Source organism: Pannus brasiliensis CCIBt3594 (assembly GCF_036688125.1).
Taxonomy (GTDB): Bacteria; Cyanobacteriota; Cyanobacteriia; order Cyanobacteriales; family Microcystaceae; genus Pannus; species Pannus brasiliensis.
Genome location: NZ_JBAFSM010000044.1, coordinates 1 through 40,549, shown reverse-complemented (window position 1 = coordinate 40,549; position 40,549 = coordinate 1). Strand labels below are relative to the sequence as shown.

The following is a 40,549-nucleotide window of genomic DNA, read 5'->3' as shown; positions in this document are numbered from 1 at the left end:
ACTCCTGACTCCTGACTCCTGACTCCTGACTCCTGACTCCTGACTCCTGACTCCTAGTATTAAGAGACGGGCCAGGTGAATCGGAAGGTCGCTCCCTTGCCGATGTCCGATTCTAGCGCGATCGATCCGCCCTCGGTGTCGAGGATTTTCTGGACGATCGTCAGGCCGATCCCGGTACTTTCGGCGTTATCGACCGATTTGAGGGTTTGGAAAATGCCGAAAATCCGGTCGTGATGTTCCGGGGCGATGCCGGGCCCGTCGTCGCGGACGCTGAATTCGTAGCGATCGCCGAGATCCCGCGCGGAGATCTCGATATGTCCGTCGGGGCGATCGTGGTGTTTGATCGCGTTGCCGATCAGGTTGGCGAAAACTTGACGCAGGGGGAGCCGCTTGGTGAGAGGGGTGGGCATTGGGTCCGCGATGGTGATGGTGAAGGTCGGGGGAGGGGCGATCGAATCGATGATCTCGGCGAGGAGAGCGGCGATCGAGACTGGTTCGGTTTCCACCGTCCAACGGCCGACGCGGGAGTATTCTAACAGGCCATCGATCAGGTGGATCATACGCTGGACGCGGCCGCGCAGGAGTTCCATCTGGTATCGGCCGTCCTCGGTAAGTCGATCGGCCAGATCCTCCTCGATCCATTCCGAGAGGTTGGCGATCGCTCTCAGGGGGGCTTTGAGATCGTGGGAGACCGCGTAGACGAATCGATCGAGTTCCTGATTGCGTCGGGTTAGTCCCGCGGTCGCTTCCTCCAGGGAGGCGTTTAAGTCTTCCAGATCTTTGGCCTGTTGCTGGAGTCGCGATTCGGCGCGTTTGCGATCGGAGATATCCTGCACCACCCCGATCATTCCCGTGGGTTGTCCGGCGCTATCGTACCGCGCGCGTCCTTTCGCCGATACCCAACATTCGGCACCATCCCTCGGACGGATCACCCGATACTCGATATCGTAGTCACCCCGTTCGCGGATCGATCGCTCGACTCCCTCTTTCGCCCGCTCTCGATCGCCCTCGTACAGCAGTTGTCGGATCTCCGTCCAGGTCAGGTAGGGGCCGCCGGAAGGAATCCCGAAAATCTCGGCCGCGCGTTCGGAAAAAGTCACCGTATCGGTCGCCGCGTCCCAGTTCCAATAACCCATCCGAGCGGCGGATAGGGAGAGAGCTAAACTTTCCGCCGTCTCCCGCAAAACTTCCGCGGAGCGGACGCGTTCGGTAATATCCATGAAGGTGGCGACCGCGCCGACGATCTCGTTGTCGCCACCGCGTAGGGGGGCGGCGCTGGTGAGAATATCGTAATAACTGCCATCGGGGCGCGCCAGACGGGACTCGATCGATAGGGAAACCTCTCCCCGCAAGGCTTTATACAGGGCGTGATCCTCGATCGCGACGGGATTGCCCTCGGTATCGTAAGCGTTTCCCCAATCGGCGAGATCGAGATCGAGATCGATCGCTGACGGGTCGCGGCCGGCTAAGCGTCGCGCGGTGGCGTTGATAAAGGTGAGTTTCCCGGCGCGATCGCACACGATCACCGCGTCGGCGGCCTGTTTCAAAATCGTTTCCAGTAAAAGTCTCTGTTCCCGCAGGGCTGTCTCGGTGCGCTTTAACTCGCTCAAATCGATATAGAAGCTGAGGATTCGCGCGCCCGGTTCGGCCAGTCCATCGAGGAGAGCCGAACCGATCAGGACCGGGATACGATGACCGTCTTTATGAAGGTATTCCTTCTCGCGAGGCTGACAGACTCCGGTTTCGCGCAGTTCTTCGCGCGCTCGGCCGTTCGGTTCGAGGGGGGTAAGATCTTTCGGGAAAATCTGTCCCGCCTCTAACTCCTCGCGCGTGTAGCCGAGTAACCGCAAGAGCGCGTCGTTCGCGTCCAACAGACGACCGGTCGTATCGCTCACCGACACCCCGAACATATTCGCTTCCACTAGCCGCCGGAATTTGGCCTCGCTACGACGCAGGGCTGTTTCCGCTAACTCGCGCTCTTCTTCGAGGCGTTGCGCGACGGTGATATCCTGGGTGATGCCGATCGCGAGAATCGGCCGGCCTCTCGCGTCGTGTAGGGTCTGTCCCCGCGCCTGAAACCAACGCCGACCCTCCGGGTGGAGAACGCGAAATCGCACGTTCAGTTCCCCGGTTTCGATCGACTCGCGAACGACCCGATCGCTTTCGGCTCGATCGAGCGGCTCGACACACTGTAACCAAGTCTCGTAACTGGGGGAGGTGGTTTCCGGATCGAGTCCGTAGAGTAGGTAATATTCCTCTGACCAGACGCTTTTCCCGGTGACGAGATCCCAACTCCAAGCGCCCGCGCTCGCCGATTTCAAGGCTAACCGTAATAGGGATTCCCGTTCGCGGGCCGCCTGTTCCTGTTGGTGGCGTTCGGTGATATCCTCGGCGATCCCGGCGACGCGGAACACGCTACCGTCTTCTTCTTGAATCGCGAAACCGCGGTCGCGAATCCAGCGGATCGAGCCGTCGGGCCGGACGATGCGGTACTCCGCGGTTTGACTTCCCCGTTGTAAACAGTTTTCCGCGGCGGTTAGGACGATCGCGCGATCGTCGGGATGGATCGATTCCGACCAGAGATCGATATCTTCGAGTAATCGATCGGCCGAGCGTCCCCAGATCGATTCGTAGGCCGGACTCACGTATTGAACGTGTCGATGGGTGAAATCGGTGATCCAGAAAACATCGGGGATCGCTTCCGCCATGCGACGGAATTTTTCCTCGCTCGCTTGTAAGGCTTCCTCGACCTCTTTGCGTTCGGTGATGTCGCGAAAGAAGATGCCCATCCCGGTTTCCGAGGGATAGGCGTGAACTTCCAGCCACATAGAGAGGGGTTCGTAGAGAACCTCGAAATGGATGGGACGACCCTCGATCGCCGCCTGTCGATAGTTGCGTTCGACCACGGTTCCTACCGACCAGGGCCACATTTCCCAGTGGGTTTTGCCGACGATCTCCTCGACCGGCATATTATTCAATCTCGCCGTCTCCCGGTTGGCGTAGATGATGCGCCAATCGCGATCGAGGGTGATAAAGGCATCGGTCATCCGTTCCAGAATGGTCGTTAACCGTTCGTTGGTTTCCCGCAGTTGCCGTTCGATCCGTTCGCGCTCGGTGATATCGGTACTCACCCCGACCATCCCGATTATTTTGCCCGTATGATCGCGATAGGGCATTTTGATCGATAGATAGGTGCGTTCTTCCCCGTTTTCTCCCGTCACGTTTTCCTCGCACACGAGGATCTGTCCGGCCTCCAGAACGTGGCGATCGTTTTCCATGATGCGCTCGGCGTGTTCTCGATCGCCCAGGTACTCGATATCGGTTTTGCCGACGATTTCCGCCTCGGTTTTTTGCAGGAGACGCAGGGTAGCGGGGTTGACTTTCACGATCCGCCCCCGGCGATCTTTGGCAAAAACGAGGACGGCAGTATCCTTGTCGGTCGTGTCCAGAATAGCGTTACTGTCCCGTAGGGCGGCGAGGGGGTCTTGTCGATCGATCTCCCACAGCGAGAGGGTGACGGCGTGGGGAGGGGTTCCGGGAGAGGAGAAAAGGGGGCGCGCGTCGATCGACAGCCAGATTCGATCGCCGTTCGGTTTCGACAGGTTCAGGATCTCGTTCTCCCGCGGATTTCCGTCTTTTAGGGCTAATCGCGCCGGATGTTCCGCTCCGCTCGCGGGGGAACCGTCCTCGCGGGTGGCGCGCCAGGGCGGTACGAGATCTATCCAATCGGACATCCGCTCGCGGGAAATGCCGAGAATCGCTTCCGATACGGGATCGCAAGCGGGAACGCTCCCGTCTGCAAGCACGAGAATCGTACCGACGCGGGGAGGATCGATCGATACGGATGAATTTTCTCGTTCCTGACTGATTTTCGGAATGACCGGTCTCTCCCTCCGCGTTTTCATGGAATCGATCGAGCTTGATGATGATTACGAACTTTCCACGAGCGATCGATTTTTCTTTCCAGATCGCGTCCCGCGTGGCCCGCTCTAGTGCTTTTCTCTCTTGGCGGCCTATTTGTTACTGTAATCCTCGATCGGCGATCGATGAATCTATCTCGGGGGGGATACGGGAGGCAGGAGGCGGGAGACAGAAGGCAGGAGGTGAGGGTAAAGGGAAAAGGGGAAAGGTGAAGGGACTAAAAGGAATTTTTTCCCTTTTCCCGGGGCTTTTTTTCCAAAAAATTCCCCTATCTTCCCCATCCTCCCCATCTCCCGCTACCCTCGGGCCATCACCCAATTAACGAGGGTACGGACGGGAAAACCGGTCGCGCCGGCATTATTCACGCCTTTATCCTTGTCCGTCCACACGGGGCCGGCGATGTCGAGATGCGCCCAGGGAGTATCTTTGATGAACTGTTTCAGGAATAAAGCGGCGGTGATCGAGCCTCCGGGACGCGGGCCCGTATTTTTCATGTCGGCGATCTGCGATTTTAGTCCCTCGAAGTATTTTTCCTCCATCGGCATCGACCAGAATTTTTCCCCGGCCAGTTTCGCGGCGGTTTCTAGTTCGTTCGCGAGGGTGTCATCGTTGGCCCAGAGGCCGGCGATATCGTCCCCGAGAGCGATGACGCAGGCGCCGGTTAAGGTGGCCAGATCGACGATCGCGTCTACTTCCAGTTTTTCGGCGAAAACGAGCGCGTCAGCCAGGGTTAAGCGTCCCTCGGCATCGGTGTTATTAACCTCGATCGTCTTACCGTTGGAGGCGGTGAGAATATCGCCGGGGTGCATGGCGCGACCGCTGATCATGTTTTCCGTGGCCGCGCAGATAAAGTGTACCTCGACATCGGGTTTGAGCGCGGCGATCGCTTTAGCGGCTCCCAGCGTTGCCGCGCCGCCTCCCATATCCATTTTCATCGTCTCGATACCGCTTCCGACCCCTTTAATATTTAACCCCCCGGAATCGAAGGTTAAACTTTTGCCGACGATCGCCACTTTACTTTTCGGCGTTCCTTTGGGTTTATAGGTTATGTGGATGAATTTCGGGGGAAGTTCCGAGGCTTTGGCCACTCCTAGAAACGCTCCCATACCCAGATACTCGCAATCGTCTTTTTCCAGGATCTCGATCGAGAATCCCGCGTTCTCCGAGGCGATCCGATTGGCGACATCGGCCATCGCGATCGGCGTGACGGTATTGGCCGGCGCGTTGACGAGTTCGCGGGCGAGAATTACCCCCGAACAGATATGCTCGGCCGTGGCGATCGCGTTCGATTGTTCCCCGAATCCCAGTAACTCCACGCTTTCTAACTTCGTTCCCTTGTCTTCGGGATCGGATTTAAAGCGGGTGTCTTGATAGGCGGTAAGGATCAGTCCCTCGGCGATCGCTCCCGCGGAGGCCGCAACGTCCCCGGCGATCGGTAAACTAATCGCGAGGGTTTTACTTTTCTGGGATTTCGCGGCCCGGACGATCGAGGCGGCCGCTTCCCGGAGGGTCTGTAAGCTCAGATCGTCTTTTTTGCCCAAGCCGACGAGGATCAGTTTGCGGATCGGGCTGTTGCCACCGATGCGCGTGCTGGCACTACTGCCGGATTTTCCCTCGAATTCCGTCTCGGAGATCAGTTCTTGTAGGGTTCCGCCGATTTTCTCGTCGAGTTCCGCTAGATCTCCCGCGATCTCGGTCGAGCCTTCCGTTATCCCTAACGCTAAGGTGTCGCCCGTCCAAGCGAGGGGGGAGATGTCTGTCGATCGAATATCCATTCTGTCTCTTGCTCGCTGATTGAAGTGAAAAATTCTTGGATATAACCACTATAACGGTTCCAGTCCGGGGTTCCGTTGTTTTTCCGGCGAGGTGATGGGGAGATGGGGGGATGGGGAGATTTTTGGGGGAAAGGGGAAGGGGAAAAGGGAAAAGAGCTTTCTTAATCCTTTCACCTTTACCCTTTCACCTCCCTCACCTCCCCCATCTCCCTCACCTCCTCCATCCCCCTCACCTCCTGACTCCTGACTCCTGACTCCTGACTCCTCTCAAGAGGGGGGACTAATTTCTGTAATAATCTTATACAGCCGTTGTAAACCTTTTTAAAGATGCGGGTTTCCGCCTCTCGCCAGAAGCATAGATAGGTCTTTCTGACACGATCGGTTTACAAAAATTAACAATATAGACGTTGAACCATGAGTCAAATTTCAGGTACGCCAGATGTTCCCGATTTAGGTCGTCGCCAGTTCATGAACCTCCTGACCTTCGGGACGATCACCGGAGTGGCCGCGGGCGCGCTGTATCCCGTGGTTAAGTATTTTATTCCCCCGTCGGCCGGCGGGACGGGTGGCGGGGTCACGGCGAAAGATGCCCTCGGCGATGACGTGATCGTTAGCCAGTTTCTCGGGACGCACAACGCGGGCGATCGAGTGCTCGCGCAGGGACTCAAGGGCGATCCCACCTATCTCGTCGTGAAAGACGACAGAACCCTCGCCAACTACGGGATTAACGCCGTCTGCACTCACTTGGGTTGCGTGGTTCCCTGGAATGCCAGCGAGGAAAAATTCATGTGTCCCTGTCACGGTTCCCAGTACAACGCCGAGGGGAAAGTGGTTCGCGGTCCCGCGCCTTTATCCCTCGCGCTCGCCAACGCCACCGTGACCGAGAACGATAAAGTGGTCTTTACCCCGTGGACGGAAACCGATTTCCGCACCGGCGAAGATCCCTGGTGGGCGTAGAGTTATTGAATCGATCGAGATCGCAATTATTCAACCGATAGAGATGAGAACCTTCAATTTTAACCGTTTCCGTCAAATTAGTAGACAGGCGCTGGTGAAATCCGTCCTCGTGGCGATCGCCACGGTCTCGCTGTTTCTAGCCAGCGACGCGATTAAACCCCTTTCCGCCGCCGCCTATCCTTTCTGGGCGCAACAAACCGCCCCCGAAACCCCCCGCGAGGCTACCGGTCGTATCGTCTGCGCCAACTGCCACCTAGCCGCCAAACCCTCGGAAGTGGAGATCCCCCACTCGGTGACTCCCGATAGCGTGTTTGAAGCGGTGGTGAAAGTTCCCTACGATCTCAACAGTCAGCAAGTGTTAGGGGATGGCTCGAAAGGTGGATTGAACGTCGGCGCGGTGTTAATGCTTCCCGATGGCTTTAAAATCGCCCCTCCCGATCGCATTCCCGAAGAGATGAAAGAAAAAGTCGGCGGCCTGTATTTCCAATCCTACAAAGATGGACAGGATAACGTGGTCATCGTCGGGCCGTTACCCGGAGAACAATACCAAGAGATCGTTTTCCCCGTCCTCGCTCCCGACCCCGCGAAAGATAAAAACATTCATTTCGGGAAATACGCCGTTCATTTAGGCGCGAACCGCGGTCGCGGTCAGGTTTATCCCACCGGTGAATCGAGCAATAATAACGCGTTCAAAGCCTCCGTCGCGGGAACCATCAGCGCGATTAGTAAACCGGAAGCCGGGGGTTACGAGGTTTCGATCGATACCGCGAACGGTAGCGTTGTCGAGAAGATTCCCGCCGGTCCCGAGTTAATCGTTTCCGAGGGGCAAACCGTGGAAGTCGGACAGTTTTTAACCAGTAATCCCAACGTGGGCGGTTTCGGTCAGAAAGATACCGAGGTTGTCCTCCAAAATCCCGCCCGGATCAAGGGATTAGTTCTTTTCCTAGCCGGTATCATGCTGGCGCAGATCCTCCTCGTTATCAAGAAGAAACAGGTGGAACGCGTCCAAGCGGCGGAAATGAATTTCTAATTTTTCATCGTTCATGGTTTTGGGAAAGCGGGTGTTTTGCCCGCTTTTTTCTTGGCTTAGAATCGGGTGATGATGATAAAATGTTCGTAGAGAATGGGGAAAAAAGTCATGGCGGTCACTCCGAAATCGGAAAATTCGATCGATGAGCCTTTATTAGAGCGAGAGGGTACATCCTCCCTTTTTGACTCTTCTCAAGACAGTAAAGCGATTTTTCTACAACAGGCGGGCGCTTTCCGGGATGATAGTTCTCTGGTCAAGTTAAGAAACTCTATTTACCAAGCGAGAGGACGTTCGGAATCGATCGAACCGGGATACGATCTCGGAGGTGACGGGTGGCGATCGCTAGAGAAATCTGTATAATACTCCTAGGGGCGTGTTATGCGGAAAATTTACATATATCCTCTCCGTTGAGAGTGAGATACGGAAAAAATCCTTAAAAACACATCTATGGGGTTGTTATACAGAAAAAATCTGTATACTATATAGTTAGCTAGACATCGATTTTGAGCATCATGCTCTGCGAAAGCGAAGTGCGTAAGGAAATATATCAATAAGATTGGAAGGAGTCGGAAGCTTAGATTATGACGCAAGCAGAAAGCAAACTTACTAGGATCGGAGTTTTTTATGATGGTAATTTTTTCTTCCACGTCAGTAACTACTATCACTATTATCATGAGCGCCGTGCTCGAATAAGTGTTGCAGGTTTGCATGAATTTATTCGACATCAAGTTGCAGACTCTGAGAGTTCTGATGTCAAATATTCCCAGATAGTTGATGCTCATTATTTTCGGGGTCGTCCTCGCGCCCAAGATGCGGATCAACGAGGCTTACTCCTCAAAGAACGACTTTTTGATGATGTTTTGGTTAGGGAAGGAGTAGTAACCCATTACCTTCCACTTGGACCAGAGGGTGAGAAAGGGATAGATGTGTGGTTGGCACTTGAAGCCTATGAACTAGCAATTTATAAACGGTTTGATGTCAGTGTATTAATCGCGTGTGATGGAGATTTCCTTCCCCTTGTTCGTAAATTAAATACTATAGGTACGCGAGTCATGCTAATTGGTTGGGACTTTAAGTATACCGATTCTAACAATCAAGAACGTGAAACAAGAACCGCTCAAGTGTTACTTGATGAAGTAACTTACCCAGTCATGATGCATCAAGTGATCGATGATCGATCACGCCGTAATGACTCTCTCGTCAATAATTTGTTTGTGTCGTACAAAGAATTTAGAGAGGTCACAAATTTTGCCGCTTTAGGTTCATCGAAGACCAAAATAACATCTGAACAAGTGCTTGAAGGGACTATCAAAGATATTCGAGCAGGATTCGGTTTCATTAAACCTTCGTCAGGAAACCAAAATTTATTCTTTTATTATGGAGATGTTGTAAATGCAGATTTCAATGATTTAAAGGTTGGTGATAGAGTTCGTTACACGCTTGGTACCAATCAAAAAGGCATTTGTGCCGTAAATGTGGAAGTTATTGATAGCTAAGAATTCGAGTGCGGCGGATTGACTGAAGCCGCTCAGGTGGAATGCCAAGGTATCGGCAACCGCTGACCCAAACCGTTATAAGGATAGTTTGAGCGCCGATCTGGTAGGTCGCGTTGACCTCCCGATCCTTCGCTCGGGTATCGATTTCATATCCCCGAGGGTCACGAATCGGGGAAAAGCTCTTGAAGCCGGTCTTCGATCGCCTCGACTCGATCGGGGTAGTTGTAGAGTTTTAGCGGTAGAGTGGGCAAATCGCCCGCCTATTTTGCTGTCTAGGGATAGAATATCGTTATAACGTTTCAGTGGAACCTTTAATTAGTGCCTGTTTAGCCACTCGACAGAATTAGGGAAACTATGAGTCAGGAACCTGAAGCGACCGTCAATGACGACGAAATGAGACCTGAATATGATTTTTCAGGCGGAGTTCGTGGAAAATACTATGAAGCCTACACTCGATCGAATAACATCGTGCTTCGCCAATTCAGATTTGAATTGGCGAATCGTAATTTACGGACCGATCTCCACTCCCCGCACCTTGTCCACGGGTAAATTCAAAGCGCTCGCGATCTCTTCCACCGTCGCGTAAAGGGAACGGAAACTAATTTTTCCGCCATTTCTCCCTTTTTTCAAAATACTTGACAGCGAGATATATTTAAAGTATAGCGAAATATTCTTTCTGTTCTTGCAATGAAACGCCGTGATTTTTTACTCTTCAGCGCGATGGGAGCGATCGGGGCTTTCGCGGGAAGCCGATCGATCTCTTCCCGTCCGGTACGCGAACCCAACGCGATCTACAAAAGTCGGGATGGCTTATTAGAAATCAATTTAACCGCGGAATCCAAGCCGATTCAATGGGGAAATCAAACCGTTTATCCCTTAACCTATAACGGACAGATTCCCGGCCCGCGTTTAGAAGCGAAAGCCGGGGATACGGTCAGAATTCACTTTACCAATCGTCTCGACACTCCCACCAATCTCCACTATCACGGACTCCATATTCCCCCGTCCGGAAATGGCGATAATCCTTTCCTCCACGTTCCCCCCCGCGAGACGTTTACCTATCAATTCACCATCCCGAAAAATCATCCCTCGGGTACTTTTTGGTATCACCCGCACCACCATCACCATGTCGCGGAACAGATTTTCGGAGGATTGGCGGGATTATTCGTTATTCGCGGGGAATTGGATGAGATCGCGGAAATTAAACACGCGACCGAACAATTCGCGGTCTTGAAAGATTTCGGGTTCGATAATAACGGACAGATCCGATCGCCCTATCCTCCCGATTTCATGACGGGACGGGAGGGCGATATTCTCACCGTGAACGGGGAGATTAACCCGGTTTTTCGCGTTGCTAAAGGGGGATTACTACGTTTACGACTCCTCAACGCTTCCGCGTCCCGTTTCTACCGTCTCGCGCTCGAAGATCACCCTTTCTATCTGATCGCGACCGATGGCGGATCGATCGATCACCCGATCGAACTCGACGAAATTCTACTCACCCCCGGAGAACGAGCCGAGGTATTAATCCGGGGCGACCGAGAACCCGCGAATTATCGTCTGCTGGCTTTACCCTATAACCGGGAAGGGATGGGGATGATGGGAGGTGGAATGATGGGAGGCGGAATGATGGGAGGCGGAATGATGCGGGGTCGGGACGAGGGAACGCGAGTATTAGCGACCCTGACCTATCAAGGTTCCGTCTCCCCGATTCCCCTGCCGAAACAATTGATTCCCGTGGAAATATTAGGCGAACCGAACGCTTCTCGACAGATCGAATTTTCAAGCGGTATGGGAATGGGGATGGGAATGGGAATGATCTTCGCGTTTAACGGGGAAGTGTACGGGGAAGATCGGATCGATACGCGGGTGAAATTGAATACCGTCGAGGATTGGGAACTCGTCAATACGGACGCTCACCGCATGGATCACCCCTTCCACCTGCACGTTAACCGGTTTCAGGTAATCTCGCGCGACGGGAATCCGGAACCCTATCGCGCGTGGAAGGATACGGTTTTGGTGCGATCGGGCGAAACGGTACGAATCCGGATTCCCTTCCGCGATTTCGTCGGGAAAACGGTCTATCACTGCCATATTGCCGATCACGAGGATTTAGGCATGATGGGAACGATCGCCATCGTCTCACAGTAACGCCATTTCCCCGACCACTTCCAGACGGCTGTAACTGCCGAGTTTCAGGAACTTATCCGAAAGAGATTCGGCGACACTGGGAGAGATCCAGCCCAACTGTTTGAGAATCTGGAGGGCGGCGGCGTGTTTCGCTCTCTTGGAGCCGTCGAGGGCTTTAATCGCCAATCCTAGCCCCTGACCGACGCGACCGATACATTGAATCCCTTCCGCGCCGCCCTTGCTGACGATCTCGCCCTCGCTCACCTGCATCAGTTCGGTGTCGAACTCGCCCTCTCCCGCGACCATCCGGGGATGATAGGTCATCGCGCGGACGATGCGTTCGAGATCGAGGCTATTCCCGGAGGCTAACCGCGCGTACAGCCGCGCCATCTGTCCCAACTCCATCGAGTAGGTGGGCGCGCCGCAGTCATCGTGAGCGCTAATTAATTCATCGCCGGGTAAACCCAATAATTCGGATATCTGGCTTAAAATTAATTGCTGGATCGGGCTAGAGCGTCGTAGGTAAGTATTGAGCGGCCAGCCGCGCTGTTGACAGACCGCCAACATTCCCGCGTGTTTTCCCGAACAGTTGTACTGGAGACGACTGCCCTTATCTTCGGGAAGGGGACATTGTAGGGCCCCCGGATCGATATCGGCGCGCCAGAGAATATTGAAAACCTGACGGGCGTGTTCGACGGTTCCGCGGTGGGAACTACAGATGATGGCGAGGTCTTTATCGGTGAGGTCGTAGCGTTCCAGGGTTCCGGTACTGGTGACGGCGATCGCTTGAAAGGGTTTGAGCGCGGAACGGATAAAGGCGGTCGTTTCGGCGCTTCCGGCGGTCGAGAGAATCCGTCCCCGATCGTCGGAGATAGTCGCTTCAACGTGGTGAACGGATTCGGTGAGACCTTCGCGGAGGAGATGGATTTCTAGGCGATGGGTTGGTGTGCGTTTTACCCTAGTCATTGAGATTCGATCGAGATTAACGGGTGAAAAGTAGCCATAAAATGCCGCTAGTGAAGACGATCAGCCCTAAAACCAGAGCCGTTTTCTTCAGGCGAGTCAGGATCGGCTCGATCTGGTAGGAAACGATCAGGCGATCGCGCGTCAGGACCGCCGGCGTTTTCGTCCAAATTTGACCATCATACCATCCGGATTCTTCGTAAAAAATCTTCTCCGATCGCAGGCGATCGTGAATGTAGATCCAGCCGAGATACAGCCGCAGTAAAACCAGACCGACCGCCAGCGTTACCCCGAAAACGCCCGAAAAAAGAAAGGGCCAAAACGCTTTCCGGAGCGGGAAACTGGCGGCCGCGATCGGCCCGACGAGCGCCCACGACCACAGCCACAACCAGGCGAGTTTTTTCAGGTACGCGGTTCGATCGAGGGTCGCCCAGCGAAAAAACCACGATTCTTTTAACTCTTCGTACTCGTTGACCGGTTGTTGTTCTTCGGGAACGGGGCAGAACTCGACGGAGGATTTCATAAAGCGTTACTCTCCACGGCGATCGGTGGGCGAGGGGAGACGTTCCGCGTGTCCCCAGAAGGCTTCCAGATTATAAAACTCGCGTTCTTTCGGTAGGAAGATATGCACGATCGCGTCGCCGAAGTCTTGCAGTATCCAGCTTCCCTCGGCCTTGCCCTCCACCCGGCGCGGCACCCGGTCACACTCTAGCTCGACGGCGGCCTCGATCGAATCGGCGATCGCCCGTACCTGGGTCGTGGAATAGCCGGTGACGATAATAAAATAATCGGCCAGGTAGGAAATATCGGCTACTTTCAAAATGGTGATATCTCCGGCTTTGCGATCGTCGGCGGCGTTCGCGATCGTCTGTACCAATTTATCGAGGTTCGGGTCGGGGGTGGTTCGGGTCGGGGTTTCGGTAGTTTCGATCATGCAAATTTCTCTAGTGATGGGTAAAGGATAGTCGATCGGGCGATGGCTTCATGCTAATCAATCGATCGGGTCTCGGCCGGTTTGCCTTTAACAATTTGTAACGCCCAGTTGCGGGTGAGAACGGTACGGGGATGGATCGGGCAAGCGCTGTTGAGTAAATATTTTAAAGAATGGTCGGAAGTTTGTTGGACGCATTTATACAGATCCTGAAAACCTAACTGACGCAGGGCGTTTAATTCGGGAGTGTCGCCACGGCCGGGTTCGAGCGCGTCGGCCACGAAAACGACACAACTGAGCGCGCTCATTCCCGGCCGACCGAGGGTATGATTCCGGATCGCGTCGAGGATTTCTTCGTCGGTGATGCCGAATTCCTCGCGGGCGACGACAGCGCTCACATCAGCGTGGAGGAGATGGGGATGTTCCGCGCAGATCTCGTCGATCTCGATGCCGGCCGATTCCGCCATCGCCAGTAATTTTTTCGGTTTGAAAAATTTGGCGAGATCGTGTAAAAGTCCCGCCTGTCCGGCTTTGACGGGATCGAGATCGTGATGGCGCGCCAGTTCCACGCTCGTACTCTCGACCCCGAGAATATGTTGCAAACGATGCTCGTTGACGTTTTCCCGTAACCAAGCGATCGCGCGCTCTCGCATCCCGTGCCTCCCTTATGCTATTCGAGAATCCTTGTATTGATTACTATAAACGGTAAATCGTCGGAATGGCCGGGGCGGACAGGGCGGGGCGGGGAGATCGAGCGACGGGAAAAAATCGATCCCCCGGAAGTTTTCCCCGGATCGATCGGGGTTTTCAACAGGTTCGATCGGCCCGATCGACCGTTAGAAAAGAATCGGGAAATCGATCGGCAATTGTTTTCCACAGGCGGGAGATCGATCGATAGCTTCCCGGCACCGCGAACGGCTTGTCGGGTCGGATCGGTTTTCTTATAATTGTATGGTTTGTTCGTTGTCTAGTCCGTTCGATCGGGGTGTTTTACCGTACCTTAATTGCGCCTTAAACCTTACTTTAGATAGATGTCCCATGAATCGTTCGCGTAGAATTCTCCCCCGAAGTACCGAAGAACGACTGAAATCGATCGCGCGAGTTCAGGGAATCCGTTTACCCGAAGCGATCGATCCCGAACGCGAAACGCGTTGGACGGAAGAACGGATTCCAGAGATTATCACCACGTTAAAACCTTTCGCCAAACGGGTTCCCGCGATCGCGTCGTTAATCTGGGAGCTGAACGATTACCGACAATACGGCGATGAATCCTGACGCTCTCCGGGAACCGTCGATCGAAATCCAAGAGATCCAGCCTATTCATCATTATCCGGTAAACTTTCCATTTCCTCAGCAATTAACTCCTGAAAATCTTCTCCGCGATGAACCTGTAAGTGAATCGCCGAGGTTAAAAGTTCGGCGAGAATTCGTGCTTTTTGTCGGGAAGTAATATCGGGCAATTGGAGTTGATTGATAAAAATATTAACATTACTACATTCTTCCGAAAATTCCGAGAGCAGATTACTTAATGTTTTATTTTGAATGGGTAAAGTATGTTCTTTTAACTGCATGATTCACTAGAGAGTGTATAGTCTTTCGGTGATTTTTCTTTCCCGTAAGACGATCGTACTATCTCATTCTACTCGATCGAACCGGTCACGGGGAATCGCGAGGGCGATCGCGCGTTTCTATCGAAAAGGAGCGGGAAGACATCAGTTTTTCAAGATCCAATCGCTCGAAGAAAGCTTTCGATAACTTTCGACTCAATTTTTTCGTAACTTTTTTCGTGACTTTTTTGGCGATTTTCTTGGCTAATTTTTTTTGTTTTCCCATAGACGGCCGTTTTTCCGTTCTAATTAATACCGGACGGGGGGACGCGAGCGATTTACCCCCGCCGCGATCGCCGTACCGTTATAGATTACCAATACCACGTCAGGGATTGCCCGCGCCACCCCGGAACCGTTCGCGAAAGAAATCGATACATCGGCCCGATCGAATTATTCAGTCCGTTAACAACGAAAAGTACGGTAAGCTTAAAAAGTTCGTCTACCGCGAACGATCGAGAAACGCGGTAAGGTTTTCGCTTCTAACCCTAGATAGTCGTTTTTTTCTTGGGAATTCTCTATAAAGGATAGGAAAAATCGAAGCGATCGATCTCGCGCCGTCTCCCGAGGGATGACGGATATTCGTGTCGCGAGATCGATCGATTCCCCACTCACGCTCCCGATCGCCATGCCCGATATTTATATTCTCGATCTATTCGTTATCGGATTCTTACTATTTGCCGTCACGCTCGGTTCGGGCTGGATCGTCCGCTTACCCCTGTCTTTCGCGATCATCTATCTAGTGGTGGGAATTCTTCTCGGCCCCTCTAACCTCGGATTGATCCGACCGCGTGACGCGGGTATTTTTAACGCGGAAGTGTTGGAGAGATGGACGGAATTAGTGGTGATTATCTCCGTTTTTAGTTGTGGTTTGCGGATCGTTCATCCCCTGCGATTGCGGATCTGGACGATCACCGGTCGGTTACTCGTTTTTTTAATGCCGATCTCGATCTTCGGGCTGGCCTTGGTGGGAAAACTCTTTTTAAATATGAACTGGGGAGAGGCGATTTTATTGGGCGCGATTCTAGCGCCGACCGATCCGGTTCTCGCTTCGGAAGTGCAGATTACCGATCTCGAAGATCGCGATGAATTGCGTTTCGGGTTAACTTCCGAGGGGGGATTAAACGACGCGCTCGCGTTTCCGTTCGTTTACTTCGGATTGTACGCGATTAAAGATGATAACTGGAACCATTGGTTACGTTCCTGGTTATTCGTCGATGTCTTCTGGGCGATCGCGATGGGGATCGTTATGGGGATTGTCGTTCCGAAAGGTTTAGTTTGGCTCGATCGACACGTTCAGAAACGCCGTCGCGCCGATGAATTGATGGAGGATTTTATCGCTCTAAGCATCATTTTTATCACCTACACGACCACGGAAATCGTGAACGGTTACGGCTTTCTCGCGGTGTTCGTGGCGGGATTGGTGGTGCAACGAAGTTATCACTCGATCGAGCGTCCCCTCGCGCAGTTAAAATTCATCGAACGCCTCGAAAAATTACTAGAAATCGCCACGATCTTGTTCTTGGGTTCGATCTTACTCCTGAAACCCATGCTCGCCTACGCGAGTCAATCTCTATTGGTTATCTTACTATTATTTTTCATCATCCGTCCGGTGGGAACTTGGATTAGCACCTTCGGTCGTATTTCTTCCCCCCCGAACCTTCATCGTCTCCATCCCGTCACCCGTTTACTATTCGGTTGGTTCGGGATTCGCGGACTCGGTTCTCTATACTATCTCGCCTACGCTTTCGGCCACGGTTTAAAAGATAAGGCGGGGGAAAAGATCGCCTGGATCGTTTACACTACCATTGTCGTTTCCGTGATCGTTCACGGGATAAGTTCCACCCCGTTAATGACCTGGTACGAGCGCCATATCGGTCAACGGAATCGAAAACTAGAACGAACGACGATCGATGAATTCGAGTAGACGCGAACGGGAGAAAGTTTATCGAAAAAGTGGCTAGTTATTCCAGAAATCCGAGAGAATCACTAACCACTTTTTTTTTAAAACGCTCGTTATTCTTCGCGAATTTCTCGGGCGAGAAAAAGAAAGTATCGGGGCGATCGAGCGAGCGTTTATCGACGTTTCCGTAACGAGACCCCACCTAACGCGCCGACGGCTAGAATACCCAGCACTGTAGCCGGTTCGGGAACCTGAGTTAGAGAGAAATTAACAAAAGTACCGAGTTCATTCGGAAGGCTGAAGTTCGGACTGAAGGTGTTATCCGCCCGTAGCGTGAACGAGGAATAGGAGGGTAAAGGAAGACTAGAACCTAAAGCCTGACCGGTTTCCTCGCTGATATAGAAAAGATTGTAAACTTCCTGCCCGATACTGTACGCGAACCCTCCTAAATTCACGAAAGGAAAGTTCGGATAAATGAGATTATCGAAAGAGCCTCCCGCCGCGCGCCAACGATCGCCATCCGCGGAAATTACCGGCACGATCCCGTCGATCGGAACCCCGTTCCTAGTTCCCGTGATCCCCGTGATCAGATAGGTATTCGGAGTCGGAGTGCCGTTAAAATCGGGATTGGTTCCTAACGGATCGGTCGTGAGAATTCCACTGACATTGATACCCGGCCCGGTATAGGAAAAAGCGAATCGCGCGGCGTGGGCCGGTAATGAACCGAGAGCGATCGAACCGATCGTCCCGAGCGACACGCACAGGTTCCGAAGGTTATTCATCGATGTATCCTTATCAAGGTTTTATACCTATAAAGTATTTCATATAATTCAATAGTTGGCAAAACTTCTTAAGCCATCTTAAGGATTTTTAAGAAAATATTAAAATTCGGCGATGTATCGAATTCGTATTGTTATTATGGGCTTCTCCCTTTTAATAAGTCTGTTTTCCGTCGATCCGTTCCATCGGCGGAGTATCGTTCGCCTTTCTCCGGGCGACGAGATTCACGGTCAGAACGATCGCTCTGAAACGCCCGTTTATACCCCTCGCTATCGGTGATAACAGCGAATATTTCCCCTTTCAATCCCCCGATCGATCGCCCCGTTCGGATAGAGAGACCGAGGATTTTCCGCCCGTCTCGCTCTACCCGGAGGGGGAAATCGAGCGCTCGCCGCCCCGATCGCCCCGTTCCCTTCGTTATCATCAGAATTAGGGACTCATCATAAGGTTAGGAACGCGCCATGACCGATCTCAAAAATGACCTAGCGGACTCGTTACAACAAGCTCGGGACTCGGGAAAACTACACACCGATAACCTGCGGGAAATCGTTAGCTCCGCGGTCTCGCGGGCGGCCGGGGAAGTGAAGGAGGGATCGGACGAGATAACATCGATCGCCCGTACCGCCCTCACCACCGTTACCGAGGTTTTCCAGGAACGGGGAACGGAAGTTCAAGAGGAGATCCGCGCCTCGATCGAGGGAATTATTCGGGGCATCCGCGAGCGAAAACGCGGGCAGATCGCCGGCACCCGCGACGAGATCGGACGATTGCAGGAACAACTCGACCGCGAGGAGAGCGCGATCCACCGGGAGATCGATACCGTTCTCGACGACTTACAAAAGACCGCGACCGATTCCCCGAACGGAAAATCGGCGATCGATTCGATTATTCGCGACCTGAAAGATCGCGAGGAAGTGGCGTTATTACAACAACAGTACGCGCGTTTACAATCGCGGTTGGAGATCGTGCGGGCGAATCTGGCCCAACGCTACGGAGCGGGAAGCGAGGAGGTGAAAAAACATCTCGACGAGGCGAAACGGTGGTACGAGAGAGCGAGAGAGCATCCGGAAATTCTCACCGAACCGATCCAACAAAAACATCGGGAATTTGAAGAGAAAATGGCGAACGCGGGAACCTCGATCGCTCGCGAGGAACGGAAAATCAAACAACAGTTACGGGAGCTACTGAACTCGATCGAGGCGTTATTCGATCGGGGAAAAAGCGATCGATAATTCTCTTTCTCCCCGGAGGATTTTACGCGTTCGCGTTCTCCCCTTGTTTGGTCACGATCCAAACGGCGTGAATGATGCCGGGAACGTAGCCGAGCAGAGTTAGGAGAATATTAATAATGAACGCGGAACTGATCCCCGTCGTGAGAAACACGCCCGCGGGCGGCAAAATTACGGCGAGAATTAATCGGAGTAACATTGTTTATCCCCCATTTTTTTGTAATCTTAATTCTATATTAAGTCTTTTCTAAAAAATTTACCATAAAATAAAAGTGGGTTAAAAAAAATTAAGGAGAAATTTATGATCGGTGTCGCTTTAAGTATTTTAGCCACGGCCCTGAGTTTATTGGTGGTGGATATTATTTTCCCCGGAGTCCGTATCGATAGCTTCTTGGCGGCGATTATCGCGGGGGTGGTCATCGGGGCGATTAACGGGGCCGTGAAACCGGTTCTTTCCCTGCTCTCCCTGCCGATCACGTTCTTGACGCTGGGGGGATTCCTCCTCGTGATCAATGGCTTCTGCTTCTGGTTGGCTTCTATCCTCGTTCCCGGTTTCGTGGTGAAAGGGTTGATCGCGTTCCTCGGCGCGCCGGTCGTCCTGTCCCTCGTTAACACCTTCCTCAACAAGTATTTCGCGGAGAAATACCCCACCGAATCCCCGGCGATAACCGGAACCCGCAATCCGGAGTTAAAAGGTTAGGATCGATCTCGATCGAACAAAAATTCCCCAACCCCTCTTCTTTCTAGGAGAGGGGTTTTTCGCGAAAACGCTCCGTTCACTGAATCCTCTTGACCGAAGCCGATCGCTAATCATCCAATTCCACACCCGCCATTAATTCTTCATCTTCAGCCGCCATCTCTTCCGTATAGGCTTCTAGTTCTTCCTCGGGGTTTAAGAAAGCCTGTTCCATTAAAAAATCCAGATATAAACTCAATATCAGTTCATCTCTCATCATTTTCCCTTTCTGGCGGTTGTGTTGATCGATCGCCCGCCCATCTTTCTACTGTAACCCTCGATCGTTCCCATTAAATTCGCTCGATCGCCAACATAAAAAAGCCCCTCTCCTAACTAGAAGAAGGGTTTTTCGGTGAGATATGGCTATAACTTAACGAACCTTGGGACCGAGACCGACTTTCGCGGCGTAGACGGCCCGATCGCCCAGTTCGTCCTCGATGCGGAGGAGACGATTGTATTTCGCGACCCGCTCGCTCCGGCTGAGGGAACCGGTCTTGATCTGGCCCGCGTTGGTGGCGACCGCGAGATCGGCGATCGTCGTGTCTTCCGTTTCCCCGGAGCGGTGGCTGATCACGGAACGATAGCCGTTACGGGTGGCGAGGGAGATCGTTTGTAGGGTTTCCGTCAGCGTGCCGATCTGGTTGAGTTTGATGAGGATGGCGTTACCGATCCCCAGATCGATCGACTTCTGCAAGCGGACGGGATTCGTCACCATCAGATCGTCGCCCACCAGTTGAATTCTCGAACCCAGTTTATCGGTAAGCAGTTTCCAGGTATCCCAATCCTCCTCGTGTAAACCGTCCTCGATCGACACGATCGGGTAGGCATCCACCAAACCGGCCAGAAAATCCACCATTTCCGCGGGGGAGTGCGGAGAACCATCGTACACGTATTGACCGTTCTTATAGAACTCGCTGGCCGCCACGTCCATCGCCAGGGCCACCTGTTCCCCGGGTTTGTAGCCCGCGCGCTCGATCGACTCGATCAACAGATCCAGCGCCTCCTTATTCGAGCCGAGGTTCGGCGCGTAACCGCCCTCGTCGCCCACGCCGGTCAGTAACTTGCGTTCGTGAAGCGCTTTCCCGAGCGAGGCGAACACTTCCGCGCCCCAGCGTAAACCCTCTTTAAAAGATTCCGCGCCGATGGGGACGATCATGAACTCCTGGAAATCCACGTTATTATCGGCGTGCGCGCCCCCGTTGATCACGTTCATCATCGGGACGGGGAGAACATTGGCCAGGGGCCCGCCGAGATAGCGGTAGAGAGGTAGACCCAGATCGGCGGCGGCCGCTTTCGCCGTGGCTAGAGAAACCGCCAGAATCGCGTTCGCGCCCAATTCCCGTTTATTGGAAGTCCCGTCGCGATCGATCATCGCGAGATCGATCCCCTCCTGATCGAACGCGTCGCGATCGAGTAATTCGGGGGCGATTTTTTCCTCGACGTTGCGAACCGCTTTGAGAACGCCCTTACCGCCGTAGCGACGGGGATCGTCGTCCCGTAACTCGTGGGCCTCGAAAGTTCCGGTCGAGGCCCCGCTCGGAACCTGAGCGACTCCCAGCGCGCCGGATTCTAAGAGAACTTCCGCCTCGACGGTGGGACGGCCGCGGGAGTCCAGGATCTCCCGGGCGGCGATCGCTTCGATGAGGGCTTGGGGTTTATCTAACATAACTTGTCGTCTCCAAACATAACGCGCGGGATAGTTTGTAACCGTACTTTAATCATTTAGGGGGAAATCCACGTTCACGATCCCTTTGCGATCGTCGAACACGAGGATCGCGGTATCGGTACGGTTTTCAAATTGAATCGTCACCAGCACCAGATCCACCCCGTCCGTATCCGAACCTTTTCTGACCTGCGTTCCGACGATCCGCTCGAAAGGCCCGGTTTTTTTGAGCAAACTTTCCCAACCGGTTTGTACCCGTGTGGGAAAAACCTCCGTTTTCAAAAGGGGACTGAGCAGGCCGCGGGCGGTGGCGTAGTCTTTTTTCGCCATACTCTCGATGAAATCGCGGCCGAGCCGATCGATATCGCGAAATTCGGGAAAATCGGCGGCGATCACCTGATCGGAGTTGTTAAACGTCAGGATCACGTCCCCAGTATATTTCTCGAATTCGACCGTAACGATGACCAATTTGGCGTTAACCGCGTCGATCGTCTTAGCCTTGCCGATTTTCTTGACCGGGCCGGTATAGTCGATCACCTGGCTTTCCCAGTTCTGTTGGATTTTTTCGGCGCTCCAGAGGGGTTGTAACTGGGGGGCGAGGGCCGATCGAGCCTTGGCGAAGTCTTTCGCGCCCAACCAGCCGACAATTTCTTTCGCCCGCGCTTCCAGACTCGCCGGGTTCGCCTGGGCGTGAAGCGGGAAATGGTTGTGGGCCTTCACCGGGGCGATCGTCGGGAAACCGAGGGAAACCGGGAGACCGAGGGCGCACAGGGAGAGAATCGCTACCCGTCTGGCGGGAAAAAGCCGTATCGTCATTAATTTATTACTCCTCAATCGGATCAACTGTAGAGACGTGACGGGATCGTTTCTCTCATTGTTCATCGACTCGCTCGATCGATTTGACGATTAAAACCACCGAGGAACGCGCCCGCGCCAGATAGGTATATCCCTCGATCGGCACCGTTCCGTCGAGCGGGCAAACCGCCTCCGATAACGGTAGGGCGGTATCGATCGCCCGGTGCCAGCGTTCCCCCTTCCCCAACGGGGGCAACTCGAAAAGTAACGGTTCCCAATACGCGTTGAGTAGGACGTGTAGGTACTCGTTGTTCTTCGGGTTGCGGACGGAAAACGCCAGACTGCGCGAATCCTCCGACCAATCGGGTTTGCTCAAACGCGTACCGTGCCAACTCAGATGGGGTTCGAGACTGGTATAGGCGACCTCTAGAAGTTTTTCCTGCCGGAAGAGTTCTAATCGCTTATTAAAGTCGATCAGTCTCCGGACGAAGCACCAGAGATCGGCTTGTTTATCCACCGCGCTCCAATCAAACCAACTGAGTTCGTTATTTTGGCAGTAGGCGTTGTTGTTGCCCTTTTGCGTGCGGCGAACCTCGTCCCCCATCAGTAGCATAGGCGTTCCCTGGGACAGAAAGAGAATCGTTAATAGATTTTTTATCTGTTGCTGTCGGAGGAGTTCGATCGCCGGGTTCCGCGTTTCCCCCTCGAACCCGCAATTCCAACTGAAATTATCGTTGGTTCCGTCCCGATTGGCCTCGCCGTTAGCCTCGTTATGTTTCCGGTTATAGGAAACGAGATCGTTCAGGGTGAAACCGTCGTGGCAGGTGACGAAATTGATACTCCGATTCACGTCCGTATCCGGGCGCTTGTAGATGTCGGGACTGCCCAAGATCCGGGCGGCGATCTTGGCAACCATCCCCGTATCGCCGCGGACGAAAGCCCGCACATCGTCGCGGAAGGGGCCGTTCCATTCCGAGAACCAATCGGCGTACTCGATAAACTGCCCGACGCTATACAGTCCGGCCGCGTCCCACGCTTCGGCGATCAGTTTCGTCCCCGCGAGTACCGGATCGGATTCGATCGCCCAGATCACGTTATAACCCTCCGTTCGGATCGGTTCGCCGTTGGGACTGCGCCACAACGCGGCCGCGAGGTCGAACCGGAAGCCATCGACGTGCATTTCCGACACCCAATAATGCAGACAATCGAGGATTAATTTACCGACAATGGGATGATTTCCCTTTAAGGTATTGCCACAGCCGCTATAGTTGATGTAGTTCTCTTTATCGGCATCCAAGATGTAATAGGTCTTGTTATCGATGCCGCGGAAGGAGAGGGTCGGCCCGCGTTCGTCGCCCTCGGCGGTATGGTTGAATACCACGTCGAGAATGACCTCGATCCCCGCTTTGTGTAGGGCTTTCACCATGTCGCGGAATTCGTTGAGGGGGCCGGCGGGCGATCGATCGCTACTGTACTCGTAATAGGGCGCGAAAAAGCCGATCGTGCTGTAGCCCCAGTAATTGGTTAGCCCCGGCATGGCATCCGCGGGATCGAAGTAGTGAACCGGCAATAGTTCGACCGCGGTAACGCCCAATTCCTGTAGATAGGGGATTTTCTCGATCAATCCCGCGAAAGTTCCCCGTTTTTCGGTGGGAAGTTCCGAATTCCGGTTGCGGGTAAAGCCGCCGACGTGCATCTCGTAGATGATGCTGGAAGAGTAGGGCGTTTTCGGGGGGGTGTCGTCCTCCCAGTCGTAGGTTCCCGTATCGACCACCACGCCGCGCAGACAGCGATCGACATTATCGCCCGGTTCGATCGCCGCGGTTCGATCGTAGATCTCGTGACCGACGATCGCTTTCGCGTAGGGGTCGAGAACGACTTTCTCGGGGTTGAAGCGGTGTCCCCGTTCGGGAGCGTTCGGCCCGTGAACCCTGTAGGCGTATACCTGCCCCTCGCCGATCCAGGGTACGAAAATGTGCCAATAAAAGAAAGTTCGATTATATTTCGGATCTAGCGTCAGAATTCGGGACGGTTTCGGCGCGTTCGGTTCGTCGAAAAGTAACAGTTCGATTTTGGTCGCGTGTTTGGAAAAAAGGCAGAAATTCACGCCGTCGGGGTATACCGTCGCCCCCACGGGATAACTTTTGCCCTGTTCCGTGTGTGTGGTCATAGAAAAATGGTGAGATGGAAAAGGGAGGGAGCGGGGAAACGCGATTCGGGGTTTCCCCGTCCCCGCGATCTCTATTGTCTCTCTCCGGGTTACTTCTCCCGACGGAAATTATCGATCGGGGCGAACGAATTTCCGTCGATCGACAGAATGGGAACTCTCCTCTAGGGAAGATGTCATCGGGACACTTTTTGACGCGAAAATCACACGCCTAATGATTTGTCAAGTACGTTTTACAACTATTAATATTTTCTTCAGAATCCCGCGATATCATGGGAATAAAGGGCCGGCGACGAGAGGGAAAGGTTATGGACGCTCGGGAACTTCTACAACGCTACGCCACCAACGAGATCGATTTCGCGGGCATCCGTCTCCACGAATCGACACTAACCGGGGCGAATCTCCATCGGGTGAATTTTCGGGAAGCGGATTTAAGCGCTACGGATTTCAGGGGGGCGGATTTAAGTGGGGCCTGTTTGGAGCGATCGAATCTGACGAACGCGGATTTAAGCGGCGCGAATTTAGTCGGGGCGAATTTGATAGAAACCAATCTGATCGGGGCGGATTTAATGGGCGCGGATCTCGCCGGCGCGGATTTACGCGGCGCGGATCTCCGGTGCGCGAATTTAAGCGGCGCGAATTTAATCGGCGCGAATTTAATCGGAGCGGATCTCAACGGTACGGATTTAAGCGAGGTGAATTTAAGTGGCGCGCGTCTCGCGGGGGTGGATCTCAGTGTCGCGTGTACCCGCGATATCGAGATCGAAACGATCGAAATTTTGGAAGAAGAACCGATCGAGATCGAGATCTCCCACCGTTGGATCAGTTGGCACGGATAGCGATCGAATTCAATATAATCTCTACAGGTTCCGGGTGGGTTTTCCATCCGGTTCTCGCTTATTCGCCTACAATATAGACAGAAATTTCCCGTCGATCGAGTTTCCCATGAAAAACGGCAACGCTAAAGCCCTCGTATTCGTGGATACTCAATAATTAATAACCGAGCGCTATATTTACAGAAATAAACTCGGATCGACATGAAAAAATTCTCCTAAAATTTTAGCCCGTTTTGGTTCGATCGCCCGTTTCCCGTTGACGATCTCGGACACCACCTCTTCCGAACCGAAAATCCCGACGAGATCGGCCCTCGCGATCCCGCGTTGTTCCATTAAAAATCGCAATAGAGAATCGGGAGTCGAGAATTGTCCGGGAAAATAATATTCTCGCTCGAACTTTTCCGTTAACACGATTAGCAACTCGTACAACGCGTCTTCTTCCGGGGTTTGCGCTTCCCGGTGCATCAATTCTTCTACGAGAGCGAGCGCTTCTTCATTCTCCGCCTCGGTTTTAATCGGCTTCGGTTGATAGCGGGCTAACAATTCCCCGTATCGATCGCGATTGAAAATAAGGGTCATTTTTCCACTTTTATCCCTTTAATAATGCCTCCCGCATCACCCCGACGGGAACCGATCGACCCAGCCAGATCTCTAAAGCGATCGCCCCCTGATTCACCAGCATTTCCAACCCGTCGATCGCCGTTACCCCCCTCTCTTCCGCCAATTGTAACAACCGCGTCGGCCGGGGATTATAGATCAGATCGTAAACGAGCGCTCCCGACGGTAACAGATCTAGTAACTCGCCTTCCACGGGAGATTCACCGACGTGCGGGGACATCCCGATCGGGGTACTATTCACCAGTAAGCCCGTATCCGATACCAGCCCCTCTAATTCGTCCCATCCATGCACCTCCACGGAGCCATAGAGGTCGGTATCCGCCCAACTTTCTTTAAAAGGATCTAATTTCCGCTGATTGCGCCCCACGACGTGAATTTCGCGACAACCGAGACTTGCTAGAGCGACCACGACCGCCCGCGCCGCGCCCCCGTTGCCGAGGATCACCGGATTAACCCCGCTCCAGTCCCGCGAGAGGGATTGTAGGGGTGCGAGGAAACCGTCCACGTCGGTATTCGTTCCCTGCCATCCCGTTTCGGTACGCCAGACGGTATTTACCGCGCCTACCAAGCGCGCTTTCTCGGTAATCGCCTCTAAAAAGGGAATAATCGCTAATTTATGGGGAATGGTGACGCTAAAGCCCCGAACATCGATCGCCGCGAATCCCTCGATCGCCGTTTGCAGGGATTCGGGAGCGATCGGAAAGGGAAGATAGACGTAATTCTCGCCGAGTTCGGCGATAGCGGCGTTGTGCATCGCCGGGGAACGGGAATGCTCGATCGGACTACCGATCACGCCGAGTAGCTTCGTTTTTCCGTTAATCGCGACCATAAAAAAATGCGGCGGGCAAACCCCACCGACACCTTACCGAAGAAGTGGGTATTGCCCACCCTATCATTTATTTCTTGATCTCGCGCGCCATTTTCAGGAACATATCCAGATTTTCATCGTTGTTACGACGGCTGTTGTCATTGTTCGGAGCGGAACCGTTGCCGTTGACGGATTTGGCGGTAATTCCGCTCTCCTCTACTTTCGCCACTTCCATCGAGGAAATCTGACGGATAGACTCGCCCCCTTTCTGATTCGAGGCGGTTTTCGGGAAAGTCCGCCGGATAACGTTCGGTGTCCGCATGAACTCGATATTGCCGAGAGTCTTGGCATCATCGGGTTCGAGGTAAAACGCGTCTTTCTTTTGCGGTTGCACGATCTCCGTCGGTTCATCGACGTACTTGGTTTTACCGCCAAACAGGCCAAAGAGTCCAGCCATCGTCTCGTTCTCCTGAAACAAATTATGAGGAAATTTATTGCTAATCGTTAAATCATATCAAGATTCGTAACGGAGAAGGATAAATGTCCGCAAAACATGATATTTACATCCCCGATCGGGCGTTTTTCAGGGATCCGAGATCGAGCGATCGCAGTCGGGCGTGAGCGTTATCGATCCAGCCGCGACCCCGTAAAAAGCCGGTATTCGCGCCGGGGCAGAGATAGTGTAAGGTTTCCGGGGTGTAACGATTCAGGATAGTCTCGATCGAGCGTAATTGTCGGGGCCAGTGAAAAGTTTTCGCGGTTCGCAGGGGGACGGGGTTCCCGTCGGTATCCGGAAGGAGATGTCTCCCGGTCAATAAAACGCCCCCGTGACGGTTCCAGTACAGACAGGCGGAACCGGGAGAATGGCCCGGAGTCCAAAAAGCCTGACAGTTCTCCGAAAGACTGAATTCTCGCCCGAAAGCGGTTAACTCGGTATCGGGAAGTAAATAGGCTTCTTGTTCTTGGATGAGGATCTCGCAATCGAGACGTTTCCGTAGACGCTCGATCGATTTGCCGTGTCCTCCCCGATGGGTGAAAACCCACCAACGAACGCCCCTATCCATCAGGAAGGCGAGATAAGTGTCCTCCAGGGGGGGACAATCGACAAGGATATTCCCTGAATTTTCTACAATAAGATAAGAGGTTCCCCCCAGGGTTTCGCGATTAGGCGGGAAAGCGTATAAACCTTCTACAATCGATCGAGGGGGTTTCGGGGTTCTCGCTCCCGCTCCATCGATAGGATTTCGATCCGAGCGCGGGGTGTTCAAAGTTCGATCTCGTGACAGACGCGGTTTACACTGTAGCACGATCGATGACCGTGGCGGTTCCCTTCTCAAGCGTGAAAGTATAAAACGGGTTGATATGGAAATTTGGTTGATAGGGATCGGAATTCTCGGCGCGTTCACCTACGTGATCGTTAAGAATAGCGTCTCCAAGATCACGAAAACCCCCATTTGGTTGCTCTGGCTGGTACTGATGTCCCCCCCGTTAATCGTCACGGGATGGATCATCATCCACGAGGGAAAAGTGCCGATGCCCCTCCCGGTATTCATCGGCCTGTGCGTTCTCTCCCTGATGCTGTACTGGTGGATAGTGCGGCTCGGGCGCGTTCCCCCGACGGAAAAAGAAGTGAACGCGGTTGAAAAAGTACCGAATACCCCGGATCTAGCCCTAGAAGCCCTCGATACCGCCGCGAAAAACCCCATCACGCGACCGATCACCCCGGAAGAGGAAAAATCCCTCCGCGATTGTTTCCCCTGGGGGGTTTACTACCTACAGAATATCGATTACCGTCCCCAGGCGATCCTCTGTCGGGGCAAACTGCGATCGGTTCCCGATGAAGCTTATAAAATCGTCAAGGGGAACGTGGAGAGGGTTTTCAGCGATCGATTCCTCGTCCTCTTCCAAGAAAGTTTTCAGGGACAACCCTTTTTCGCCCTGATCGCCAATCCCTGGGCGAAAAATGCCGAATCTCCCGTAGAAGAAAAGCTCTCCCGTCCCGGCATTTCCGTAATCTTACTCCTGCTAACGCTATTCACCACCACGATCGTCGGCATGGAGTTCAGCGGTGTCACCACCGAACAGGTCGAGACGACTTTAGAATTATTCGGGGACGGTTTTACCCTCCCCGCGCTAGATGCCAATCTCGCGTTAATCGCCCGCGGATTACCTTACAGCCTGGCATTGCTCGTCATTTTAGGCGTACACGAGATGAGCCACTATCTCGCGGCGCTCCAGTATAAAATTCGGGCGACCCTCCCCTATTTCATCCCCGTTCCCTTCTTTTTAGGCACTTTCGGCGCGTTCATCCAGATGCGATCGCCCACCCCCCACCGGAAAGCCCTGTTCGATGTCGCCGTCGCCGGGCCGTTAGGGGGCTTTCTTATCGCCGTCCCCCTACTGCTGTGGGGTTTATCCCTCTCCGAAGTCGTCCCGATCGACGCTCAGAGCGGTTTACTCGATTTCGAGACCTTAAATCCCCGATTCTCCTTCCTGCTCTCGATCCTCGCGAAAATCGCCCTCGGAAGCCGGTTAGTGGTCGGACAGGCGATCGATCTACACCCCTTAGCCGTCGCCGGATACGTGGGAATCATCGTCACGGCCCTGAATTTAATGCCGGTGGGACAGTTGGACGGGGGGCATATCGTCCACGCCATCTACGGCACGAAAACGGCGATCGTCGTCGGTCAGCTAACGCGACTATTAATGTTCATTCTGGCGTTCGTCCAGCCGGATTTCCTCCTCTGGGCGATCATTCTACTACTCATGCCCGCCGCCGATCAGCCCGCCCTTGATGATGTCACCGAACTGGATAATAAACGGGATGCCCTGGGGCTAGTATCCCTCGCGCTGTTGTTGTTGATCTTGTTACCCCTACCCGGCGCCGTAGCCACTTGGTTCGGAATGTAAGGCAGGAGTCAGGAGTCAGGAGTCAGGAGTTAGGAGTTAGGAGAAAACAACAATAGCTATCTTCTCCCTCACCTCCCTCATCTCCCTCACCCTCCCCACCTCCCCATCCCCCCATCTCTCCCACCTCCCTCACCTTCCCCTATAATGGGAAAGATAACTTCCCAGTTCGTTGTTTTAGCGAAAATCTATGAGTACCAGTCCAGACCGTGTGATTATCTTCGATACCACCCTCCGAGACGGGGAACAGTCCCCGGGGGCCGCGCTTAACGTGGATGAGAAGCTAACCATCGCCCGCGCTCTGGCACGACTGGGAGTTGATGTTATCGAGGCCGGCTTTCCCCACGCGAGTCCCGGAGATTTCGAGGCGGTCCAGAAAATCGCCGCTACCGTGGGAGCCGAGGGAGGCCCCAGTATTTGCGGTCTAGCGCGCGCGACCCAAAAAGACATTAAATCAGCCGCGGAAGCGCTCAAACCCGCCGCCAAGCCCCGAATTCACACCTTTCTCGCAACATCCGATATTCACCTCCAATACAAGCTTAAGAAGACCCGTCAGGAAGTTCTCGACATCGTGCCGGAGATGGTCGCTTACGCGAAATCCTTCGTCGATGACGTGGAATTCTCCCCGGAAGACGCGGGCCGGAGCGATCCGGAATTTCTCTACCAGGTATTAGAACGGGCGATCGAAGCGGGAGCGACGACGGTAAATATTCCCGATACCGTCGGGTATACCACTCCCGCCGAGTTCGGTGCTTTGATCCGGGGGATTAAGGAAAACGTCCCCAATATCGATCGAGCGATCATTTCCGTCCACGGTCACGACGATCTCGGCCTCGCGGTGGCGAATTTCCTCGAAGCGGTGAAAAACGGCGCTCGTCAGTTGGAATGCACGATTAACGGCATCGGGGAACGGGCCGGGAACGCTTCTCTAGAAGAGTTGGTGATGGCGCTTCACGTCCGTCGTTCCTACTTCAATCCTTTCCTCGGACGGCCGGCGGATTCTACCGAACCGCTCACCAATATCAACACGAAAGAGATCTATCGCACGTCCCGTTTAGTTTCTAACCTCACGGGGATGATCGTGCAACCGAATAAGGCGATCGTCGGGGCCAACGCGTTCGCGCACGAGTCCGGTATCCATCAAGACGGGGTGTTGAAACATAAACTCACCTACGAGATCATGGACGCGGAATCGATCGGGTTGACCAATAATCAGATCGTTCTCGGTAAACTCTCCGGCCGCAACGCTTTCCGCTCCCGCTTGAAAGAGTTGGGTTACGAACTCTCGGAAACGGAACTGAATAACGCGTTTATCCAGTTTAAAGAGATGGCCGATCGCAAGAAAGAGATCACCGATCGAGATCTCGAAGCGATCGTCAACGACGAGATCGATACGGTTCCCGACCATTTCCGCCTCGAATTAGTACAGGTCTCCTGCGGCGATAAAGCGCGCCCGACCGCGACCGTCACCATCCGCACCCCCGACGGACAGGAACGATCGGACGCGGCGATCGGAACCGGCCCGGTAGACGCGCTCTGTAAGGCGATCGATCGAGTAGTACAGATTCCGAACGAGTTAATTTCCTTCTCGGTACGCGAAGTCACCGAGGGGATCGACGCGCTCGGGGAAGTCACCATCCGTCTCCGGCACGAGGGACGCACCTACTCCGCGCGCGCGGCCGACACCGATATTATCGTCGCCTCGGCCCGCGCCTACACCAGCGCGCTCAACCGTCTCTACGTCGCGCTACAGGAAAACGAAAAACCCGCCGCGGAAGTCGCGTCGGTATAAAGTATAAGGGTGGGCTACGGCTCACCCTTTTGAATCTAGGGTCGATCGAATCGGTCGGGGATAGTAATGCCCGTATAACCAGGAAATTGCTCGGGGTTTCTCTCCAGTGAAGGGGAACCCCGAATCATGGTAAGGCGAGCATGGATAAAGATGGGTCTCGGTAAAATACTTCGATCGTGTCGAACTCTTTCCGTAGTAAACTTTCAACTTGTAAGGTCGAACAGTTACCGAGCCGAATCCAAATCACTTTGGGTGGATTCCCGAATACTAAGCTGAGATCGTGCATATCCGAGTCTTTCGAGACAATCATCAAATCATTAGATTTCGCATAATCCCAAACGATCGGATCTATCGTCGATTTCATGCCAACATCTCGAACATGAAGTGAATCGGGAAATAGGTCATTCAAACGGCTCGGCAACTTAGGAGATAGATTCTCATCGAACAGTAATTTCATACAGATATCGGCGCGGTCATCAATCGACGCTCGCGGTCGGCCGCGTAAGCGATACAGGCTTTTAAATCTTCCCGCGTTAGATCGGGAAAATCTTCTAAGATCTCCGCTTCTGTCATTTCCGAAGCTAGGTACTCGAGCACTTCGTAAACCGTGATCCGCAAGCCACGCACGCAGGGTTTACCACCGCGTTTATTCGGTTCGATCGTGATGTAATTTCGGTAATCCATAGGGGAAATTGATAAATTTAGGCGGATATAAAGGTGAGTTATGAAGATTCGATTTCTATTCAAATTCTACCTCTTTTTTAGGAGAATCGTATTCTTTCGGTAAGGGATCGCGCCGAACGAGAAAAGAGAGATCGCGGAAATTTTATAAAAAATACCGATTTTTTTCCATCCGTGAACTATATTTATCTGCCACTCCCTATCTCCCTATCTCCCTATCTCCCTATCTCCCTATCTCCCTATCTCCCTATCTCCCTAATCTCCCTATCTCCCTATCTCCCTATCTCCCTATCTCCCTATCTCCCTATCTCCCCATCTCCCCATCTCCCCATCTCCCTCACCTCCCCCATCTCCCTAATCTCCCCATCTCCCTCACCTCCCCCATCTCCCTAATCTCCCCATCTCCGGCCTCCCGCTATAATTTATACAGCCTCGCGGCCGCGACTCTCCCTTTTGATAGACCGGGGAAACGATCGCGCGACGGGTAGCGTGGAACGAGTAAGCTGTAATCGGTTCAGGATCGGAGTTTATGAGTAAGTTTGTTTTCGTGACGGGCGGAGTCGTCTCTAGTATCGGGAAGGGAATCGTGGCGGCCAGTCTGGGACGGTTATTGAAATCCCGCGATTATTCGGTGTCGATTTTGAAGTTAGATCCCTACATTAACGTTGACCCCGGTACGATGAGTCCCTTTCAACACGGCGAGGTTTTCGTCACCGACGACGGGGCGGAAACCGACCTCGACCTCGGACATTACGAGCGCTTCACCGATACATCGATGTCCCGTCTCAATAGCGTGACCACGGGTTCGATCTATCAGGCGGTCTTGAATAAAGAGCGTCGCGGCGCGTATATGGGCGGAACGGTGCAGGTTATCCCCCATATTACTAACGAGATTAAAGAACGTATCCTGCGGGTCGCCAAGGATACCAACCCGGACATCGTGATCGTGGAAATCGGCGGGACGGTGGGGGATATCGAATCCCTGCCGTTTTTGGAGGCGATCCGGCAATTTCGGAAGGATGTGGGGCGGAATAACGTGGTTTATATGCACGTTACCCTGATTCCGTGGATTCCCGCCGCGAAGGAGATGAAAACGAAACCGACCCAACACTCGGTCAAGGAATTACGCTCGATCGGGATTCAGCCGGACGTACTGGTGTGTAGGTGCGATCGACCGCTTCAACCCGGTCTCAAGGACAAACTCTCGGCTTTCTGCGATGTGCAGGTGGAATCGGTGATCGTCTCCCAGGACGCGGGCAGTATTTATGAGGTCCCGTTGATGCTGGAAAAAGAGGGGTTAGCGCAACAGACCCTAGATTTGTTGAAGCTGGATAAAAGAACGCCGAATCTGGAAAATTGGGAAAATCTCGTCCGGCAGATGAGATCGCCGAGTCGCCAGCTAGAGATCGCGATTGTCGGTAAATACGTCCAGTTGGGAGACGCGTATCTCTCGGTGGTGGAAGCGCTCAAACACGCCTCGATCGCCCTCGATAGCGATATCGAGTTACGCTGGGTGAGCGCGGAGGACGTGGAAACGGAGGGCGCGGAAAAACATCTCGGCGGTGTCAGCGGGATCGTCGTCCCCGGCGGTTTCGGTATCCGCGGGGTAGACGGGAAAGTGAAGGCGATCGAGTACGCGCGTCAGAACAAGATTCCTTTCCTGGGCTTATGTCTGGGGATGCAGTGTTCGATTATCGAGTGGGCGCGGGATGTCGCCGGTCTACAAGGGGCGAACAGCGCCGAATTCGAGGAAGATACCCCCCATCCGGTCATTAACTTACTTCCCGAGCAGGAGGACGTGGTGGATCTGGGCGGAACGATGCGTCTGGGCTTGTATCCCTGCCGTTTAACGCCGGATACGCTCACTCTCTCGCTCTACGGTCAAGAAGTGGTGTACGAGCGCCATCGCCATCGCTACGAGTTTAATAACGCCTATCGGAGTCTATTCCTGGAAACGGGTTACGTGATCGCGGGGACTTCTCCGGACGGTCGTTTAGTGGAGATTATCGAGCTTCCTGGACATCCATTCTTTATCGCCACCCAATTCCACCCGGAATTCCGCTCCCGTCCCAATCACGCGCACCCGCTTTTCCGAGGGTTTATCGAGGCTTGTTTACGCGGTTCCGACGGGAAAGTTGTCCCCGCGCCGGCCGAGTCGGAAGTGTTGGTAAATCTGTAGATTTTCAAGATTTCGGAAGATTGTCCCCGTGAGGAAACCAAAATTTCCCGCGGGGGCGATTTTTTTTCTTTCCCGAAGAAAAATCCGAGGGCGAACTGAAGCGAAATTTTCAATTTCTAGCGGACGAAAACAGTTTCTAGCGAGAGAAATCGAGAGATATTGAAGGTGTGAAGTTCGATATTTTTGAAGAGGTTACTAATGCTTTCGGTCGCCAAAAGGCAAACGCTACCGATAAAAAAGATCGAAAAAAGATTTGTCAATCGGTCAAGGGAAGACTATACTGCAAAGATAGTAAATGTCATCTGTCGTTCGAGAGAACGATCGAGAATCGATTTCAGGAGACAGCGCTTCATGATAGGTAATATCGATAAGATCGCTATTCTTTTAGCCGCCGTTCGCTCGCGTGATTTCGGTCAATTGTTGGCGACGGTGGTGGAAGGGGTCGATCGAGATGATTGGCTCTCGCTTAATTTTACCCTCTTTCAAAACGACGATCGATCGGGAATGCAGTTTGTTAGCTCGGTCGTCCGTTACTGCGACCAAGAATTCCCCGATAGCCCGATCTTTAAAAACTCTACCCGCGGCCACATTCCTTTCGACTAAAAAAAATCGCCGGATTTTCGCCACTTCCGACCGGTTCGCGCGTCTACTGACGGGAACGGATTCCCGAATATGGCAAGATGGGGATAACGCGACAGGGAGAGAGGATGGACGGAAAACTATCACGGGAACGGGTTCGGGGATTGGCGATCGTCGGACTGATCTGGGTAATCGGCGCGCTGATCGATCGACTGTGGTTTAGCCTCGATCATACGATGCCCGCGTGGGATCAGTCGGAACACCTCAACAGCACACTAGACTACTGGCGCGCATTACAATCCCCGCGCCCGTTCGATGGAGGATGGTGGCGAGAATTCTGGCTCCTGTCGCCGAAAGTTCCCCCGTTAATCTATATCCTCACCGCCCCCTTTTTCAGCCTCTTCGGAATTAGCGATAACTCCGCCACACTGGTCTTATTGCCTTTTAGCGCTCTGTTGTTGTTTTCGGTGTACGGGTTGGGGGTTATCCTCTTCAGCGTTCCCGTCGGGCTTTGGGCCGCTTTCCTGTGCGCTCTCCTGCCGGGACTGTATTACTACCGTCTGGAATTTCTTCTCGATTTCCCCCTCGCCGCTATCGTTACCTTTTGTTTCTTTTTATTGACGTGGTGGCGATTTTACGCAGAAGGAAGAATGGCGTGGGGGATAGCGATCGCCTTCGGGGTGGCGTTCGGTTGCGCGTTTTTAATCAAACAACCGACGTTATTTTTCCTTTTCTGGCCGGTTGTCTGGGTAATCGGCGAAAATCTCTATCACCGTCGTTGGCAGAGATTGGCGCAGATTATCACGGCTTTATCCATCACGGTTCTCGTATTCTTTCCCTACTATCGAACCAATTGGCTGTTAGCGATCACTTCCGGGAAACGCGCGACGGTGGATTCCGCGTTAATCGAGGGCGATCCGGGGTTGAACTCGATCGGCGCGTGGACGTATTATTTTCAGGTTCTCCCCTATTATCTTTCTTGGGTATTGTTATTAGTTCCCGCGGTGGGATTACTGCTATCGCGGTTTTATTGGCGACGACGGGAAAAAAATCCGGGCAACTCGATCGATCCGAGAAAAAAATGGATCTGGTTGAGCGTTTTCCTCTTCGGGGGATATTTCCTCTCGTCCTTAAATATTAATAAAGACGCGCGCTATATTTTGCCGCTCGTTCCCACGTTATCGATTATTTTAGCGGTCGGGTTACTCTCCTGGCGAGGGCGATACGGAAAGTCGGTTCGCTTGGGAACGGCGATCCTCTCCGTGATTTTAATGCTATTTAATCTTTTTCCCCTCGGGGGAGGATGGGTAACGGGAATTCTTAGCCCGCAATTACAACACTATCCGAATTTTCAGCAAGGTTGGCCGCACGAGAAGGTGATTGGCGAGATTCTTAAAACCTCTCCCTACCTGCGATCGACCCTCGGGGTATTACCTTCCACCCCGGAGATCAATCAACGAAACTTAGACTTTTACGGGGGAAAAGAAAACTCGCGAGTAGAGGGGAGACAGGTAGGAGTCCGGGAAAAAGACATCGAACAGGACGCGGGTTCTCTCGATTGGTTCGTCACCAAAACGGGCGATCAGGGATCGGTTCCCGATGTACAGAAAAAAATGGTCGATCGAGTGGAGAGAGGGGGCGATTTTCAAGCCGTCAAAGCGTGGGATCTTCCCGATAAAAGTACCCTCTCCCTCTATCATCGGATCGAACCCTCGATCGAGGTAAAACCGTTCCCCGGATCTCCCGATCGAGTAGAATTAAAAGCCATTACCGTACCGACGAAAGCCCTTCCTGATCGACCGATTCCCGTTACCTATACGTGGGTGGGGCCGTGGGAACAACTGCGATCGGGACTCGTATTATTAACGTGGCAGAAAGTGGACGGCAAAGAGCGCTGGTTCCACGATCACGGCATCGCGATGGGCGCGTTACTTTCGGGGGAAAAACCATCGGGGAAAGAGGGATTTCAAGTCATCGAGAGAACCGCCATGCAACCGATTTCAACGCCGGGGATCTATCGATTATCGGCGAGGTATTTGAATCGGGAAACGGGGGAAAGTTACCCGATCGCCACGAACGCGGAAATCTCGATCGATCCTACCGCGCCGGAACTTCCCGCGCCCCAACTCGATCTCGTCACCCAACTCCGGTTAAAATCCGCGGATATCGGCAAGGGAATCAAGGGAATCGAGCCGATTTTCGCGTTAACCAACCGGATCAATCAATACGATGCCACGCAGGATTATGTCCGACAAGCGGATCGAGCCTTTTCCTACCGTTTACAACACGATACCGACGCGGACAAACTCCCTCTCGTCTACGGGTTAGCCATTGCCAAGGTACTGCAACAGGACGCGCCGGGAGCGATCGAGGCGACCGAAAAAATGATCGAACTCGATCCGAAAAATCCCTATCATTACGCCTATCAAGGCTTCGTCTATCTCTACGATTGGAACCCCGGCCCCGCGAGTCGAGTGTTAGACAAAGGAATACAATTAAACCCCGATATCGAGGAATTGAACGCCTTACGCGGGGTGGCGGCATTGATGGGCGGAAATCTCGTCAAAGCGTGGAGTTTGTTAAAGGGGTTAATCGAGTAAGAACTTTTCCCCTATACCGTCGCTCCTTCCAGGAAAACGCCCATATTTCGGAATTTCTGGTAACGGAGTTCCCGACGTTGGGCCGGAGTTAACAGGGATAACCGGTCTAGATTCTCGACGATCGCCGCCTTCAGAGCGGAGGCCGCCTTGATCGGATCGGCGTGCGCGCCTCTAGAGGGTTCCGGGACGATTTCATCGATAATTCCCAACTCCTTGAGATCTTTCGAGGTAATTTTCAGGGCTACCGCCGCTTTCTCGGATTTTTTCGCGTCTTTCCAGAGAATCGCGGCGCAGGCTTCCGGGGTAGCCACGGTGTACACCGAATGTTCCAGCATCAACAGTCGATCGCCGACACCGATCCCCAGCGCGCCACCCGATCCCCCTTCCCCGATCACCGTACAGATAATCGGCACGTCCAGACCGAACATTTCCCGGAGATTGTAGGCGATCGCCTCTCCCTGACCGAGCTTTTCCGCTTCCACGCCCGCCCACGCGCCGGGAGTATCGATAAAAGTTAGAATCGGCTGATTAAATTGATGGGCGTGTTCCATCAGGCGCATCGCTTTCCGATAACCACCGGGCGCGGCCATCCCGAAATTCCGGGCGACATTATCCTTCGTGTCGCGTCCTTTCTGATGCCCCAAAATCACCACCGGCCGACCTTCTAGACGCGCCACACCCCCGACGAGGGCCGGATCGTCGTATCCCCCCCGATCGCCGTGTAACTCGAACCATTCATCGGTGATCGCCTGTATATAGTCGAGAGTGCTAGGGCGACGGGGATGGCGCGCCAACTGCAAGCGCTGGGAGGGGGTGAGATTGCTGAAAATTTCCAAACGTAAATGCTCGGCGCGCTCTTCCAACTGGGCGATCTGTTCCGAGACATCGACCCCGTTTTCCTCGGCTAACTCTTTGATCTGCTCGATCCGCTGTTCCAGTTCGTACAACGGTTTTTCAAATTCCAGTAAAAAAATTTTCCGTTCTATCGTCTCGTTTTTTGCCATAGTTTTGTAATTTCACTCGCTCGTCAGAGAAGGCAGGAGGCAGGAGGCAGGAGGCAGGAGGCTTTTAGCTATCGGCCTTTAGCCTTCAGAGGGCGAGTTTTTCAGCCTTAGCCACTATTTAGTCAAGAGATCTAGCTGACCGCTTTTTCCCTAACGTCCGGCTTGTAACCCGTCGGTTTCCGATCGCTGTTCTCTCGAACCTTATTTTTTCCAGCTTATCGTCAAAGGGGGACGCTCGCGACCGCGCCGGGAATCTCGCGATTCGATCGCCGACGGTAACGGGCTGTAGCGGGGAGGAACCGAATCCGAACTCAGGATTTTCTAGGCGATCGGCAAGCTTTCACGATTTATCATGAGTAAAAATCAATCCGGTGAACTATAAATAAGATATAATCGGAATTTTCTTTTTATACCTTTGAAATTAAGGGATTATGACCGATAAAGTAGAATCGATCTCGCATTCTGTAGCCGAGAATACAGAATTTCAGAAAGATTAATGCTACTTTTGAAGGTAGGCGAGCGTTACCAAAGATTATCGCTTCCAGTCCGGTAAGCGCGCGGAAAAATTGATTAGCCTCTAGGGTTCCGATCGCCCCCCTCGCGATGCTGGTCCGAGAGAGGCGAGCTAGAAATTCTAGTCACACGGCGGGAGAAAAGCCCGGGAGAAGATACGGTGTAAAGCACCGAGATCGATTTCCCGCCGCTTTTCTTTTTGAATTAGGAAAAAGAATTATGACCGAAAATCCTTTATTCCAACAGCCCGACGCGAGCGGGAATCCCCCCACCGAAGCGGGCCGGGCGCTCGAAAAAGAAGCCCGTCTCCCCCTGACGGGTTGGCAGAGAGAAGTCGAACAGGGACTAACCTACGGGTTAGAAGCCGCCGAAAGTATCCGCGATCGATCGATTCCCACCTTTTCCCGCGGCGAATTGCCCCACTACGCCGGGATTAACACCTTTCTCAAAGCCCCCTATCTAGAGGACGTGCGGAAAGTGGGAGAGTACGACGTGGCGATCGTCGGGGTACCGCACGATTCCGGAACCACCTACCGCCCCGGAACCCGTTTCGGCCCGCAGGGTATCCGCCGGATTTCCGCCCTCTACACCCCCTATAACTTCGAGTTGGGGATCGATCTGCGCGAACAGATTACCCTGTGCGACGTGGGCGACATTTTCACCATTCCCGCCAATAACGAGAAATCTTTCGACCAAATTTCCAAAGGAATCGCCCATATTTTCCATTCCGGCGCGTTCCCGATTATTCTCGGCGGCGATCACTCGATCGGCTTCCCCACCGTTCGCGGCATCTGTCGGCATCTCGGCGATAAAAAAGTCGGGATTATCCATTTCGATCGCCATGTGGACACCCAGGAAACCGACCTCGACGAGCGGATGCACACCTGCCCCTGGTTCCACGCCACCAACATGAAGAACGCGCCGGCGAAAAACCTCGTCCAGCTAGGGATCGGCGGTTGGCAAGTGCCGCGGCAGGGGGTGAAAGTCTGTCGCGAACGGGCGACGAATATCCTCACCGTCACCGATATTACCGAGATGGGACTCGACGCGGCGGTAGAGTTCGCCCTCGAACGCGCCCTCGACGGAACCGATTGTGTTTACATCAGTTTCGACATCGACTGTATCGACGCGGGATTCGTCCCCGGAACCGGCTGGCCGGAACCCGGCGGACTCCTCCCCCGCGAAGCCCTGTATTTATTGGGAAAAATCGTGCAAAGAGCGCCGGTTTGCGGCTTGGAAGTGGTGGAAGTATCGCCCCCTTACGATATCAGCGATATTACCTCGCTCATGGCCACGCGGGTGATTTGCGATACGTTAGCGCATCTCGTTCTATCGGGACAGTTACCCCGTAAGGAGAAACCGTACTATATCCACCCGGAGAGTCAGCCGGAACTCGTCGAGTGGACGTAGGAAGATGCACGAGGTAGACATGACGCGGGCGTTAATTATCACGGTGAAAGATTGGTGGGAATCGCAGGAAGAAAAGCCGAAAATCGTCAGAATTCATCTAGCGATCGGACAGTTCACCTGTGTCGAACCCGCCAGCCTAGCGTTCGCTTTCGAGGCACAAACCCGCGACACCTTTCTCGACGGGGTGGAATTAGCCATCCGCGAAACCCCGTTAATCGCCTTCTGTCACCCGTGTCAGCGCGAGTACCGTCCCGAGATCGGTCTTCGGTACGCCTGTCCCGTTTGCGGCGCGCCGATGGACGATATTCGATCGGGCCGGGAATTAAAGATCGATCGACTGGAAACGGTTGAATAAGTTAGGAGGTGAGGGAGGTGGGGGAGGTGGGGGAGATGAGGGAGGTGGGGGAGATGGGGGAGATGGGGGGAAAAGGGGAAGGGGAAAATGGAAAAGACTACTTTTAAGCCCTTCACCTTTACCCTTTACCCTTCCCTCCTGCCTCCTGCCTCCTGCCTCCTGCCTCCTGCCTCCTGCCTCCTGCCTC

39 protein-coding genes and 1 riboswitch are annotated in these 40,549 nt (G+C 53.5%); of the genes, 17 read left to right on the top strand and 22 right to left on the bottom strand.

Annotated features, from left to right (window positions below; all coding sequences use genetic code 11):
- Positions 1 to 59: 59 nt before the first annotated feature.
- Both V0288_RS19225 and V0288_RS19220 read right to left on the bottom strand, forming a co-directional pair.
- Positions 60 to 3,905: a PAS domain-containing sensor histidine kinase gene (locus V0288_RS19225; protein WP_332866779.1), complete on the bottom strand. Its 3,846-nt coding sequence runs from the start codon at positions 3,903 to 3,905 to the stop codon at positions 60 to 62.
- 312 nt (positions 3,906 to 4,217) lie between these two features.
- The gene (locus tag V0288_RS19220) at positions 4,218 to 5,696 is read right to left on the bottom strand and encodes a leucyl aminopeptidase (protein WP_332866778.1); all 1,479 of its coding nucleotides are present in this window, start codon (positions 5,694 to 5,696) and stop codon (positions 4,218 to 4,220) included.
- A 414-nt stretch (positions 5,697 to 6,110) separates the two neighbouring features.
- Between V0288_RS19220 and petC the strand changes: the two genes are divergently transcribed.
- From petC to V0288_RS19200, 4 genes are all read left to right on the top strand, one after another.
- A complete protein-coding gene (petC, locus tag V0288_RS19215; protein ID WP_332866777.1) occupies positions 6,111 to 6,653 on the top strand; it encodes a cytochrome b6-f complex iron-sulfur subunit in 543 nt (180 codons plus the stop codon).
- A 43-nt stretch (positions 6,654 to 6,696) separates the two neighbouring features.
- Positions 6,697 to 7,683 (top strand): cytochrome f, encoded by a 987-nt coding sequence (petA, locus tag V0288_RS19210; protein WP_332866776.1) that lies wholly within the window; start codon positions 6,697 to 6,699, stop codon positions 7,681 to 7,683.
- 108 nt (positions 7,684 to 7,791) lie between these two features.
- On the top strand, positions 7,792 to 8,043 hold the full coding sequence (locus V0288_RS19205; protein WP_332866775.1) for a hypothetical protein: 252 nt from the start codon (positions 7,792 to 7,794) through the stop codon (positions 8,041 to 8,043).
- 221 nt (positions 8,044 to 8,264) lie between these two features.
- On the top strand, positions 8,265 to 9,179 hold the full coding sequence (locus V0288_RS19200) for an NYN domain-containing protein (RefSeq protein WP_332866774.1): 915 nt from the start codon (positions 8,265 to 8,267) through the stop codon (positions 9,177 to 9,179).
- 507 nt (positions 9,180 to 9,686) lie between these two features.
- On the opposite strand, the gene V0288_RS19195 is transcribed toward V0288_RS19200, so the two are convergent.
- A complete protein-coding gene (locus V0288_RS19195; protein WP_332866773.1) occupies positions 9,687 to 9,809 on the bottom strand; it encodes a hypothetical protein in 123 nt (40 codons plus the stop codon).
- A gap of 57 nt (positions 9,810 to 9,866) precedes the next feature.
- Between V0288_RS19195 and V0288_RS19190 the strand changes: the two genes are divergently transcribed.
- Positions 9,867 to 11,330 (top strand): multicopper oxidase family protein, encoded by a 1,464-nt coding sequence (locus V0288_RS19190; RefSeq protein ID WP_332866772.1) that lies wholly within the window; start codon positions 9,867 to 9,869, stop codon positions 11,328 to 11,330.
- On the opposite strand, the gene V0288_RS19185 is transcribed toward V0288_RS19190, so the two are convergent.
- The 4 genes from V0288_RS19185 to yqeK are packed head-to-tail and all read right to left on the bottom strand — an operon-like array spanning position 11,322 to position 13,856.
- Positions 11,322 to 12,275 (bottom strand): asparaginase, encoded by a 954-nt coding sequence (locus V0288_RS19185; RefSeq protein WP_332866771.1) that lies wholly within the window; start codon positions 12,273 to 12,275, stop codon positions 11,322 to 11,324. The two genes, V0288_RS19190 and V0288_RS19185, sit on opposite strands and share 9 nt — an antisense overlap.
- Positions 12,276 to 12,291: 16 nt before the next feature.
- A complete protein-coding gene (locus tag V0288_RS19180) occupies positions 12,292 to 12,795 on the bottom strand; it encodes a CGLD27 family protein (RefSeq protein WP_332866770.1) in 504 nt (167 codons plus the stop codon).
- 6 nt (positions 12,796 to 12,801) lie between these two features.
- A complete protein-coding gene (gene rsfS / locus V0288_RS19175) occupies positions 12,802 to 13,206 on the bottom strand; it encodes a ribosome silencing factor (RefSeq protein ID WP_332866769.1) in 405 nt (134 codons plus the stop codon).
- Between the two features lie 53 nt (positions 13,207 to 13,259).
- Positions 13,260 to 13,856 carry a bis(5'-nucleosyl)-tetraphosphatase (symmetrical) YqeK gene (gene yqeK, locus V0288_RS19170; RefSeq protein WP_332866768.1) on the bottom strand — a complete coding sequence of 199 codons (597 nt, stop codon included), beginning with the start codon at positions 13,854 to 13,856 and terminating at the stop codon, positions 13,260 to 13,262.
- 385 nt (positions 13,857 to 14,241) lie between these two features.
- On the opposite strand from yqeK, the gene V0288_RS19165 reads away from it, so the two are divergent.
- On the top strand, positions 14,242 to 14,478 hold the full coding sequence (locus tag V0288_RS19165) for a hypothetical protein (protein WP_332866767.1): 237 nt from the start codon (positions 14,242 to 14,244) through the stop codon (positions 14,476 to 14,478).
- Between the two features lie 41 nt (positions 14,479 to 14,519).
- Here the strand turns inward: V0288_RS19165 and V0288_RS19160 are convergent, their stop codons facing one another.
- The gene (locus V0288_RS19160; protein ID WP_332866766.1) at positions 14,520 to 14,774 is read right to left on the bottom strand and encodes a hypothetical protein; all 255 of its coding nucleotides are present in this window, start codon (positions 14,772 to 14,774) and stop codon (positions 14,520 to 14,522) included.
- 604 nt (positions 14,775 to 15,378) lie between these two features.
- On the opposite strand from V0288_RS19160, the gene V0288_RS19155 reads away from it, so the two are divergent.
- The gene (locus tag V0288_RS19155; RefSeq protein ID WP_332866765.1) at positions 15,379 to 16,734 is read left to right on the top strand and encodes a cation:proton antiporter; all 1,356 of its coding nucleotides are present in this window, start codon (positions 15,379 to 15,381) and stop codon (positions 16,732 to 16,734) included.
- Between the two features lie 149 nt (positions 16,735 to 16,883).
- On the opposite strand, the gene V0288_RS19150 is transcribed toward V0288_RS19155, so the two are convergent.
- Positions 16,884 to 17,492 (bottom strand): PEP-CTERM sorting domain-containing protein, encoded by a 609-nt coding sequence (locus V0288_RS19150; protein WP_332866764.1) that lies wholly within the window; start codon positions 17,490 to 17,492, stop codon positions 16,884 to 16,886.
- A 459-nt stretch (positions 17,493 to 17,951) separates the two neighbouring features.
- Between V0288_RS19150 and V0288_RS19145 the strand changes: the two genes are divergently transcribed.
- Positions 17,952 to 18,722: a hypothetical protein gene (locus tag V0288_RS19145; protein WP_332866763.1), complete on the top strand. Its 771-nt coding sequence runs from the start codon at positions 17,952 to 17,954 to the stop codon at positions 18,720 to 18,722.
- Between the two features lie 22 nt (positions 18,723 to 18,744).
- Here the strand turns inward: V0288_RS19145 and V0288_RS19140 are convergent, their stop codons facing one another.
- Complete coding sequence (locus V0288_RS19140) at positions 18,745 to 18,918, bottom strand: YqaE/Pmp3 family membrane protein (protein ID WP_332866762.1); 174 nt, start codon at positions 18,916 to 18,918, stop codon at positions 18,745 to 18,747.
- Between the two features lie 102 nt (positions 18,919 to 19,020).
- On the opposite strand from V0288_RS19140, the gene V0288_RS19135 reads away from it, so the two are divergent.
- Positions 19,021 to 19,419, top strand: coding sequence for a phage holin family protein (locus tag V0288_RS19135; protein WP_332866761.1), 399 nt, complete (start codon positions 19,021 to 19,023; stop codon positions 19,417 to 19,419).
- Positions 19,420 to 19,525: 106 nt separating this feature from the next.
- Here V0288_RS19135 and V0288_RS19130 read toward each other — a convergent pair whose 3' ends face one another.
- From V0288_RS19130 to glgX, 4 genes are all read right to left on the bottom strand, one after another.
- Positions 19,526 to 19,675, bottom strand: a complete 150-nt coding sequence (locus V0288_RS19130) for a hypothetical protein (RefSeq protein WP_332866760.1) — start codon at positions 19,673 to 19,675, stop codon at positions 19,526 to 19,528.
- 150 nt (positions 19,676 to 19,825) lie between these two features.
- Positions 19,826 to 21,121, bottom strand: coding sequence for a phosphopyruvate hydratase (gene eno, locus V0288_RS19125; protein ID WP_332866759.1), 1,296 nt, complete (start codon positions 21,119 to 21,121; stop codon positions 19,826 to 19,828).
- Between the two features lie 48 nt (positions 21,122 to 21,169).
- On the bottom strand, positions 21,170 to 22,000 hold the full coding sequence (locus V0288_RS19120) for a DUF3887 domain-containing protein (protein WP_332866758.1): 831 nt from the start codon (positions 21,998 to 22,000) through the stop codon (positions 21,170 to 21,172).
- Positions 21,990 to 24,083, bottom strand: a complete 2,094-nt coding sequence (gene glgX / locus V0288_RS19115) for a glycogen debranching protein GlgX (protein ID WP_332866757.1) — start codon at positions 24,081 to 24,083, stop codon at positions 21,990 to 21,992. The genes V0288_RS19120 and glgX overlap by 11 nt, the downstream gene beginning before the upstream one ends.
- A 305-nt stretch (positions 24,084 to 24,388) precedes the next feature.
- Between glgX and V0288_RS19110 the strand changes: the two genes are divergently transcribed.
- Positions 24,389 to 24,919: a pentapeptide repeat-containing protein gene (locus V0288_RS19110; protein ID WP_332866756.1), complete on the top strand. Its 531-nt coding sequence runs from the start codon at positions 24,389 to 24,391 to the stop codon at positions 24,917 to 24,919.
- Between the two features lie 174 nt (positions 24,920 to 25,093).
- On the opposite strand, the gene V0288_RS19105 is transcribed toward V0288_RS19110, so the two are convergent.
- From V0288_RS19105 to V0288_RS19090, 4 genes are all read right to left on the bottom strand, one after another.
- A complete protein-coding gene (locus V0288_RS19105) occupies positions 25,094 to 25,495 on the bottom strand; it encodes a helix-turn-helix domain-containing protein (RefSeq protein ID WP_332866755.1) in 402 nt (133 codons plus the stop codon).
- Between the two features lie 10 nt (positions 25,496 to 25,505).
- A complete protein-coding gene (locus V0288_RS19100; protein WP_332866754.1) occupies positions 25,506 to 26,363 on the bottom strand; it encodes a shikimate dehydrogenase in 858 nt (285 codons plus the stop codon).
- Between the two features lie 67 nt (positions 26,364 to 26,430).
- Positions 26,431 to 26,799 carry a hypothetical protein gene (locus V0288_RS19095; RefSeq protein ID WP_332866753.1) on the bottom strand — a complete coding sequence of 123 codons (369 nt, stop codon included), beginning with the start codon at positions 26,797 to 26,799 and terminating at the stop codon, positions 26,431 to 26,433.
- A 103-nt stretch (positions 26,800 to 26,902) separates the two neighbouring features.
- The gene (locus tag V0288_RS19090; RefSeq protein ID WP_422662029.1) at positions 26,903 to 27,580 is read right to left on the bottom strand and encodes an MBL fold metallo-hydrolase; all 678 of its coding nucleotides are present in this window, start codon (positions 27,578 to 27,580) and stop codon (positions 26,903 to 26,905) included.
- Between the two features lie 124 nt (positions 27,581 to 27,704).
- Here V0288_RS19090 and V0288_RS19085 point away from each other — a divergent pair, with 124 nt between their 5' ends.
- Entirely contained in the window at positions 27,705 to 29,252 is a 1,548-nt protein-coding gene (locus V0288_RS19085) for a site-2 protease family protein (protein WP_422662028.1), read from the top strand.
- Between the two features lie 187 nt (positions 29,253 to 29,439).
- Complete coding sequence (locus V0288_RS19080) at positions 29,440 to 31,041, top strand: 2-isopropylmalate synthase (RefSeq protein WP_332866750.1); 1,602 nt, start codon at positions 29,440 to 29,442, stop codon at positions 31,039 to 31,041.
- A gap of 124 nt (positions 31,042 to 31,165) precedes the next feature.
- On the opposite strand, the gene V0288_RS19075 is transcribed toward V0288_RS19080, so the two are convergent.
- Both V0288_RS19075 and V0288_RS19070 read right to left on the bottom strand, forming a co-directional pair.
- Positions 31,166 to 31,498, bottom strand: coding sequence for a DUF5615 family PIN-like protein (locus V0288_RS19075; RefSeq protein ID WP_332866749.1), 333 nt, complete (start codon positions 31,496 to 31,498; stop codon positions 31,166 to 31,168).
- Positions 31,495 to 31,725: a DUF433 domain-containing protein gene (locus V0288_RS19070; protein ID WP_332866748.1), complete on the bottom strand. Its 231-nt coding sequence runs from the start codon at positions 31,723 to 31,725 to the stop codon at positions 31,495 to 31,497. Before V0288_RS19070 ends, V0288_RS19075 begins: the two co-directional genes overlap by 4 nt.
- Before the next feature lie 526 nt (positions 31,726 to 32,251).
- On the opposite strand from V0288_RS19070, the gene pyrG reads away from it, so the two are divergent.
- The 3 genes from pyrG (at position 32,252) to V0288_RS19055 (ending at position 37,080) form a co-directional block, all read left to right on the top strand.
- The gene (gene pyrG / locus V0288_RS19065) at positions 32,252 to 33,901 is read left to right on the top strand and encodes a glutamine hydrolyzing CTP synthase (RefSeq protein WP_332866747.1); all 1,650 of its coding nucleotides are present in this window, start codon (positions 32,252 to 32,254) and stop codon (positions 33,899 to 33,901) included.
- 351 nt (positions 33,902 to 34,252) lie between these two features.
- Positions 34,253 to 34,504, top strand: a complete 252-nt coding sequence (locus V0288_RS19060; RefSeq protein ID WP_332866746.1) for a hypothetical protein — start codon at positions 34,253 to 34,255, stop codon at positions 34,502 to 34,504.
- Positions 34,505 to 34,608: 104 nt separating this feature from the next.
- Positions 34,609 to 37,080 carry a glycosyltransferase family 39 protein gene (locus V0288_RS19055; protein WP_332866745.1) on the top strand — a complete coding sequence of 824 codons (2,472 nt, stop codon included), beginning with the start codon at positions 34,609 to 34,611 and terminating at the stop codon, positions 37,078 to 37,080.
- Positions 37,081 to 37,091: 11 nt separating this feature from the next.
- Here the strand turns inward: V0288_RS19055 and accA are convergent, their stop codons facing one another.
- A complete protein-coding gene (accA, locus tag V0288_RS19050; protein WP_332866744.1) occupies positions 37,092 to 38,084 on the bottom strand; it encodes an acetyl-CoA carboxylase carboxyl transferase subunit alpha in 993 nt (330 codons plus the stop codon).
- A 566-nt stretch (positions 38,085 to 38,650) separates the two neighbouring features.
- A riboswitch (guanidine-I (ykkC/yxkD leader) is annotated at positions 38,651 to 38,751 on the top strand.
- Positions 38,752 to 38,816: 65 nt separating this feature from the next.
- Here accA and V0288_RS19045 point away from each other — a divergent pair.
- Together V0288_RS19045 and hypA are read left to right on the top strand one after the other, a co-directional pair.
- Positions 38,817 to 40,007 carry an agmatinase family protein gene (locus V0288_RS19045; protein ID WP_332866743.1) on the top strand — a complete coding sequence of 397 codons (1,191 nt, stop codon included), beginning with the start codon at positions 38,817 to 38,819 and terminating at the stop codon, positions 40,005 to 40,007.
- Between the two features lie 4 nt (positions 40,008 to 40,011).
- Positions 40,012 to 40,362: a hydrogenase maturation nickel metallochaperone HypA gene (gene hypA, locus V0288_RS19040; RefSeq protein WP_332866742.1), complete on the top strand. Its 351-nt coding sequence runs from the start codon at positions 40,012 to 40,014 to the stop codon at positions 40,360 to 40,362.
- Here hypA and V0288_RS19035 read toward each other — a convergent pair.
- A partial coding sequence (locus tag V0288_RS19035) for a hypothetical protein (RefSeq protein ID WP_332866741.1) occupies positions 40,330 to 40,549 on the bottom strand: 220 nt, incomplete at its 5' end. The genes hypA and V0288_RS19035 overlap by 33 nt on opposite strands.

Bases quoted from the DNA above. Each gene is read 5' to 3' on its own strand.
- V0288_RS19225 (WP_332866779.1), bottom strand. From the start codon at position 3,905: ATGAAAACGCGGAGGGAGAGACCGGTCATTCCGAAAATCAGTCAGGAA.
- V0288_RS19220 (WP_332866778.1), bottom strand. From the start codon at position 5,696: ATGGATATTCGATCGACAGACATCTCCCCCCTCGCTTGGACGGGCGAC.
- petC (WP_332866777.1), top strand. From the start codon at position 6,111: ATGAGTCAAATTTCAGGTACGCCAGATGTTCCCGATTTAGGTCGTCGC.
- petA (WP_332866776.1), top strand. From the start codon at position 6,697: ATGAGAACCTTCAATTTTAACCGTTTCCGTCAAATTAGTAGACAGGCG.
- V0288_RS19205 (WP_332866775.1), top strand. From the start codon at position 7,792: ATGGCGGTCACTCCGAAATCGGAAAATTCGATCGATGAGCCTTTATTA.
- V0288_RS19200 (WP_332866774.1), top strand. From the start codon at position 8,265: ATGACGCAAGCAGAAAGCAAACTTACTAGGATCGGAGTTTTTTATGAT.
- V0288_RS19190 (WP_332866772.1), top strand. From the start codon at position 9,867: ATGAAACGCCGTGATTTTTTACTCTTCAGCGCGATGGGAGCGATCGGG.
- V0288_RS19185 (WP_332866771.1), bottom strand. From the start codon at position 12,275: ATGACTAGGGTAAAACGCACACCAACCCATCGCCTAGAAATCCATCTC.
- V0288_RS19180 (WP_332866770.1), bottom strand. From the start codon at position 12,795: ATGAAATCCTCCGTCGAGTTCTGCCCCGTTCCCGAAGAACAACAACCG.
- rsfS (WP_332866769.1), bottom strand. From the start codon at position 13,206: ATGATCGAAACTACCGAAACCCCGACCCGAACCACCCCCGACCCGAAC.
- yqeK (WP_332866768.1), bottom strand. From the start codon at position 13,856: ATGCGAGAGCGCGCGATCGCTTGGTTACGGGAAAACGTCAACGAGCAT.
- V0288_RS19165 (WP_332866767.1), top strand. From the start codon at position 14,242: ATGAATCGTTCGCGTAGAATTCTCCCCCGAAGTACCGAAGAACGACTG.
- V0288_RS19160 (WP_332866766.1), bottom strand. From the start codon at position 14,774: ATGCAGTTAAAAGAACATACTTTACCCATTCAAAATAAAACATTAAGT.
- V0288_RS19155 (WP_332866765.1), top strand. From the start codon at position 15,379: ATGACGGATATTCGTGTCGCGAGATCGATCGATTCCCCACTCACGCTC.
- V0288_RS19150 (WP_332866764.1), bottom strand. From the start codon at position 17,492: ATGAATAACCTTCGGAACCTGTGCGTGTCGCTCGGGACGATCGGTTCG.
- V0288_RS19145 (WP_332866763.1), top strand. From the start codon at position 17,952: ATGACCGATCTCAAAAATGACCTAGCGGACTCGTTACAACAAGCTCGG.
- V0288_RS19140 (WP_332866762.1), bottom strand. From the start codon at position 18,918: ATGTTACTCCGATTAATTCTCGCCGTAATTTTGCCGCCCGCGGGCGTG.
- V0288_RS19135 (WP_332866761.1), top strand. From the start codon at position 19,021: ATGATCGGTGTCGCTTTAAGTATTTTAGCCACGGCCCTGAGTTTATTG.
- V0288_RS19130 (WP_332866760.1), bottom strand. From the start codon at position 19,675: ATGATGAGAGATGAACTGATATTGAGTTTATATCTGGATTTTTTAATG.
- eno (WP_332866759.1), bottom strand. From the start codon at position 21,121: ATGTTAGATAAACCCCAAGCCCTCATCGAAGCGATCGCCGCCCGGGAG.
- V0288_RS19120 (WP_332866758.1), bottom strand. From the start codon at position 22,000: ATGAACAATGAGAGAAACGATCCCGTCACGTCTCTACAGTTGATCCGA.
- glgX (WP_332866757.1), bottom strand. From the start codon at position 24,083: ATGACCACACACACGGAACAGGGCAAAAGTTATCCCGTGGGGGCGACG.
- V0288_RS19110 (WP_332866756.1), top strand. From the start codon at position 24,389: ATGGACGCTCGGGAACTTCTACAACGCTACGCCACCAACGAGATCGAT.
- V0288_RS19105 (WP_332866755.1), bottom strand. From the start codon at position 25,495: ATGACCCTTATTTTCAATCGCGATCGATACGGGGAATTGTTAGCCCGC.
- V0288_RS19100 (WP_332866754.1), bottom strand. From the start codon at position 26,363: ATGGTCGCGATTAACGGAAAAACGAAGCTACTCGGCGTGATCGGTAGT.
- V0288_RS19095 (WP_332866753.1), bottom strand. From the start codon at position 26,799: ATGGCTGGACTCTTTGGCCTGTTTGGCGGTAAAACCAAGTACGTCGAT.
- V0288_RS19085 (WP_422662028.1), top strand. From the start codon at position 27,705: ATGGAAATTTGGTTGATAGGGATCGGAATTCTCGGCGCGTTCACCTAC.
- V0288_RS19080 (WP_332866750.1), top strand. From the start codon at position 29,440: ATGAGTACCAGTCCAGACCGTGTGATTATCTTCGATACCACCCTCCGA.
- V0288_RS19075 (WP_332866749.1), bottom strand. From the start codon at position 31,498: ATGAAATTACTGTTCGATGAGAATCTATCTCCTAAGTTGCCGAGCCGT.
- V0288_RS19070 (WP_332866748.1), bottom strand. From the start codon at position 31,725: ATGGATTACCGAAATTACATCACGATCGAACCGAATAAACGCGGTGGT.
- pyrG (WP_332866747.1), top strand. From the start codon at position 32,252: ATGAGTAAGTTTGTTTTCGTGACGGGCGGAGTCGTCTCTAGTATCGGG.
- V0288_RS19060 (WP_332866746.1), top strand. From the start codon at position 34,253: ATGATAGGTAATATCGATAAGATCGCTATTCTTTTAGCCGCCGTTCGC.
- V0288_RS19055 (WP_332866745.1), top strand. From the start codon at position 34,609: ATGGACGGAAAACTATCACGGGAACGGGTTCGGGGATTGGCGATCGTC.
- accA (WP_332866744.1), bottom strand. From the start codon at position 38,084: ATGGCAAAAAACGAGACGATAGAACGGAAAATTTTTTTACTGGAATTT.
- V0288_RS19045 (WP_332866743.1), top strand. From the start codon at position 38,817: ATGACCGAAAATCCTTTATTCCAACAGCCCGACGCGAGCGGGAATCCC.
- hypA (WP_332866742.1), top strand. From the start codon at position 40,012: ATGCACGAGGTAGACATGACGCGGGCGTTAATTATCACGGTGAAAGAT.